Source organism: Streptomyces sp. NPDC001220, assembly GCF_053597895.1.
The window spans coordinates 173,015-230,685 of sequence record NZ_JBSFJE010000002.1 but is presented as its reverse complement, the minus strand read 5'-3'; the positions used below and the strand labels follow the sequence as shown (position 1 = coordinate 230,685).

Below are 57,671 nucleotides of genomic sequence, written 5' to 3'. Positions count from 1 at the left end.
CTGACCACCGACCAGCTCGGCGCCTGGCAGCTGGAGGACCTGACGTTCACCACCGAACTGGTGGTCAGCGAGCTGGTCACCAACGCCATCCGCTACGGCGGCTCCCCGATCCAGCTGCGGCTCATCCGGGACACCGCGATGCTGATCTGCGAGGTCTCCGACGGCAGCAGCACCGCCCCCCACCTGCGGCGGGCCCGGGTCTTCGACGAGGGCGGCCGCGGCCTGCTGCTGGTCGCCCAGCTCACCCAGCGCTGGGGCACCCGGCAGACCGCCGCCGGCAAGACCATCTGGTGCGAACAGGCCCTGCCCCCCACCGATCCCACCTAGCCCACCGAGCCTCCGATTCCCCGGACCTTCCGATCCCACCGGAGCTTCCGGACCCGCCGGGCCTTCCGGACCGTCCGAGCCCGCCGAGGCCGCCGGGCCCGCCGGACCGTCCGAGCTCCCCGAGCTCCCCGAGCTCCCCGAGCGAGCCTTCCGAGTCCGCCGAGCCTTCTGAGCCCGCCGGACCTTCCAAGGCCGCCGGGCCTTCCGGACTGTCCGAGCTCCCCGAGCCCGCCGAGTCCGCCGGGCCTTCCGAGCCCACCGGAGCTTCCGAGCCCAACCGAGCCCGCCGAGCCGCCAGAGCTTCCGAGTGCGCCGGGCCTTCCTGGTCTTCCTCGCCTTCCGAGGCCGTCGGGCCCTCCTGGGCCGCCGGGCCGGTGCCGGGCTCCGTAGACTGGTGCCGTGAGTGATCTGCCCCCGCGCGACCCCCATGACAGCTTCGACGAGAACTTCGACGACATCGTCGAGGCCGAGACGGAACGCGACCCCGATCTCGCGGTGATCGAGGCCGGCAGCCGGACCCTGCGTACCCAGGGCGGTCCGGCGCAGGCCGACGTCCCGGGCCGCCCCGAGGACCCCGAGGTCGACCGGGCCCTGCGCGAGGTCGAGGCGGAGCTGGCCACCCGCTGGGGCGAGACCAAGCTGGAGCCGTCGGTCACCCGGATCACCGCCCTCATGGACGTCCTGGGCGAGCCCCAGCGGGCGTACCCCTCGATCCACATCACCGGCACCAACGGCAAGACGTCCACCGCCCGCATGGTCGAGGCCCTGCTCGGCGCCTTCGACCTGCGCACCGGCCGCTACACCAGCCCCCACGTGCAGTCGATCACCGAGCGCATCAGCCTCGACGGCGCCCCGATCTCCGCCGAGCGGTTCATCGAGACGTACCAGGACATCAAGCCCTACGTCGAGATGGTCGACTCCCGGCATGAGTACCGGCTCTCCTTCTTCGAGGTGCTCACCGGCATGGCGTACGCGGCCTTCGCGGACGCCCCCGTCGACGTCGCCGTCGTCGAGGTCGGCATGGGCGGCTCCTGGGACGCCACCAACGTGATCGACGGTGACGTCGCCGTCGTCACCCCCATCGACCTCGACCACACCGACCGGCTCGGCGAGACCACCGCCGAGATCGCCGGCGAGAAGGCCGGGATCATCAAGCAGGACGCCACCGTGATCCTGGCCCAGCAGCCGGTGGACGCGGCCCAGGTGCTGCTGAAGAAGGCCGTCGAGGTGGACGCCACGGTGGCCCGCGAGGGCCTGGAGTTCGGCGTGGTCGCCCGCCAGGTCGCCGTCGGCGGCCAGCTGCTCACCCTGCGCGGCCTCGGCGGCGAGTACGACCAGATCTTCCTCCCCCTGCACGGCCCCTACCAGGCCCACAACGCGGCCGTCGCGCTGGCCGCCGTGGAGGCGTTCTTCGGCGTCGGCGCCCAGCGCCCGGAGCCCCTCGCCATCGACACGGTCCGCAAGGCCTTCGCGGCGGTCACCTCACCGGGCCGGCTCGAAGTCGTACGGAGCTCTCCCACCGTCGTCCTGGACGCCGCGCACAACCCGGCCGGCGCCCGCGCCACCGCCGAGGCGGTCGGTGAGGCCTTCGACTTCAGCCGGCTGATCGGCGTGGTCGGGGCGAGCGGCGACAAGAACGTCCGGGGCCTCCTGGAGGCCTTCGAGCCGATCTTCGCCGAGGTCGTGATCACCCAGAACTCCACCCATCGCGCGATGGACGCGGACGAACTGGCCGCGATCGCCGTCGAGGTGTTCGGCGAGGACCGCGTCCAGGTCGAGCCACGGCTGCCGGACGCCCTGGAGGCCGCGATCACGCTGGCGGAGGAGGAGGGCGAGTTCGCGGGCGCGGGGGTGCTGGTCACCGGCTCGGTCATCACGGTCGGCGAGGCCCGCCTGCTGCTGGGGAGGTCCTGACCATGCGGACGCTCTGCTCCTCCACCCTGATCGGCGAGTTCTTCGTCATCGGCTTCGCCGCGCTGGTCGCCATGAAGGACCCCGACCTGTCCACCGCCACGGTGTGGCTGGTCAGCGGCATCGCGATGGTCTTCTGCGTGGCCCTGTGCGGTGTGATCACCCGCCCCGGCGGCATCGTCCTCGGCTGGGCCCTGCAGATCGCGCTGATCGGCTCCGGCGTCTTCGTGCCGACGATGTACTTCCTGGGCGCGGTCTTCGCGGCCCTGTGGTGGGCGTCGGTGCACTACGGCAGGAAGATCGACGAGGCGAAGGCCCGCTTCGCGGCGGAGAGCACCGAGAACAGCCCGTCCGGCGTCTGAGGGCGAGGCCGTTCAGGCCGGAGCGGGGGTCCGGGGGCGGCAGCCCCCGGCCGCCGGTGACCGGCCCTACTGACACTGCGTGACGAACGCCCGGACCAGCCCTGTAGCCTCTCCTCACCGCACACGTAAGTACCGCGAAGGAGCCCTCACGTGACTCAGCGCACCCTCGTCCTGCTCAAGCCCGACGCCGTCCGTCGCGGCCTGACCGGCGAGATCATCGGCCGTATCGAGCGCAAGGCCGACTGGCGGATCACCGCGCTGGAGCTGCGCTCCCTGGAGCGGGCGACGCTGGAGCAGCACTACGCCGAGCACGTCGGCAAGCCGTTCTACGAGCCGCTGGTCGAGTTCATGGCCTCCGGCCCGGTCGTCGCCCTGATCGTCGAGGGCGAGCGGGTCATCGAGGGCGTCCGCGCACTGGCCGGCCCCACCGACCCGATCGCCGCCGCGCCGGGCTCGATCCGCGGCGACTTCGGGGTGATCGTCCGCGAGAACCTGATCCACGCGTCCGACTCCGAGGAGTCCGCCGAACGCGAGATCAAGATCTTCTTCCCGGGCCGCGCCTGACTCCCGTGGCCGCGCCCGATTCCGTGAGGCGGGGCCCCGTAGAGTTTCCGTAGATTTTTCTGACGGGGTGTCAGTCCACTACTCCGTCTGGCCTGGGACGGTCGAATGATTTCGACCGTCCCTCGGCATATGCGTGCCGATCGGGGGAACGAGTGCCCCCGTCGGACCGTCTCCACAAGCGAGGCGGCCCTGTACGTGATGACAATGGCGAAGACCCTCGCGCAGTGTTCGTGCAGGCGCGTCTACGATGTAAGCCTTCACGTCACAGCACCCACTTCGCCGACCTGAAATGCCCTCAAAAGCTCCCGGGAAGGCCAGACGAATCCTGATGGGGAACTCAATGTCGTTCATCGGCCGTGACATGGCTGTCGACCTCGGGACCGCCAACACGCTGGTGTACGTCAGGGGTCGCGGGATCGTACTCAACGAGCCGTCCGTTGTCGCGATCAATACGAACACCGGTGGAATTCTCGCGGTCGGCGCGGAAGCGAAGAAGATGATCGGGCGCACGCCCGGCAACATCGTCGCCGTACGGCCGCTGAAGGACGGCGTGATCGCCGACTTCGAGATCACCGAGCGGATGCTCCGCTACTTCATCCTGAAGATCCACAAGCGGCGCTACCTGGCGCGGCCGCGGGTCGTCGTGTGCGTGCCCTCCGGTATCACCGGGGTCGAGCGCCGCGCGGTGATCGAGGCGTCGTCGCAGGCCGGTGCCCGCCAGGTGCACATCATCGAGGAGCCCATGGCCGCAGCCATCGGCTCCGGCCTGCCGGTCCACGAGGCCACGGGCAACATGGTGGTGGACATCGGCGGCGGCACCACGGAGGTCGCGGTCATCTCGCTGGGCGGCATCGTCACCGCCCAGTCGATCCGCGTCGCGGGCGACGAACTGGACAACGCGATCATCCAGCACATCAAGAAGGAGTACAGCCTCCTTCTCGGTGAGCGGACGGCGGAGCAGATCAAGATCACGATCGGTTCCGCGTACGACCTGGACGCCGACGAGCACACCGAAATCCGCGGCCGGGACCTGGTGTCCGGGCTGCCGAAGACCGTGGTCATCTCGGCCGCCGAGGTCCGCAAGGCGATCGAGGAACCCGTCAACGCGATCGTGGACGCCGTCAAGACCACGTTGGACAAGTGCCCGCCGGAGCTGTCCGGTGACATCATGGACAGGGGAATCGTTCTGACCGGCGGCGGAGCCCTGCTGCGCGGTCTGGACGAGCGGCTGCGCCGGGAGACCGGCATGCCGATCCACATCGCCGAGGACCCGCTGGACAGCGTGGCGCTCGGCTCCGGCAAGTGCGTCGAGGAATTCGAGGCGCTCCAGCAGGTCCTGGACGCCCAGCCGCGCAGATGACGTGACTCTTCGATTCCGCCGTACGAGATGATCCCCTCTCGTGCGGCGGATCGTTGATATGGAGGCATAGGCTCGCAAGAACGAGCTCCGCCCCCCGACTTCCCCCCGACCAACAAAACAAGCTCCCGCAAGTTCCTATCGAGGAAGGCACGGCCGCCGCACGTGAGGGACACGAAAGAGAGCCGGCTGCTCCTGGTGCTGCTGATCGCCATCGCGTTCGCGCTGATCACGGTGGACATCCGAGGTGGCAGGAACTCGCCGGTCGACGGCGCCCGGCAGGCCGCGGCCGCGGTCTTCGGCCCGATCGAGAACGGCATGTCGACGGTGGTGGACCCGGTGGGCAACGCCGTCTCCGCCGTCCGCGACTCCGGCGGACGGCACGACCGCCTGGCCCGGCTGGAGAAGCAGAACGCGACCCTCAAGGCGAAGCTCGGCAGCGACGACCGTAACCGCAGCCGTCTCAACCAGCTCGACAAGATGCTGAAGATGGCCGGCGAGGGCCAGTACGGCATCAAGGGCGCCCAGGTCATCGCCATAGGGTCGGCGCAGGGCTTCTCCTGGACCATCACCATCGACGTCGGCGCCAACGACGGCATCAAGCGGGACATGACCGTGCTGAACGGCAACGGCCTGGTCGGCCGCGTCACCACCGTCGGCCCGGACGCCTCCACCGTGCTGCTCGCCAACGACCCCGACTTCACCGTCGGCACCCGCATGGAGGGCAGCGACGAACTCGGCTTCGCCTCCGGGCAGGGCGACCGCCCGCTGCGCGTCGAACTCCTCAACGGCAAGGCCGAGGTGAAGAAGGGCGACCGGCTCGTCACCTTCGGCTCCCAGGCCGACCGGCCCTTCGTGCCCGGCGTCCCGGTCGGCACGGTCTCCAGCGTCGACCCGTCCAACGGCGGCCTCACCCGCACCCTGTACGTCACGCCGTTCGTGTCCTTCACCAAGCTCGACATCGTCGGCGTGGTCGTCGAGGCACCCAAGAAGGACCCGCGCGACGAGGTGCTCCCGGCCAAGCCGAAGCCGACGCCGACCCCGACGGTGACCGTCACGGTCACCCCGTCCGCGAGCGCGAACACGGGATCGGACTCGGGCACGAACTCGGGTACCGACCCGGGCACGACCTCCGGCACGAACGAGACCGCCACCAACGACCAGCAGCAGCGGTAGGAGCTGAATCCCTTCATGCGTGTCAACCGGATCCTGCTCTCCTCCGCCCTGGTCGTCGTCGCCCTGGTGATCCAGGTGAGCGTCCTCGCCCGCCTCCATCTCCCGGGCGCCGTCCCCGACCTGATGCTGCTCACGGTCCTCGGCCTCGCCATGGTGTACGGCCATGTGGGCGGCGCCCTCGTCGGCTTCGGCGCCGGACTCCTCGCCGACCTCGCCCCGCCCGCCGACCACGCGGCCGGGCGTTACGCCCTGGTGCTGTGCGTCGTCGGCTACTTCGCCGGCCTCATCAAGCCGGAGAACGGCCGGCTGAAGTCCGCGACCGGGCCGATGCTCGTCGTGGTCGCCGCCGCCGTCGGCTCCACCCTGCTGTACGCGGGTGTCGGCGCCCTCGTCGGCGACACCGCCGCCCGGCACGTCGGCATGACCAGCCTGCTGATCAGCGCCGCCCTCTACGACCTGCTGCTCGCCCCGTTCGTGGTCCCCGGCATCATGTGGCTGGCCCGCCGCGCCGACAGCGACCCGCTGACGGAGGCCAACTCCGGCACCAAGGCGGGCGACATCTCCTCCGGCTGGCTCTCCTCCGGGACCGGTCTGCGCATCGGCGGCCAGCGTGGCGGTCTCGGCTCCCTGCGGGCCAGGGCCCGCACCCGCAACGTCCGCGTCGGCCGCATCAAGGGGGTCAAGCGCCTGTGAGCGCGGGGGAGTTCACCCGGCGACCCGGCGACGCGGCCCACAGCTTCGTCGTATATGACACATACGTACATCACTGAGAGGGGGAGGCAACCCAGTGACCAACATTCCCGAGACCGGACGGACCCCACGGGTCCAGATCCGTCTCGTCGTCATCCAGATCCTGGTCCTCTCCCTGCTCGGCACCCTCGGTGGCCGCCTGTGGTACCTGCAGATCCGTGAGGGCGCCGAGTACCAGAAGGAAGCCTCCGGCAACCACGTCCAGCAGGTCGTCGAGCCCGCCGTCCGCGGTTCGATCCTGGACGCGCGCGGAGTCCCCATCGCGGACAACGAGACCCGGCTGGTCGTCTCCGCCTCCCGTACCGACCTGCTCAAGCAGGCGGACGACGGCAAGGCGGTCCTCACCAAGCTCGCCGGCGTCCTCGGGATGAGCCCCACCGAGGTCATGCAGAAGGTCCGCCTCTGCGACTCCAAGACCCCGCAGCCCTGCTGGAACGGCTCCCCCTACCAGCCGATCCCGATCACCGACGAGGCCACCGCCAAGCAGGCCCTGCAGATCCGCGAGCGCGCCGAGGACTTCCCCGGCATCACCGCCGAACCCGAGGCCGTACGCCGCTACCCGGCCCCCGGCAAGGCCAACACCTCCCAGGTCCTCGGCTACCTCTCCCCGGTCACCGACGACGAGATCCAGCAGGCCCAGAACACCAGCTCGCCCTACCTGCGTTCGGACATGGTCGGCCGCTCCGGCCTGGAGCGCGAGTACGACAAGGAACTGCGCGGCAAGGCCGGCGTCACCCGCTACGAGGTGGACAACCTCGGCAGGGTCATCGGCAAGGCCAAGTCGGACGCCGCCGAACCCGGTTCCAACCTGGTCACCAGCATCGACTCCCGCGTCCAGCGGGTCGCCGAGTACGAGCTGGACAAGGCGATGAAGGCAGCCCGCCAGCAGTACGACAAGATCACCAGCGAGAACTACAAGGCCGACTCCGGTGCCGTCGTCGTGATGGAGGCCAAGACCGGCCGGATCGTCGCCATGGCCTCCGCGCCGACCTACGACCCGAACGTCTGGGTCGGCGGCATCTCCGCCAAGGACTACAAAGCCCTCACCGGCAAGAACTCCGACTACCCGCTGCTCAACAGGGCCATACAGGGTCAGGCGGCGCCCGGTTCGACGTTCAAGGTGGTCTCCACGGCCGCCGCGGTCCAGGCCGGCTACGTGTGGGACGGCGGCTACCCCTGCACGAGTTCGTACTCGGTGGGCGGCCAGGTCTTCAAGAACTTCGAGGGCGAGAACTTCGGCCCGATCTCGCTCGGCCGGGCCCTGGAGGTGTCCTGCGACACCGTCTTCTACGGCCTCGCCGACCGCGAGTGGAAGAGGGACGGCGGCATCAACCCGAAGAAGGGCGAGCCCAAGGACTGGTTCTTCAAGACCGCCCACCAGTTCGGCCTCGGCAAGGAGACCGGCGTCGACCTCCCCAACGAGGTCACCGGCCGGGTCCCCGACCGCCAGTGGAAGCTCGACTACTGGAAGGCCAACAAGGACGCCTGGTGCAAGTCCGGCAAGAAGGACGGCACCTACGTCGAGAAGATCGAGTACGAGAACTGCCTCGAAGGCAACAAGATGCGCGAGGGCGACGAGATCAACTACTCCATCGGCCAGGGCGACACCCTCGTCACGCCGATCCAGGAGGCGATGATCTACGGCGCGGTGGCCAACGGCGGCACCGAGTACCAGCCGACCATCGGCAAGGCCGTCGTCAGTGCCGACGGCAAGTCCGTCCAGGAGATCAAGCCCAAGGCGGTGCGCAAGCTGCCCGTCAGCCAGGCCACCCTCAAGGGCATGGACGACGCCTTCGCGGGCGTCATCACCCGCGGTACCGCCGCCTGGAAGTTCGGCGGCTGGCCGCAGGACAAGATCGCCCTGCACGGCAAGACCGGTACCGCCGAGGTCTACGGCAAGCAGACCACGTCGTGGCTGGCCACCTACAGCAAGGACTACACGGTCATCATGACCATCGCCCAGGCCGGTACCGGTTCCGGTGCCTCCGGTGAGGCGGTCCGCAATATCTACAGCGCCCTGTACGGCGTCGGTGCCGACGGCTCCATCGACAAGAACAAGGCGCTGCTCTACACCCCGCAGCAGGGCCTGCCCAAGGTCCGCACGGACGGCACCATCGCCTCCCCGAAGATCTCCAAGGACCCGGCGAAGGACTTCCAGGCGAGCCAGCAGGGCGACAAGGCCGACGACGGCCGGCAGACCCCGGCCACCACCGCCTCGCCGTCGACGGGCAACCGCAACACCCGCAGGCGGGCACGGAAGAGGGGAAGCCGGAGGATGCTGACGTGACGAGCGTTCGTGGCGGGAGGTTCCCGGCATGACCGGAGCCAACAGCTTCTCCGTCTCCGGATACGGTCCCGCGCGGGCCGGCTGGACCCGGGTCTTCGCCCGTGACTCGCTGGCGCGCCGCCTGGACTGGCCGATGCTGATGGCAGCCCTGGCGCTGTCCCTGCTGGGCTCGCTGCTGGTGTTCTCGGCGACCCGCAACCGCACCGAGATCAACCAGGGCGACCAGTACTACTTCCTGTTCCGGCACCTGATGAACACCGGCATCGGGCTCGCCCTGATGATCGGCACGGTCTGGATCGGCCACCGCCAGCTGCGCAACGCGGTGCCGATCCTCTACGGCCTGTCGCTGCTCGGCATCCTCGCCGTGCTCACCCCGCTGGGCTCCACCGTCAACGGCGCGCACTCCTGGATCGTGCTCGGCGGCGGCTTCTCGCTCCAGCCGTCCGAGTTCGTCAAGATCACCATCATCCTGGGGATGGCGATGATACTGGCGGCCCGGGTCGACGCCGGCGACAAGAAGTACCCCGACCACCGCACGGTCCTGCAGGCCCTGGGCCTGGCCTCGGTACCGATCCTGATCGTGCTCCTGATGCCCGACCTCGGCTCCGTCATGGTCATGGTCATCATCATCCTGGCCGTGCTGCTGGCCTCCGGCGCCTCCAACCGCTGGATCTTCGGCCTGCTGGCGACCGGTCTGCTGGGCGCGATCGCGGTCTGGCAGCTGCACATCCTGGACGAGTACCAGATCAACCGCTTCGCCGCCTTCGCCAACCCCGACCTCGATCCCGCGGGCGTCGGCTACAACACCAACCAGGCCCGGATCGCCATCGGCTCCGGCGGCCTGACCGGCGCGGGCCTCTTCCACGGCTCGCAGACCACCGGCCAGTTCGTCCCCGAACAGCAGACCGACTTCGTCTTCACGGTGGCCGGGGAGGAGCTGGGCTTCGCCGGCGCGGGCCTGATCATCGTGCTCCTCGGCGTCGTCCTGTGGCGCGCCTGCCGGATCGCCCGCGAGACGACCGAGCTGTACGGCACGGTCGTGGCGGCGGGCATCGTGGCCTGGTTCGCGTTCCAGGCGTTCGAGAACATCGGCATGACCCTCGGCATCATGCCGGTCACCGGCCTGCCGCTGCCGTTCGTGTCGTACGGCGGCTCGTCGATGTTCGCGGTGTGGGTGGCGGTGGGACTGCTGCAGTCGATCAGGGTGCAGCGCCCGATGTCGGCGTAACGGGACCGATGCCGGCGTAGCCGGACACCCAAGGGTGAGGTGCGCATGTCGTTTCCGATGTGTTCACCTCACCCTCATTCAGGCTTTTCCTCCGATTCACCTCCGCGCCCGCTGTCCCTGTGCCGCGATGGCCACTAGATTCGGTTCATGGCGGATACGAAGCGTGAGATCGAGCGCAAGTACGAATCCGACGAGAGTGGGCTGCCCGACCTGACCGGCGTCGCCGGCGTGGCGAACGTCGTGGACAAGGGCACCGCCGAACTCGACGCGACCTACCACGACACCTCCGACCTGCGCCTGGCCTCGGCCCGGGTCACCCTGCGGCACCGCACCGGCGGCACCGACGCCGGCTGGCACCTCAAACTCCCGGTGGCCCCCGGCATCCGCGACGAGATCCACGCCCCGCTCTCCGACACGATCCCCGGCGAACTGGCCGGCCTGGCCCGCTCCCGGGTCCGCGAGGGCCAGCTGGTCCCGGTGATCCGGCTGCGCACCACCCGCGACATCCGCCACCTCGTCGACGCGGACGGCACCCTGCTCGCCGAGGTGAGCGTGGACCGCGTCCGGGCCGAACGGCTCTTCGGCGGCGCGGGCAAGGCCCAGTGGACCGAGATCGAGGTGGAACTCGCCGACGGCGGCGACCCGGCCTTCCTCGACAAGGTGGAGAAACGGTTGGGCAAGGCGGGCGTACGACCGTCCGGGTCCGCCTCGAAACTCGCCCGGGCCCTGGCCGAGACCAAGGGCGGCAAACCGCACCCGCCGAAGCCGGACCCCGGCACACCCGTCACGGCCGGCGACCACGTCCTGGCCTACGTCCGCGCCCAGCGGGACGCGATCGTCGAACTCGACCCCGCCGTACGCCTGGACACCGAGGAAGGCGTCCACGACATGCGGGTGGCCACCCGCCGGCTGCGCAGCACCTTCCGCTCCTTCGGCAAGGTCCTCGACCGGAAGGTCACCGACCCGGTCGCGGACGAACTGAAGTGGCTGGCCGGGGAGCTCGGCGTGGGCCGCGACCAGGAGGTCCTCGCCGAACGCCTGATGACCGCCCTGGACGAGATCCCCGCCCCCCTCGTCTCCGGCCCCGTCCACGACCGTCTGCACGCCTGGGCCGAGGCCGGCGAGCGCGGCTCCCGGGGCCGGCTGCTCGGCGTGCTGGACTCCAGGCGCTACCTCGCCCTGCTGGACACCCTGGACACCCTGATCGCCGACCCGCCGCTGCGCAGGGCGGCCGCCGGGAACCCGGAGAAGGTCCTCGCCAAGGCCGTGCACAAGGACTTCGCGAAGGTGACCGACCTGATCGAGACCGCCATGGCACAGCCCCCCGGCCACGACCGCGACCTCGGCCTGCACGACGCCCGCAAGAAGGCCAAGCGCACCCGCTACGCGGCCGAGGCGGCCCGCCCCGCCCTCGGCGGCCCGGCGAAGTCCCTGGTCAAGTCCATGAAGTCCGTCCAGTCCCGGCTCGGCGAGCACCAGGACAGCGTGATGGCCCGCCAGACCCTGCGGGAACTGTCCGCGGTGGCCCACGCGGCCGGGGAGAGCGCGTTCACCTACGGGCTGCTGTACGGCCGTGAGGAACGGCGGGCGGCGCGGGTGGAGGCGGAGACGCCGGGCGTCTGGCGGAAGATCAAGAAGGATGCGCCCGTCTGAGCGGGCGTACAGGGGACACCGCCGGGCGCGCTACGCTGGATGACCACCCTCCCCCCAGCCTCCGGCCGGGGGTGTCCCCAGTCAGCTCACAAAGGTCCGCGAGATGCCTGCCGAAGCCGCCGCTCAGATCGCCGAGTCTGTGTTCCCGCAGCTCGAAGCTCTGCTCCCGCACGTGCAGAAGCCGATCCAGTACGTCGGCGGAGAGCTCAACTCCACGGTCAAGCCGTGGGAGGACTGCGACGTCCGCTGGGCGCTCATGTACCCGGACGCGTACGAGGTCGGCCTGCCCAACCAGGGCGTCATGATCCTCTACGAGGTCCTCAACGAGCAGGCGGGCGTCCTCGCCGAGCGCACGTACAGCGTGTGGCCGGACCTGGAAGCGCTGATGCGCGAGCACCGCGTCCCGCAGTTCACGGTGGACAGCCACCGCCCGGTGGGCGCCTTCGACGTGTTCGGCCTGTCCTTCTCCACGGAGCTGGGCTACACCAACATGCTCACCGCCCTCGACCTGGCCGGGATCCCCCTGGAGTCGAAGGACCGCGGCCTGGACGACCCGATCGTCCTGGCCGGCGGCCACGCGGCCTTCAACCCGGAACCCGTCGCCGACTTCATCGACGCGGCGATCATCGGCGACGGCGAGCAGGCCGTCCTCGACATGACGAAGATCATCCGCGAGTGGAAGGCGGAGGGCCGCCCCGGCGGCCGCGAGGAGGTCCTCTTCCGCCTCGCCCGAACGGGCTCCGTCTACATCCCGGCCTTCTACGACGTCGAGTACCTCCCCGACGGCCGTATCGCCCGCGTGGTCCCCAACAAGTCGGGCGTGCCGTGGCGGGTCAGCAAGCACACCGTCATGGACCTGGACGAGTGGCCGTACCCCAAGCAGCCCCTCGTCCCGCTCGCCGAGACCGTCCACGAGCGCATGTCCGTCGAGATCTTCCGCGGCTGCACCCGCGGCTGCCGCTTCTGCCAGGCCGGCATGATCACCCGCCCGGTGCGCGAGCGCTCGATCACCGGCATCGGCGAGATGGTCGACAAGGGCCTCAAGGCGACCGGCTTCGAGGAGGTCGGCCTCCTCTCCCTCTCCTCCGCGGACCACTCGGAGATCGGCGACATCGCCAAGGGCCTGGCCGACCGTTACACCGAGGACAAGATCGGCCTCTCCCTCCCCTCCACCCGCGTCGACGCCTTCAACGTCGACCTGGCGAACGAACTGACGCGCAACGGCCGCCGCTCCGGCCTCACCTTCGCCCCCGAGGGCGGCTCCGAGCGCATGCGCAAGGTCATCAACAAGATGGTCTCGGAGGAGGACCTGATCCGCACGGTCGCCACCGCCTACGGCAACGGCTGGCGCCAGGTGAAGCTCTACTTCATGTGCGGCCTGCCCACGGAGACCGACGAGGACGTCCTCCAGATCGCCGACATGGCGATGAACGTCATCCAGAAGGGCCGCGAGGTCTCCGGCCAGGGCGACATCCGCTGCACGGTCTCGATCGGCGGCTTCGTCCCGAAGCCCCACACACCCTTCCAGTGGGCCCCGCAGCTCTCGGCGGCGGAGACGGACGCCCGCCTCGAGAAGCTCCGCGACAAGATCCGCGGCGACAAGAAGTACGGCCGCTCGATCGGCTTCCGCTACCACGACGGCAAGCCCGGCATCGTCGAGGGCCTGCTCTCCCGCGGCGACCGCCGCGTCGGCGCCGTGATCCGCGCGGTCTACGAGGACGGCGGCCGCTTCGACGGCTGGCGCGAGCACTTCTCCTACGACCGCTGGATGACCTGCGCCGACAAGACGCTGCCCGCCTTCGGCGTGGACGTCGACTGGTACACCACCCGCGAGCGCACCTACGAGGAGGTCCTCCCCTGGGACCACCTCGACTCCGGCCTCGACAAGGACTGGCTCTGGGAGGACTGGCAGGACTCCCTCGACGAGACAGAGGTCGAGGACTGCCGCTGGACCCCCTGCTTCGACTGCGGGGTGTGCCCGCAGATGGACACGGCCATCCAAATCGGCCCGACCGGCAAGAAGTTGCTGCCTCTGACGGTCAAGAAGGACGGTCCGACCAGCGGACACGCTCACTGACGTGACTGAGGCACTCGATCTGGTGGTTGAGGCGCTGGTAGGGGCGAGCGACGACGAGGTAACCGCTGCCTTGGCTGTTCTCGGTGCGTCTGGTCGTCGGCAGCCGGCCCCGCGGCGCGTTCTTCGGACGCCGCTGCCGAGCCCTGGAGGCGCTTCGCAGATCGTCTCCCAGCTGGAGTGGGTCTGAAGACCGTTCTTGGTTTGTTTGCTCGCGCCTGTTGAGCCCCTTCCCCTCGATGGGGTGGGGGCTCGTTGGCATCTGCTGGCTGGCCCGCCCCCATCCGGGCTGGCGTTTCCCTTCTGCCTGCACCCGGGAATGCCCTCTTTCTCGGCGCTCCGCTCCGGGTAACCGCATCACCCCTGGCAGGGGATGCGAGACGAGTCGTGTGTGGCCAGGATGAAGAGGTGAGGGCGATGGCGCCCCATGTTCGGACGCTTGGCGACCCTCGCACCCACCGTGGCAGGAGGACGTCACGATGACTGCGACGACAGGCGCAACCCAACCGTCTCACCCCGAGCGCCCGGGCAGGTCCGATGGGGTCTGCAACGAGTTCACCGTCTTCACCAAGATCAAGCCGGGCCATGCGGATGCGCTGCGCAAGGATCTTGCCGCGCTGTCCGAGGCGGCGGACGACGAGAAGGTCCATGCGGCGGTGCGCCAGATCGGCACCCTGCACGACGCACGGCACGTGATCTTCGACGACGACACGCGGTTCATGTTCGCCAGCGTTTTCGACGGTTCCTGGGACACCTACATCGACGACTTCGCCCAGACGGTGGTCGGGGCCCGCTTCGACAAGGTCTTCTCGCACAGCGAAGGGTTCCCCGGGGTCAAGGATCCAGGGGCGAAGGACTGGTTCGTCGCCCATCAGGAGCCCGCGGGGGTCTTCGTCAGTGCCTATCCCGATCTGACCGTTCAGCAGATCTACAAGGACCACCGCGTGGACGACGCGTTCCAGGAAGTGCTGGACACTCCCCAGTTCCGAGCGGCACTGGAGAACCCGGCCAACGCGGAGCTGGTGGCCACACCGGCCTTCCAGAGGCTGTTGGAGGAAGCCTCGGCCTAGACCCCGGACACCATGGCCGTTGACAGGCCGTCGGGTTCACCCGCTCGTCGTCCGTGACGAGTTCAGCCGGAACCCGGGCCATAGAGCGCGGCGATGTTCTCGGACGTCGCCCAGCGGCTGTAGGTGGGGGACTGGGGCCAGCCCTCGGGCGAGTCCTGCCATTCCTCCTGCCGTCCGTACGGCAGGAGGTCGATGAGCGCGAAGCTGTGGCTGAGCTGCTCGGTGCCCCGGCCGTCGGTGTGCCAGGTGCGATAGACGGTGTCGCCGTCGCGCAGGAACACGTTGACCGCGAATCCACCGTCGGGCGGTGCGCCGACGTCGGACCCGAACGGACTGTTCGCGGTCGAGTACCACGTCATCCGGTTGCCGACCCGCTGCTTGTAGGCGAGCGCCTCCTTGATCGGGCCCTGGGTGACGACGACGAACCGGGCGTCGTAGTCGTCCAGGAACTCCAGGCGGGTGTACTGCGAGGTGAACCCCGTACAGCCCGGGCACTGCCATTCCCTGCCGGTGAACCACATGTGGTTGTAGACGATCAGCTGCCTCCTGCCCTCGAAGACGTCTGCCAGCCGAACGGGGCCGTCTTCGCCCTCGAGTGTGTAGTCGGGCATCTCGACCATCGGCAGGCGGCGACGCTCGGCGGCGACGGCGTCGAGCTCCCGCGTCGCGGCCTTCTCCCGGGCACGCAGTGCCGCGAGCCGGTGTTCCCAGGTCGCGGAGTCGACGACGGGTGGTAGCGCGTGGTCGGTCATGGTTCCCTCACGGATCTCGTGCACGGCTTCGGCTGGTACGAAGGCAGACCGCGCAGAACTCGGGAACTCATCGGTCGGCCTGCGAACGCGACGGAGGGCGCCCGTCCGGATCAAGCTCCGAGGAAGGCCGGGATGTCGCGACGGGACGGGTGGACCGGCAGGGGAGCCTGCCGGTCCTGGAGGTTCTGACACTCAGGGCGTGCGCTGACACTCAGGGCGTGCGCTCAGGGCGTGCGCTCAGGGCGTGACGCCCTCGATCGCCACGGGAAGGTGGCGGGGGCCGCGCAGCACCGCGTTGGCGCGGTACGGGGGCGGGTCCTCGAGGAGCCGCGAGAACCTGACCCGGCGGAACAGTTCGGGCAGCGCCGCATGGAGTTCCATGCGGGCCAGGGGGGCGCCGAAGCAGTAGTGGATGCCGGTGTAGAACCCGAGGTGCTCGTTGTCCTTGCGGTCGGGATCGAACCGGTCGGGATGCTCGAAGCGCCGGGGGTCGCGGTTGGCCGCGGCCACCATGAGCCAGACCGGCGAGCCCTTGGGGATCGTGGTGCCGGCGATGTCGATGTCGGCCAGGGCGGTGGTCCACGGGACGAACTGGACAGGAGGTTCGTAGCGGAGCACTTCCTCGATGAGCGGGGCGGCCAGGTCCGGTTCCTTCTGGAACCGTTCGAGCAGGTCGGGGCGGCGCAACAGGATGAGGGTCGTGTTGCTGATGGCGTTGACGGTGGTCTCGTGGCCGGCGACCAGGAGCAGCACGGCGGTGGCTTCCAGGTCCGCCGGTGTCATGTCGGGGGCGAGCGCGCTGAGTATCCCGGGGCCGGGGTGGCGGCGTTTGGTCTCGATCAGGCCGGTCAGGTAGGCGCCCAGGTCCTGGCGCGCCTGTTGTGCCTTTTCCGGCCCGTCGTCGTCACCGGATCGGGGGTCGAGCGACGATGCCAGGGCATCGGCCCAGACGTGGAAGCGCGGTTCGTCCTCGCGTGGCACGCCGAGGACCTTGCAGATGGCGGTGACGGGAAGGGGATAGGAGAAGGCCTCGACGATGTCGACCTCGTCCTTGCCTTCGAAGGCGTCGAGCAGTTCCCTGACGACGTCGTCCAGCTCTCCCCGTAGACCGTCGAGGAATCCGGGGCTGTGCGGGGGACCGAACGGCCGGTTGATGGTGGCGCGGAGCCGGTCGTGCACGGGCGGGTCGGTGAAGATGAAACTGGGCGGCAGACCGCTCTCCGCCACCGGTTGCCCGGGGCGGGCGTAGCCGGCCGGACGGTTGCTCGTGTCGTTGCTCAGCCGCGGGTCGTTGGCCAGGCTCCGCACCTCGTAGTAGGTGCTGACCAGGTAGGAGCCGTCGTCCTCCCGCCTGACCGGTGTCTCGCGCAGTTCCGCGTAGAGCGGGTACGGATCGGCCCGATTGGCGTAGTCGGTGATCCGCGCGACGATGGTGCCGGATGTCATGGTGACTCCTGAGGGCTCCGAGCGGTGCAGGGCCGGCGGTCAGGCACGCGCCGCAACGAACGGCCGCGATACCCAGTACCCGGCGACGAACCGCTCCTCGTCGAGCGTCCCCTGGGCGACGGCCGACTGCTCGCCCGGTGAGGGGGAACACCCACCGACTCGATGCCGCCGCGGGCCGGCCGTGACCGCGGGCCGGCAGCGCCCGAGCGACGCCTGCCGGGACAGCGGAGGCCGCTCCCAGGGGCCGTACGGCTGGTCGCCGCTCTCTGGAGCACGGCCTTCGCAGCTCACGGTCGCCGTCGGCTCCGCGGTCCATACGCTCGATCCACACGGTCGGACGGCATCGTCCCTTCAGGATCGACCCCCTCGGAGAGGCTCGCAAACCGGCGTCCCTCTGCTGAGGCGGCTGCTCGCAGCCCGGCACCTGGTCCACGGAGGTATTCCGCGAGGTACCGGCCAGTGCGGCCGGTACCTGCGCCGCCAGTACCTGCGCACTCCTCGTCGAGGGCGTCAGCCGGGAGCGGCGCAGAGTGGATCTTTCCCGACCGCAGGCCTGAGAGGTCCGGCTACCAGTCGATCTCGGCCGGCAGGAAGGGCCTGTCCTCCGGTGCCTCCTTGCGGGCCCGCAGGGCGCGTTCGGCGGGCGGGCCCACCGGTACACGGTGCGGCTCGGTCGTCCCGGTCCCGGAGACCGTGCTCGAACCCGGGCCCGGATTCGAGCGGGCGGACTCCGACGACGATGCCGTCTCCGAGGCGCTCAACAGGCCGCGGCGGCTTCTGGAACCGATCACCATGTCGCCGTCGCCGTCGCCGTCGCCGTCGCCGTCGCTCGGCTGACGTGTCCCTCGGCTGGTGCCGGCGCCGGTGAGGGGGTGGCGGCCCGGATGCCGTTGGGCCGGGGGAGTGACAGACTGGGGATTCTGAGCCGGCGGGCCCGTGACGGAGTGTTACGCGGGGCTTGGGGCGCGGAGGGCTTGCGGGCGGCCGCCGGACGCACCGTCCGGTGCCGTGTTCCGGCAGCGAGGGATCCGGTCGCTGACCAGTTGGGAACCGTCCATGACTGCTGAGACCTCCGAAGCGCGGTACACCCCGTATTACCCGGACGAAACCGCTCTTCTGATCGTCGACCCCTACAACGACTTCCTTTCCGAGGGCGGCAAGTTGTGGCCCCGGGCGAAGGAAGTGGCCGAGGGCGTGGGCCTGCTCGACCACATGCGGACCGTGCTCGCCACGGCCCGCGCCCACGGTTTTCGCGTCTTCGTCGTGCCGCACCACCGGACGACGCCGAACGACTACGTCACCTGGGACCACCTGTCCCCGACCCAGCGGCGCGTCGTCGCCCAGCAGATCTTCGCCGAGGGCAGCTGGGGCGGCGCCTGGCACCCCGACTTCCGGCCGCGCGAGGACGAGATCGTCGTACGGCAGCACTGGGCGTCCAGCGGGTTCGCCAACACCGACCTCGACTTCATGCTGAAGCAGCACCACATCCGGAAGATCGTGCTGATCGGTATGCGGGCCAACACCTGTGTGGACACCACCGCGCGCTTCGGCCAGGAGCTCGGGTACCACGTGACCCTCGTCCGCGACGCCATCGCCTCCTTCAGCTGGCCGGAGATGACCGCGACCTTCGAACTCAACGCGCCCCTGTACGCCCATGCCGTCGTCACCACCGAGGAGTTCGTCGGGAGGGTGGACGCCGGGGCCGGTGAGGGCTCACGGCAGAGCGGAGACGGCGCTCATGAGTGGTGACGAGCCGAGCGGAGCGCACGGGGAACTGGCCGGTCAGACGGTCGTGGTGGTGGGCGGCAGCGCGGGCATCGGCCTGGAGACCGCGCGGCAGGTACGGGCGGCCGGCGGCGAACTGGTGCTCGTGGCGCGCAACGCCGAGCGCCTCCAGCGGGCCGCGGAGGAGCTGCACCCGCTGAGCACGGCCGTGTTCGACGCCCACGACACCGAACGCATGGAGCGCTTCGTAGGGGAACTGCCCGGGCGGGTCGACCATGTGCTGGTGACGGCGGGCAGTCCGTCGTACACCCCCCTCGACGACCTCGACCTGACCGACGCCGGGCGGGACTTCGGCGGGCGTCTGGCGATGGTGCTGGCGGTGGCGCGGGCGAGCCGGGGGAAGGTCAGGGCCGGCGGGACGCTGCTCTTCATCGGCGGCACCGGCGGCCGGCGGCCCGCGCCCGGGATGGCGGTGACCGGCGCCCTCACCGCGGCGCTGCCGGCGCTGGTCGCCAACCTGGCGCTGGAGGTCGCCCCGGTCCGGGTCAACCTCATCGCGGCCGGGTTCGTGGACACCCCGCTGTCGGCCTCCCTGCTGGGCGACCGACTCGAAGCGCGGCGCGAGGAGTTGAGGAGGACGTTGCCCATCGGGCGCGTGGTCGGTCCGGCCGACGTCGCCGCCCTCGCGGTGCACCTCATGGTCAACGACGCCCTCACCGGCGCCACCTACGACATCGACGGCGGCCAGCAGCTCCTCGCCCACTGAGCCCCTGCCCGGCCTGTCGCGGATCCGGCCGTCGCCGTGTCCCCTCCGAGACGGGAAGTGCAAGCCATGGACATGAAACTAGAGGTCGTCGTGGTGCCGGTGTCCGACGTGGACCGGGCCAAGGACTTCTACACGGCGCTGGGCTGGCGGCTCGACGCGGACGTCGCCACCGACGGGGAGTTCCGGGTGGTGCAGGTGACCCCACCGGGTTCCCCGGCGTCCGTCATCTTCGGCGAGTCGGTCACCGAGCAGACGCCCGGGTCGGCCCGGGGACTGCACCTGGTCGTCGACGACATCGACAGCGCCCACGACGAGCTGGCACGGCACGGCGCCCACCCCAGCGAGGTGTTCCACGACGCCGGCGGTGTCTTCCACCACGCCGACGGCGACGCCCGGCTGCCCGGTCCCGAACCACAGCACGGCAGCTACGGCTCCTTCCTGTCGTTCAGCGACCCGGACGGCAACGGCTGGCTCCTCCAGGAGGTCACCGACCGGCTGCCGGGCCGGCTGGATCCCGCGGCCACCACGTTCGCCTCGGCCGAGGACCTGGCGAGTGCCCTGCGACGGGCCGCGGCCGCACACGGCGAGCACGAGGCGCGCACCGGCGCGGAGGACCCCGGCTGGCCGGACTGGTACGCGCGGTACATGGTGAGCGAGCAGGCCGGGACGGAACCGCCCACGTGAGCCGGGTCACCGGGCGCCAGCCCGCCGGCCGCCCCGTGGTCCACGGTCACGGCGCCCCTCCGGACCTGCCCGCGCCACCGGGCGCGCTTCCGGACACCGCGCGGTCACCCCGCCGGAGTCATACCGCGCCGATGACCTGCGATCACCTGCGATGACCTGCGATCACCTGCGATGACCTGCGATGACCTGCTGTGATGTGTCCCACGGGCTCTTGTCGCGGGGAGGGCCGCCTGCCTAGATTCGTTCATATGTCCAGTTCTGATGCCACTCTTCCCAGCGAGCCGGTCGACTTCGACGTCGATCTCACCGGCCATGAGATGACCCGGCGCGCCCACGTCATGGCGGCCCTCGGCGACGACTGGGACCCCGTCGAGGCGATGCGGGGCGAGGAGGAGGCGTACGACATGCTGTACTCCGGCCTCGACGAGGAACAGCAGCGGCTTTACGACTCGCTCGTCGCCGCCGGGGTACTGCCCCGACGCTGATTCCCGGGGCGAAGGCGATCGGCCCGCTCGTCCCGCCGCGGCCTCCTCGGACAGGCGAAGGCCCGCCGGACGGATCCGGCGGGCCTTCGGTGTGATGACAGGTCAGACGGCGGGCGCGTACTTCGGGTTGTCGCCGTACTGGTTCTGCTCCGGCTTGCCCTCGGAGGCGAGCCAGACCAGCAGGATGATCCAGCCGACCAGCGGGATGATGCCGACCAGCACCGCCCAGCCGGAACGGCCGGTGTCGTGCAGCCGGCGGACCGAGACGCCCAGGCCGGGCAGGAAGACCGCCAGGCTGTAGATCGCGCCGAGGGCCGCGAACCCGATGACCCGCCCGACGACCGCCAGCACGATGCTGATGATCAGGTTGAACAGGAAGAACATCCAGTATTCCTGCCGGCGCGCACGGCCGCTGAACACCGCGTACTTCTTCAGTACGTCCACGTACCAGTTCATTGCTCGTCCCCCAAGGACCCAAGAAAGGCTCTAGATTTGGCTGCGCCCAGCAAATCAAGCCGTCGTGGCCGGTTCCATCCAGATTGGCGTGTGCGGGTCAACCGTTACCGTGTCGCCGCCGTTCGGTGATCAAGGGCGGCCGATCGCATCCGCGCGGCACGCGATAGCGTCTCTTTGGCCATGGACATGGAGAGACAGTCGCAGCGGCAGACGCATTCGCAGACACCGACGCAGCACCCCGAGGGGTGTCTCGTCGTCGCGATCAGGATCCCCGTCCGTGTCTTCGTGTTCCTGGTGGTGCTGCCGATACGGCTGCTCTGGGACGCCTTCGCCGCCGTCGCACGGTTCCTGTGGCGGTACCTCGTCGTCCCCGTCGCGCGATTCCTCTGGCGGTACGTCCTCGCCCCCGTCGGACGCGCCGTCGCCTGGCTCCTCCACGTCCTCCTCGTCGTTCCGCTGATCTGGCTCTACCGCCACCTGCTCACCCCCCTCGGCCACGCCCTCGTGTGGCTCTACGCGCGCGTGCTCACCCCGATCGGCCACGCGGTGATCTGGCTGCTGACGCCCGTCGCCAAGGCCGCCGCCTGGGTGTTCGAGCAGCTCGCCACCGCCCTGTACTGGATCGTGCGGGTGCTCCTCGTGCTGCCCGCCGTCGCCCTGTGGCGCTGGATCCTCACCCCCGTCGGCCATGTCCTCGGCATCGTCCTCAGGGAGATCGGCGAGGCCCTCGGACACGCCTGGCGAGCCGCCGGACACGTCGCGCGGGCCGTCGGACGGATTCTCGGGACCCTCTTCCGGTGGATCTTCCTGGAGCCCGCGCGCCTGCTCTACCGGACCGTCCTCACCCCGGTCGGACACGTCGTGCGCGACCTCGTGCTGCGCCCCGCCGCCCAGGTCGCACGGGCCGTCGGGCGTGCCGTCCGGCAGGCCCGCGCCGACCTGCGCCGCGCCCTGTTCGGCGAACCGGCCCGGCCGGCGGCCGTGGACCGGCGGGAACCTGTCGGCCGCGACACACGTACTCTTGATGGATAGCAGTACACGGCAGCACGGCCCTCGCGGCACGGCTGCTCTCACCAGAACCACGAAGGACTGACGACACTGGGCAAGCGACAGCCCGAAGGCCCGCCGCCCGCACCGGCGGTGCAGCGCATCCGACTGCGCTACACCAAGCGCGGCCGCCTCCGGTTCACCAGCCACCGTGACTTCCAGCGCGCCTTCGAGCGTGCGCTGCGCCGCGCCGAGGTGCCCATGGCGTACTCGGCGGGGTTCACACCGCACCCGAAGGTGTCGTACGCCAATGCCGCACCCACCGGCACCGGCAGCGAGGCCGAGTACCTGGAGATCGCGCTCACCGCGGTCCGCGACCCGGAGCGACTGCGCGTCCTCCTCGACGAGTCCCTGCCCACCGGGCTCGACATCGTCGACGCGGTCGAGGCCCGCACGTCCGGCCTGGCCGACCGCCTCACCGCCTCCGTGTGGGAGCTGCGGCTGGTCGGCGTGGACCCGGCGCAGGCCCAAGCGGCCGTCGCCGCGTTCAACACGGCCGACGCCGTCGAGGTCCAGCGCATGACCAAGAACGGCGTACGGACCTTCGACGCGCGCCCCGCCGTCGTACAACTTGAAACGCACAATGAAACGGCTGATAGGCCGAGCGACCAGCCCTGTGCGATACTGCGGCTGGTTGTTCGGCACGTGACGCCTGCCGTACGACCCGACGACGTCCTGTCCGGTCTCCGCGCCGTGGCCGACCTGGCGCCGCCGGTCCCCGCAGCGGTGACCAGGCTGGCGCAGGGGCTGCTCGATGAAGAGACCGGCACGGTGACCGACCCGCTCGCGCCCGACCGCGAGGCAGTGGAGGCCCTCTCGAAGGCCGAACCCGCTGCCGCCGCGACGGCGCCGGCGTAGGGAAGGTCCCGCGAAGGACGGACGTCGTACGCGCAGCCCTCGTACTCGGGAGCCACCTGGGTCGGGCAGCGCACCGACCAGAAGACTTTCGCCAGGCCGTCCGCGACAAGGCGTACGGAACCGGCGAGACAGGACACAGAGAGCTCCTGTGCGGCGCCCGCGCCCCACACGGCGGCACCGCGCATCGCGCGAGCCGCGGACGTCACCGGCGGTCGCTCGAAGCGAACGCCGCCGGATCAGGCGCGGCGCCCGGGAGCCTGACGGGAGAACCGCCCGCATGCTCGAACCGACCGAGCCCACCGAGGGCTCCGAACTGAACACGCCCAGCGACACCCTGCCGCCGCGCAGGCGTCGCCGTGCGGCTTCCCGCCCCGCGGGACCGCCCGCCGCGGCCGAGGCCGTGGCCGAGATCACCACGCCGGCCATACCGGCCGCCGAGTCGTTCCCCGCCGAGCCCGCAGAGGCCGACGAGGAGACGGCAGAGACCCTGGAGGCGGCCGAGACCGCCGAGGCCGCCGCGGTCACCGAGGAGGCCGTGCCCGCCGCGCGTTCCCGCCGCCGGGCGACCCGCCGGGCGTCGGCGCCCGCCGGTTCCCCGACGGGAGCCGAGGCCGTCGAGACGGCCGAGACCGTGCTTCCCGCGACCGCCACCGAGCCCGCCGAGCCCGCCGAGGCCGCACCCGCGGCCGAGGCCGTCGGGACCGCCGCCCAGAGCGACGAGGAGGCCGCGCCGCGCCGGACGCGCCGGCGTGCCACGCGTCGCGTCTCCGCGCCCACCGAGGCTGCCGAGCAGGAAGCGGCTGTCGAGGCTTCCGCGGTTTCCGAGGCCCCTGAGGCCGCCGAGACTGCTGAGGTCACCGAGGCCGCTCCGGCCGCCGAGGCCACCGAAGCCGCCGAGGATGCCGTGCCCGCTCCGCGTACCCGCCGCCGGGCGACCCGCCGGGCGTCCGCACCCGCCGGCGCCCCGGTGCCGGCCGAGACCGCCGCCGAGACCACACCCACGGCCGCCGTCGCGGACACCGCCGAGGCCGCCGCCGAGACCGGCGAGACCCACGGGGGCGCCTCCGCCCCCGAGGCGGAGCCCACCGCGTCCGCGCCGCGCGCCCGGCGCCGCGCCACCCGCCGGGTCGCCGCGCCCGCCGGTGCGCCCGAGGCCGCCGCCGAGGCCGCCGCCGCGGCGCGGCCGCAGGCCGTCGAGGCCCCGGCCGTCACCTCCACCACCGAGACCCCCGCCGTCGAGGAGCCGGAGACCGAGTCCCCGCGGCGCCGCCGCCGGGTCGTACGGCAGGCCGCCATCGGGTTCTCCGAGCCCGCCGCCGCGGCCACGTCCGCCGAGGACGAGTCGCAGCGCCGCCCCGCCCGGCCCGCCGTGGCCGTGTTCCAGGCGCCCGTGTTCACCGAGCCGAAGTTCCAGACCCCGGAGCGGGCCGCCGCCGAAGCGGCCGCCGTGGCCGCCGGAGCGGAGGAGCCCGCGGAACTCGCCCCGTACCGGCCGGAGCCGGCCGAACAGGTGGAGCAGGCGGAGCAGGCCGAACCGGCCGAGCAGGCCGAGACCGGCTCGCGCCGCCGGCGCCGGCGGCGCGGTGCCGCCGAGGAGACCCCGTCCGCCCGGCCCGCCGCCGAGGACGAGGCCGAGGAGCCGGAGGAGTCCGCCGAGGAGGCCGAGGACGCCGCCGACGGTGACGACGAGACCGAGGAGGCCGGGTCCCGCCGCCGTCGCCGCCGCGGTGGCCGTCGCCGCCGCCGTGGTGACGCCGGTGACGGCGACGCCGACGGCGACGAACTCGCCGCCGAGCAGGCCGAGCAGGACGCCGAGGACACCGCCGAGCAGGAGGAAGAGGACGACGAGGACGCCCACGACGAGGTCGGCGGCTCCTCCTCCAGCAGCCGTCGCCGCCGTCGCCGCAGGCGTCGCGCCGGGGACAGCTCCACCGACAGCGAGCCCGGCGAGAACGACCCGGAGCGCACGGTCGTCAAGGTCCGCGAGCCCCGCAAGCCGTCCGAGCCGTCCGACGAGGTGCAGTCCATCAAGGGCTCCACGCGTCTGGAGGCCAAGAAGCAGCGCCGCCGCGAAGGGCGCGAGCAGGGCCGCCGGCGCGTCCCGATCATCACCGAGGCCGAGTTCCTGGCCCGCCGCGAGGCCGTCGAGCGCGTGATGGTGGTACGCCAGTACGGCGACCGCACCCAGATCGGCGTCCTGGAGGACGGCGTGCTCGTCGAGCACTACGTCAACAAGGAGCAGTCGACCTCGTACGTCGGCAACGTCTACCTGGGCAAGGTCCAGAACGTGCTGCCCTCGATGGAGGCCGCCTTCATCGACATCGGCAAGGGGCGCAACGCCGTCCTGTACGCCGGTGAGGTCAACTTCGAGGCGCTGGGCATGGCCAACGGGCCGCGCCGCATCGAGAGCGCGCTGAAGTCCGGCCAGTCGGTCCTCGTCCAGGTGACGAAGGACCCGATCGGCCACAAGGGCGCCCGTCTGACCAGCCAGGTCTCCCTCCCGGGCCGCTACCTCGTGTACGTCCCCGAGGGCTCGATGACCGGCATCAGCCGCAAGCTGCCCGACACCGAGCGGGCCCGGCTGAAGACCATCCTCAAGAAGATCGTCCCCGAGGACGCGGGCGTCATCGTGCGCACCGCCGCCGAGGGCGCGAGCGAGGACGAGCTGCGCCGCGACGTCGAACGCCTCCAGTCGCAGTGGGAGGAGATCCAGAAGAAGTCGAAGAACGGCGGCAGCTCGAACGCGCCGACGCTGCTGTACGGCGAGCCGGACATGACCGTCCGGGTCGTCCGCGACATCTTCAACGAGGACTTCTCCAAGGTCGTCGTCAGCGGCGACGAGGCCTGGGAGACCGTCCACGGCTACGTCTCGCACGTCGCCCCCGACCTCGCGGGCCGGCTGTCGAAGTGGACCTCCGAGGTCGACGTCTTCGCCACCTACCGGATCGACGAGCAGCTCGCCAAGGCCCTGGACCGCAAGGTCTGGCTGCCCAGCGGCGGTTCGCTGGTGATCGACCGGACCGAGGCGATGGTCGTCATCGACGTCAACACCGGCAAGTTCACCGGCCAGGGCGGCAACCTGGAGGAGACGGTCACCAGGAACAACCTGGAGGCGGCCGAGGAGATCGTCCGCCAGCTGCGGCTGCGCGACCTCGGCGGCATCATCGTCATCGACTTCATCGACATGGTCCTGGAGTCCAACCGGGACCTGGTGCTGCGCCGCCTGCTCGAATGCCTCGGGCGGGACCGCACGAAGCACCAGGTGGCCGAGGTGACCTCGCTGGGGCTCGTCCAGATGACCCGCAAGCGCGTCGGACAGGGCCTGCTGGAGTCCTTCTCCGAGACCTGCGTGCACTGCAACGGCCGTGGCGTCATCGTCCACATGGAGCAGCCCAGCTCCGGCGGCGGTGGCGGCGGCAAGCGCAAGAAGCGCGGCCGTGGCGGCGACGGACACGAGCACGACCACGACCTGCACGACACCCACACGGCCGTGGCCGACGGGGCCGTCGAGCACGCCGAGGCCGTCCAGGCGGTCGAGACGGCGGCGGAGGTCGCGGCCGAGGCCGCCGGCCCCGTCGCGCTGCCCGCCCCCGACTTCGCGCCGGACGAGGAGCTGTACAGCAGCGTCGCCGAGGCGGAGGCTGCGGCCGGCCGTGGCCGTACCCGCCGCCGGGCGGGCCGCCGGGCCTCGGCTCCGGCCGGGGCGCCCAGGGAGCGCGCGGGCCGCAACCGGGGTGCGGAGGCCGAGACGCCGGCCGCCCCGGCCGAGCACGAGGTGCTGCCGGAGCCGGCCGCCGAGGCGCACGCCGAGCCGGTCGCCGTGGAGGACCCGGTCGTCCAGGCCCCCGAGGCACCGGAGGCCCCGGCCGCCGAGGAGACCGCGCCCAAGGGCCGTACCCGTCGCCGGGCCACCCGGAAGGTGTCGGCGCCTGCCGGCTCCCCGGCAGGGGCCGAGACGGCCGCGGTGACCGTCGTCGCCGAGACCGCCGCCCCGGCGGCCGAAGCGGTGGCGGAGCCGGTGGCCGAGCCGGTGGTGGAGACCGCGGTGGAGACGCCGGCGGAGCCCGAGGCGGCCGCGCCCGCCGAGAGCGCCGCCCCGGCCCGTCCGCGCCGCCGCGCGGTGCGCAAGGCCACCGCGCCGACCGCGTCGGAGGAAGCGGCCGTCGTGGTCGTGCCCTCCACGGAGGCCGCCGGGCAGCCGGAGACGTCCGCCGAGGCGCCGGTCGCCGGTGAGACCGTCGAGGAGGGCGTCGAGGAGGCCGCTCCGGCCAAGAAGACGGCCCGCAAGACGGCCGCCAAGAAGACCGCCGCGAAGAAGACGGCGGCCAAGAAGACCGCCGCGAAGAAGACGGCGGCGAAGAAGACGACGACGGCCAAGAAGGCGGCCAAGACCGCCAAGACGGCCGCCGCCAAGTCGACGGCGAAGAAGACCACCACGGTCACCACCGCCTCCGACGAGGGCTGACACCCGGACGCGGGGCCGGTCCGTGCGACCGGCCCCGTACTTCGTGGGGCGGGTCCGTGTGACCGGTCCCGCACTTCGTGGGGCCGGTCCGTGCGACCGGTCCCGCACTTCGTGTGACCGGTCCGTGTGACCGGTCCCGCACTTCGTGGGACCGGTCCGTGCGACCGGTCCCGCACTTCGTGTGACCGGTCCGTGTGACCGGTCCCGCTCCGTGTGGGGGCTGCTTCGAGTGATCGGGCCCACACCTCCCGGGGCCCGGTTTGACCCCCTCGGCCACCGCCCCGTAACCTTGACCGTCGGCGTGTCCATGGATATGAGGACGTGCCACATCCCCGTAAACCTCTTCCTCCGGAGCACACGGTGTTCCGGAGAGGCCATCCGCGTGCCGGACGGCTGGACTGCGGGGGTGCCGTTCCCGAGCGAGAGAGTGAGATCCGCGTGTACGCCATCGTGCGCAGCGGTGGTCGCCAGCACAAGGTTGCTGTCGGCGACATCGTTGAGGTTGACAAGATTTCCACCGCCAAGGTTGGCGACACGGTCGAGCTCTCGACCCTGCTCGTTGTCGACGGCGACGCTGTGACCAGCGACCCGTGGGTCCTGGCCGGCATCAAGGTCCAGGCCGAGGTCGTGGACCACCACAAGGGCGTCAAGATCGACATCCTTCGCTACAAGAACAAGACCGGCTACCGCCGTCGTCAGGGCCACCGCCAGCAGTACACGGCGATCAAGGTCACTGAGATCCCCGCGGCTGCGAAGTAAGGGACTGAGGAGAGATGGCACACAAGAAGGGCGCATCGTCCACCCGTAACGGTCGTGACTCCAACGCTCAGCGCCTCGGCGTGAAGCGCTTCGGCGGTCAGGTCGTCAACGCGGGCGAGATCCTGGTCCGTCAGCGCGGCACCCACTTCCACCCCGGCGCCGGCGTCGGCCGTGGCGGCGACGACACGCTGTTCGCGCTGCAGCCCGGTGCGGTGGAGTTCGGTACCCACCGTGGCCGCAAGGTCGTGAACATCGTTCCGGTCGCCTGAGTCCTGGTCTTCTGACTGGACGGCTCAGACCGAACGTTTCGCGAGGCGGACCTCACTTCCCGATCGGGAAGGCGGGTCCGCCTTTCGCGTGTTGACATAGGTATCACCCCGTAAGTAACTGGAGGCACCCCACCATGACCACCTTCGTGGACCGCGTCGAGCTGCACGTCGCCGCGGGTAACGGAGGCCACGGCTGTGCCTCCGTACACCGGGAGAAGTTCAAGCCGCTCGGCGGCCCCGACGGCGGCAACGGCGGCCGCGGCGGCGACGTCATCCTGACTGTCGACCAGTCCGTGACGACCCTCCTCGACTACCACCACTCCCCGCACCGCAAGGCCACCAACGGCAAGCCCGGGGAGGGCGGCAACCGGGCCGGCAAGGACGGCCAGGACCTGGTCCTGCCGGTACCCGACGGCACCGTGGTGCTGGACGGGGCGGGCAACGTCCTCGCCGACCTCGTCGGCCACGGCACCTCGTACATCGCCGCGCAGGGCGGCCGCGGCGGCCTCGGCAACGCGGCTCTCGCCAGCGCCCGCCGCAAGGCCCCCGGCTTCGCCCTGCTCGGCGTGCCCGGCGACTTCCAGGACATCGTCCTGGAGCTGAAGACCGTCGCCGACGTGGCCCTGGTCGGCTACCCCAGCGCCGGCAAGTCCTCGCTGATCTCGGTGCTGTCCGCCGCCAAGCCGAAGATCGCCGACTACCCGTTCACCACCCTGGTCCCCAACCTCGGTGTGGTGACCGCCGGTTCGACCGTCTACACCATCGCCGACGTCCCCGGGCTCATCCCCGGCGCCAGCCAGGGCAGGGGCCTCGGCCTGGAGTTCCTGCGCCACGTCGAGCGGTGCAGCGTCCTCGTCCACGTCCTGGACACCGCCACCCTGGAGTCCGAACGCGACCCCGTCTCCGACCTCGACGTCATCGAGGAGGAGCTCAAGCAGTACGGCGGCCTCGACAACCGGCCCCGGATCGTCGTCCTCAACAAGACCGACGTCCCCGACGGCAAGGACCTCGCCGAGATGGTCCGCCCCGACCTGGAGGCCCGCGGCTACCGCGTCTTCGAGGTGTCCGCGGTCGCCCACCTGGGCCTGCGCGAGCTGACGTTCGCGCTCGGCGAGCTGGTCGGCCAGGCCCGCGCGGCCAAGCCCAAGGAGGAGGCGACCCGGATCGTCATCCGGCCCAAGGCCGTCGACGACGCCGGGTTCACCGTCACCCAGGAGGAGGACGGCCTGTTCCGGGTGCGCGGCGAGAAGCCCGAACGCTGGGTCCGGCAGACCGACTTCAACAACGACGAGGCCGTCGGCTACCTCGCCGACCGCCTCAACCGCCTCGGTGTGGAGCAGGAGCTGATGAAGGCGGGTGCCCGCAGCGGCGACGGCGTCGCCATCGGCCCCGAGGAGAACGCCGTCGTCTTCGACTGGGAGCCGACCATGATGTCCGGCGCCGAGATGCTGGGCCGCCGCGGCGAGGACCACCGCTTCGAGGAACCGCGCCCCGCCGCGCAGCGCCGCCGCGACCGCCAGGCGGAGCGCGACGAGTCGCTGCGCGAGTACGGCGACTTCGACCCGTTCGAGGAGTGACGGAGGCGGGGCGGCGCCCGGCGCGGCCGCCTCGGCGCCGCTTCGGTTCGGGGGCACGGGTGGCTGTGGGTGTTCAGCCCGTCATGGCGGGCTTGAGCACCTCCTCGCACCACTGCCGGAACGTCGTCGGTGTCGTCGACCCGGCGGTGCGCGGCTCGGCGTTGTCCAGCCCCCTGTTCTTCGCCTCGAACATGTCGACCAGCCCCTGTGCCATCCCCTCGGTCATCCCGAAGCCGGTCATCCGCTCCTTGAACGCGGCGCCGCTGATCTGCCGGTAGCCGACCTCGGTGCCGAGCACCTCGGAGACGATCCGGGCCATGTCGTTCGGCGACAGATCCTCGGGACCGAGGCAGGCGACCTCGCCGGACCTCGTCCAGGTGCCGTCGAGCAGCAGGCTCACGGCGGTCGCGGCGATGTCCCGGGCGGCTACCGCCGGAGCCTTCAGATCCGGGTCGGCCATCATGAAGAACAGGCCCTGTTCCCTGATCGACCGGACGTGGTTGAGCAGGTTGTGCATGAACGACGGGCAGGCCACCGCCCGGAAGCCCACGCCGGACGCGGCGATCAGGTCGCACATCGCCCGGGACGAGGTCACCGCGCCGGCGTGGTCCGCGAGCGGCGTGCCCCGGCCGAGCGCCGTGACGGCCACGACCCGCCGGACACCGTGCCGGGCGAACGCCCGCGCCGCGGGACGGGTGAAGTCGACATAGGCGGCCTCGGTGCCCGGCGCGTCCCCGTCGTCCGGCGCCAGCCAGAAGACGGCCTCGGCGTCCGCGCAGGCCCGGTCGACCACGGCCTCGTCACCGTGCGAGCCCTCGATGATCTCTGCCCGCTCCCGGACCCCGGGGGCGAGTCGCGAGGCGTCCCGGGTGACCAGGCGCGGTTTCTCCCCGCGGTCAAGGAGGTCGTCGACGACCAGACGGCCGATGGTGCTGGTGGGTGCGGTGATGACGTACACGTGCGTGCCTTTCTGTGGGGCCGGTCCGGCTGGGGGCGGTCTCGCCTGTGGGGCCGGTCCGGCCGGGGGCGGTCTCGCCTGGCGGGCCGGTCCGGCCCGGGTCGGTCTCGCCGGCGGCCCAGTCCGGCCCGGGTCGGTCTCGCCGGCGACAACCACTCTCCGCGGCACACCGCCCCACAGCCATGCAAAGATGAGCAGCGAATCCTTGCCGCAGACGCAAAGACGCAGCTCAGGACGGTGACTTTGATCGATCTCAACCTGCTGCGCGTCCTGGACGCCCTCCTCCAGGAGAACAGCGTGACCCGGGCCGCCGAGCGGCTCGGCACCTCACCCGCCGCCGTCAGCCGTACCCTCGCCCGGCTGCGCCGAGCCGTCGGCGACCCGCTGCTGGTGCGCGCCGGGCAGGGCCTGGTCCCCACCCCACGCGCCCTCGAACTCCGCGACCAGGTGGCCGAGCTGGTGCGCGGCTGCGACGACGTCCTGCGGCCGGGCGCAGGATTCGACCCCGTCCACCTCCAGCGCGCCTTCACCGTGCAGAGCACCGAACTGCTCCTGGTGGGCCTCGCCGGCACCCTCACCGACCACGTCCACGCACAGGCCCCGCACGTGGACGTCGTCTTCGTGCCGGAGGCACTGGAGGGCGGCCCCGCGCTCCGGCAGGGCCTGGTCGACGTCGAACTGGGCGTCCTCGGCCACCTGGACCCCGAGATCCGCACCCGCCGGCTCACCCGCAAGACCCTGGTCGGCGTCGCCCGCGCCGGACACCCGCTCCTCCAGGGGCGGATCACCGCCCGACGGTTCGCCGCCGCCGGTCACATCGGCATCTCCCGGCACGGCAGACGCCTCGGCCCCATCGACCGCGCCCTCGACGGACTCGGCCTCCAGCGCCGTATCGCCGTCGTCGTACCCAGCCACACCAGCGCGATGATGCTCGCCCGCACCACCGACCTCGTCGCACTCACCGTCGCCGACTGGCTCGACGACACCGTCGAGGCGCTGGGCCTGCGTACCTTCCCGATCCCCGTCGACCTGGCGCCTCTCGACTTCGGCATGGCCTGGCACCCGCGCAACTCGGCCGACCCGGGCCACCGCTGGTTCCGCGAACGGCTGGCGGCGGCGGTCACGGCTCCGGCGGGCACCGCTCCCACGGAGGCCGGCCCGTCCCAGGCCCGAGAGGGCTGATCCGCCGTCAAGTGCGGGACTCCAGTGGTCTGATCCTCTGCCGGTGAAGGTCGTCCGTTGTCTCCCTAGTTGTCATGCACGCGAATGCTCTCGTTCAGCGCACGGACCGTCCGGCCATGGGAGCTTCCGAAGGTCAGACCGTTCAAGAGGCCACAGTGGCAAGGGAGTCCGCGCATGACCGGAGCACCATCGCCCGACCGACGCCGCTTTCTGACCGCCGGTGCCGCCGTCCTCACAGCCGCCGCATCCGCCCAGCTCTGGCTGCCCGCCTCCGCACAGGCGGCCGAAACCCCGCTGCCCGACGGCGTGTTCAGCCTCGGCGTCGCCTCCGGCGACCCGCTCCCCGACGGCATCGTGCTCTGGACCCGGCTGGCCCCCGACCCCCTCGACGGCGGCGGCATGCCCGACACCGTCGTCCCCGTCGCCTGGGAGATCGCCGAGGACGAACGGTTCCGCAAGGCCGTCCGCCGGGGCACCGCCCACGCCCGGCCCGAGTACGGGCACAGCGTTCACGTGGATGTACGAGGACTGCGCCCCGACCGCTCCTACTGGTACCGCTTCCGCGCCGGCGGCCGGATCTCCCCGACCGGCCGCACCCGCACCGCACCCCACCCGCACGCCGGGGGCGGCTCCCTGCGCGTGGCCCTTGCCTCCTGCCAGAACTGGCAGCACGGCTACTTCACCCCGTACGCCGACATGCTCGCCCAGGACCCCGACATCGTCCTTTTCGTCGGCGACTACATCTACGAGTCCACGCCGTCCTCGGCCGGCCCGCGCCGCCACGAGGGCACCGGGGAGCCGTACACCCTGACGCAGTACCGCAACCGCTACGCCCAGTACCGCAGCGACCCCGACCTCGCCGCCATGCACGCGAACGCGCCCTGGGTGGTCACCTTCGACGACCACGAGGTCGACAACGACTGGGCCGGCCAGGTCCCGCAGGACCCCGACAAACAGTCCCACGACGCGTTCGTCACCCGGCTGACCGCCGCCTTCCAGGCCTACTACGAGCACATGCCGGTCCGGGCGAGTGCGATCCCGGACGGGCCGCACATCCAGATGTACCGCCGCCTGGAGTTCGGCCGGCTGGCCCGGCTCAACGTCCTCGACACCCGGCAGTTCCGCAGCGACCAGGTCACCGGCCAGACGGCCGCCGAGGACCCCTCCCTCACCATGCTCGGCGCCGGGCAGAAACAGTGGCTCCTCGACGGACTGCACCACTCACCGGCCCGCTGGAACCTGATCGCCTCGCAGATCATGATGGCCGAGACCGACATCCTGCCCGGCGACGGAAAACTCTGGTACTACGACGCCTGGGACGGCTACCAGGTCGAGCGCAACGCCCTGCTGGACGAGTTCGCCTCGATCCGCAACCCCGTCGTGCTCAGCGGCGACCGGCACCTCACGATGATCAGCGACTTGAAGCAGGACTTCGCCGACCCGTCGTCGGACGTGGTCGGCGCCGAGTTCGTCGGCACCTCCATCTCCAGCAACGGCGACCAGGACCAGGCCGCCTTCCACGCCCAGTTCGACCCGCTGAAGCCCGACAACCCGCACTGGAAGGTCATCGACGCCCACCGCGGCTACCACCTCTTCGACATCCGCCGCGACGGCATCGACGCGCGCGTGCGGGTCGTGGACACCGTCGTCAAGCCGCAGGCCACCGCGAGCACCTTCGCGACCCTGCGCGTCGAGGCGGACGAACCGGGCGTACAGGTCGTCTGACGAGCGGACCGGGTGCGCCGAAAGCGTGCGTTGAAAGCGGTGCGCCGAAAGCCAAGTCTGTGTAACGGGAGCCTGGGACTCATCTGTGTCCCAGGCGCCTCTCAGGTGAACCTCAGGTAAACGTCTTACCTTCCGTTAACCATGGAGACGGACTGTACGAGAAGCGAAGCCCCGGTGGACGGCGCCCCCATGAGCCCCATGAGCCCCACCGGTCCCCTCGCCGCCCTGCCCACCGGCACCCGCCTGCTGCACATCGGCCCCCACAAGACCGGTACCACGGCCATCCAGGGCGCCCTCTTCGCCGCGAAGGACAAGCTGCCAGGACACGGGGTGGAGTTCCCGGCGACCAGCCGGCACCCCATGGAGGCCGCCCTCGCCGCCTGCGCCCGGCCCGCGATGATCGGCGACACCGCGCCCACCGAGAAGCACTGGACCCGGCTGCTCGAGCAGGTCGAGGCCACGGGTTCCCGGACCTCGGTGATCAGCAGCGAGTTCTTCGCCGACGCCCCCGACGACGAAAGTGTCGCCCGCATCGTCGAGCAGCTCGGCGGCGACCGCGTCCACGTCCTCGTCACCCTGCGCCCGATCGCCAGGATCATGCCCTCGCAGTGGCAGCAGTACGTGCAGAACGGGCTGCGCATGGGGTACGAGGAGTGGCTGGATCATATGCTGCGCAAGGCCCCGTACGAGAAGCCCAACCCAAGCTTCTGGCACCGTCACCGGCACGACCGGCTCGTCGAACGCTGGATCCGTGCGGTCGGCGCCGACCGGATCACCGTCGTCGTGGTCGACGACCGGGACCGCGACGGCCTGATGCGCACCTTCGAAGCGCTGCTCGGACTGCCCGAAAACCTCCTCAAGTCCGTACCGGACACGGCGAACCGTTCCCTCACCCTCGCCGAGACCGAAATGCTGCGAAAGCTCAACGTGGAATTCCGCGGAAATGGACTGCCGGACGAGCTCTATTCGAAACTTGTCCGTAACGGCGCCGTCATGCATATGAAGAACACGTGCAGTCCCACCGCCGCCGACGTGAAGATCTCCACCCCCGACTGGGCCGTCCGGGCCGCCGGCCGCATCGGCGCCGAGATGGTGGAACGCATCGTCACCACGGGCGTCCGCGTCGTCGGCGACCCCTCCCTGCTCTCTGCCGTACCCGAGCAGCGTGAACCGGCCACCGGGCCGGCCGCCGCCGAGGCCCGCATCGCACCGGAGGTCGCCGCCCAGGCCCTGTACGGCGCACTCGCCGCGGCGGCCGCGGCACCGGTACGTCACACCGCCGAGGCGAAGGCCCGCACGGTGCACCAGACGACATCGAAGGAGCTCGTACGGGTACTGGGTCACCGATGTCTGAAGAAGCTGCGACGGCGCTGAGCCGGTTCTGCACCGGGACGGCTTGGCCGCGTCATACCGTCCCCGCAGGTCACGTCTTAGCTGCGCTAAGCCGTCCACGAGGTACGTCTTAGCTCTGCTGAGACGTACCATGCATCACGCACAGCAATCGGAATGCCCTGTGTAGTTACTCACAGCAAATTCACGGAACTTTCTCACCCACTCGACGGGCGGCGCCCATCACCAGCGTCGCAAGGTGAATGAAAGGTTGCGGGCACATATGCAGTGGAGGGCGCTCACCTTGCATACCGGTTACCCGAAGTGGGACCATTTCCAGGTTCCCTGATGCCCCAAGGTAGGTCACCTGTGTCCCAGCACATAGCCAAGCCCCGAACCACCGCAGTGATCCTGGCCGGTGGCACCGGCCAGCGGGTGGGTCTGTCGATCCCCAAGCAGTTGCTGAAGATCGCCGGCAAGGCAGTCATCGAGCACACCCTGACCACCTTCGAGAAGGCCGACTCGATCGACGACATCATCGTGCTGATGGCGCCGGGCTATGTCGCGGACATCGAGAAGATCGTCGCCAAGGCCGGGTTCACAAAGGTCAAGAAGATCATCGAGGGCGGCAACACCCGGAACGAGACCACCGAGCGCGCCATCGAGGCGCTCGGCGAGGGCCTGGCCGAGGGAGAGGACCTCAACGTCCTCTTCCACGACGCCGTACGCCCCCTGCTGTCGCGGCGCGTCATCGACGACTGCGTGGCCGCCCTGGAGCGCTACCAGGCCGTCGACGTCGCCATCCCGTCCGCCGACACCATCATCGTCACGCGGACGCACGGTGACGACGGCGAGTTCATCACCGAGATCCCGGACCGCTCCCGGCTGCGCCGCGGCCAGACCCCGCAGGCCTTCAAGCTGTCCACGATCAAGCGGGCCTACGAGGTCGCCGCCGGCGACCCCAACTTCCAGGCCACCGACGACTGCTCCGTCGTGCTCAAGTACCTGCCGGACGTGCCGATCCACGTCGTCGCGGGCGACGAGTACAACATGAAGGTCACCCAGCCCGTCGACGTCTTCATCGCCGACAAGCTCTTCCAACTGGCCTCCGCCGCCGCCCCCGAGCAGAACGGCGAGGACGCCTACCGCGCGCTGCTCACCGGCAAGACCGCGGTGATCTTCGGCGGTTCGTACGGCATCGGCAAGGACATCGCCGAACTCGCCGAGTCCTACGGCGCGAACGTCTACGCCCTGGGCCGCTCCACCACCGGCACCCACGTGGAGAACCCGGAAGAGGTCGACGACGCGCTCTCCAAGGCGTACGCGGAGACCGGCCGGATCGACTACGTCGTCAACACGGCGGGCGTGCTGCGCATCGGCAAGCTCGCCGAGACCGACAACGCCACCATCGAGGAGGCGCTGAAGGTCAACTACCTGGCCCCGGTGCAGATCGCCCGCTCCAGCTACAAGTACCTCGCCGAGACCAAGGGCCAGCTGCTGCTCTACACCTCCAGCAGCTACACCCGCGGCCGCGCCGAGTACAGCCTCTACTCCTCGACCAAGGCCGCCATGGTGAACCTCACCCAGGCCCTGTCCGACGAGTGGGCCGGCGACGCCATCCGCGTCAACTGCATCAACCCCGAGCGCACCGCCACCCCGATGCGCACCAAGGCGTTCGGCCAGGAGCCGTCGGGCTCGCTGCTCTCCTCCGAGGCCGTCGCCCGCACCTCCCTCGACGTGCTGCTGTCCGAACTCACCGGCCATGTCATCGACGTCCGCCAGCAGGACCCGACGGCCGCCGCCGGCCTGGCCTCCGGCTTCGAACAGGCGCTGGCCAGTGTCCTGGACCGACAGGACGGCGTGGCATAATCGGCCTCCATTAGTCATCTTTAATTCAGGCCTCTGTGGCTGCGCGTTCGCGGAGCAATCACAGGGGCCTGAACCGTAAAAATCCCACGCCCGACAACCTGCCAGATCGTCCGCAAGGTCAAATTCCGGCCTTTTTGTCAGCAAAAGGTTCTCCGTGATATCCACCGCTATTCGCGTCGCCCGGGTGGGCAGCGCGGCCGAGCTGGCCGCGGCGGCACTGATGATGCTCGGCTTCCCGGTGCTCATGATCGCCGCGCTCGTCCCGAGCGTTTACGCCTTCGCGGCCGCGGCCGCCGTCACGTATCTGGCGGACCACTACCTGCACCGCAAGGGCAGCTATCTCATCAACCGCCTGAGCAAGGTCCGGGCCGGTCTGTCGATCCGCTTCCTGATCCGGCAGCTGCTGCTGATCCTGCTGCTGGCCCGGATGGACCTCTCGAACAATCTGGTCTTCTACGGCGCGATCGCCTGCTTCATCGCCTTCTACGGCCTGCAGGCCCCGCACGGCGCGCTGGTCACCCTGATCCGCAACCGCCGACGGATGCCGGTCGCCACCCGCAACGTCGACCTGAAGTCCCGCATCCGCATCCCGGACGCCCCGCCGCGCGGCCTGCTCGACCGCTCCGCCGAGAAGATGCTCCACCTCGACCTCGCGGCCGTCGTGGGCCTGCTGGTCTCGGCGATGACGGACAACCCCGTCGCCGGCTTCGTCGGCATCGGGGTCACCCTCGCCCTGGGCTGCGTCTACGTGCTGGTGCTGCTGCCGTACGTACGCGGCCGCAAGACCCCGCCGGACGCGGACACCGTGCTGGCCGCCGTCGACGACTGGATGGGCCAGTACAAGCCCGAGACGGTGCTGTACTTCTCCGGCTCCAAGGACTCCGCCTACCAGGTCAACATGTGGCTGGAGACCATGGAACAGCTGGACTCGCGCCCGCTGGTCCTGCTGCGCGAGCGGGTCATCCTGCAGAACCTCGCCCCGACCACGGCCCCCGTCATCTGCGTGCCCGGCGGTGTGCACCTGATGAACCTGGACCTCTCCACGGTCCGTGTCGCCCTCTACGCGGCCAACGTCGGCAAGAACATCCACCTGCTGCGCGTCCCCACCATGAAGCACGTCTTCATCGGCCACGGCGACAGCGACAAGCTGGCCAGTGTCAACCCGTTCAGCAAGGTCTACGACGAGGTGTGGACCGCCGGCCGCGCGGGCCGCGACCGCTACGCCATCGCCGACGTCGGCGTCCGCGACGACGACATCGTCGAGGTCGGCCGCCCGCAGCTGGCCCCCATCCAGAGCGGGCCGGGCGCCCCCGCCGAGGGGCGCTGCCCCACCGTCCTGTACGCGCCCACCTGGGAGGGCTGGGACGGCAACCCCGGCAACACCTCCCTCGTGCTCGCCGGCGAGAACATCGTGAAGAAGCTGGTCAAGGCCGACCCGCCGGTCCGCGTCCTGTACAAGCCGCACCCCTTCACCGGCACCGTCAGCGCCCAGGCCGGCGCCGCCCACCGACGCGTCACCGCGCTCCTCGAGAAGGCCGCCGTCCAGCGCGCCGCCGACCCCCGCTTCACCGCCGACACGGCCGCCCTGGCGGCGGCACAGGCCGAGCTGGTCCGTATCGAGGCCCGCCTGGCCGAGCTGACCGGCACCGGCGGCGAGAAGCGTGACGAGGCCGAGGCCAGCCGGGACGACATCGTCGACCTGCAGAAGCACGAGGAGATCGCCCGGCTGCGCGCCGAGTGGAACGACGCCCACTGGCGTTCCTTCCCCGACCACGAGCACCGGGTCGTCACCGGCGCCGAACCGCGCCTTTACGACTGCTTCAACGTCTCCGACGCGATGGTCTCCGACATCTCCAGCGTCGTCTCCGACTTCATCGCGAGCGGAAAGCCGTACGCCGTCACGGACTCCGCCGAAGTCGGCGCGGAGGAGTTCAAGCGGGCGAACACCGCGGTGCGTGCCGCCGTGATCCTGTCCAACAGCGCCAAGGAACTGGGCGCCCTGCTGGACGCCGTACGCGATCCGTCGGCCGATCCGCTGGCCCTGGACCGGGACGAGCTCAAGCGCTATCTGCTCGGACCGGACGAACCGACCTCCATCGAGCAGTTCAACGCCGCGGTCGCCGCGCTCGCCCGCAAGGCCGAGACCCGCAACCTGGGCCAGGAGGCCCGGATCGCGGCCGGTGACCCCGAGGCGGCCGAACTCGCCGAGGTGCTGCCCGGCGACCCGCTGAAGGCCGCCGGCGAGGCCGAGGGCACCCCCACCGGCTGACCGCCCGCACCACAACGTCGAAGGGGCTCGGTACCAGGGAGAAATCCCTGGTACCGAGCCCCTTCGACGTTTCTCCGGGCACGACCTCTTACCGCTGCTTGGTCATTCGCGCCATTTCTCTTACCAACGCTTCGCGGTCTTCGGTGAGCAGCTCTTACCGTGCGTCCGTACTCTCCGACGTAACCCGCTGTACACCACTCGGCTGGCTGCTCGTCATGTGACGTGCGCCACTGAAGGTGCGTCCCAAGGTAACCGGTTGCGCCGGCCGGTCATCTAACACGTTGCGATCAAGGTGACGCAGGGGGAACGCACCATTGACTAGGGGGAAACGTGACCGTCGTTGCGCAGCCTGATGTGACCGTGATCATCGGGGCGTACGAAGCGATGCCGTATCTCGTCGAATGCCTGGCCTCCGTGGAGAGCCAGACCCTCGACCCGGCACGCATGGAGGTCATCGCTGTCGACGACGGGTCGACGGACGGCACGGGGGAGTACCTGGAGGAGTTCGCGGCCCGCGCCGCCATGCCGGTCACCGTGATCCGGCAGGAGAACTCCGGCGGCCCCAGCGGTCCCCGCAACGTCGGCCTCGGCAAGGCCGCCGGCCGGTACGTGTTCTTCCTGGACGCCGATGACCGGCTCGGCCCCGAGGCCCTCGCGCGCATGGTCGCCATGGCCGACAAGAACAACACGGACGTCGTCCTCGGCAAGGTCGAGGGGATCAACCGCAAACCCCCGCAGTCCATGTGGGGCAAGACGCTCGACCGTACCGACGTCTTCTCGTCCAACATCAAGTTCACGCTCAGCGCGCAGAAACTGTTCCGCCGCGCCCTTCTCGAACAGCACGGGATGCGTTTCGACGAGTCCCTGTGGACCGGCGAGGACGCGCTGTTCACCATGGAGGCCTACCTGCGCGCCGACGGCGTCTCCGTGGTCGCCGACTACCCCTGCTACTACCTGGTCGGCCGCGAGGACGGCAAACACGTCACCAAGAGCGGCAGCTACACCCTCCGCTTCGACTCCGCACGCGCCCTGATGAACCTGATCGCCGACATGGTCCCGGCCGGACCGCGCCGAGACACGCTCATGGTCCGGCCGTTCCTGGTCACCCTGCTCCCGCAGTTCGGTCCCCGGTTCCTCAAGGACAGCGACGAAGTCCGCCGCAAAAAGCTGGAACTGGCCAAGCCGCTGATGGACACCCACTGGAATCCGGAGATCGCCCGCCGCCTGCGGGTCCACGAGCGGCTGCGCCTCCACCTGGTCGCCGTACAGCGCCCCGACCTCCTCCTGGACGTCATCGAGTTCGTCCGGGCCAAGAAGCAGCCCGGCGCCCTCCTGGAGAAGCGCGGCACCCACGTCTACTTCGCCTACCCGCACTTCCGCGCGAGATCGGCAGGCATTCCCGACTGGATCTACCTCGCCGAACCCCGGGAGGCCCGTGAAATCGGGGGCTACCGCGAGGACGCGGCCAACACCTTCCTGCGGCGCGCCCTGCGCAGGCTCCGCAGGTCGCTGCCGACACGGGAGGTCAAAGCGGCGGCGGCCTGACCGGTCACCCGGTCAGACCGCCGCCGGCCGTCCCACTTCCTACTGGCCCGTCCCCAGCGCCCGCCGGATCGGCCTGCCGACGGCCCGCCTGGCCCGCCGGTAGACCGACGCCGGCGGCGGCGGAGCGGCGACCGTCTTGGCCGCCCGGGCGCCCGCACGCGCCAGGTCCTTCTGCAGCCTGACATTGTCCAGCGTCAGTTCGTCTATACGGCTGTGCAGCCAGCCGAACCGCGAGGTGAGCGAGGCGACGTCCGCCTCGTTCCAGGGGCGGATGCCCGCCGGGAACGTCAGCTCCCGCATCCGCTCCTCGAAGGCCGCACCGCCGTCGCCGTGCGTGAAGGTGTTCTGCAGTCCGTTGCGGTCGAGGAACCCGGTGAACCGCTCGAAGCGCTCCCGGTGGCCGCCGACCAGACCGCCGAAGTCGGCCTCCGCGTACAGCTTCGCCGGGTCCGCCGAATCGAGGTCCTTGACCGCCTGGTCCAGCCGCAGGTGCGGAATCTCGAAGTAACGGCACAGCTCCAGCGTCCGCGAGTCACCGCACAGCACGGTCGCCGGCGTGCCGGCCAGCAGCGCCGCGATGTTGCCGTGGATGCGCGAACCGAAGGAGAAGTCGAAAGAACGCAGGTCGTCGATCCAGGTGACCGGGTCGACGTAGACCCGCACCTTGTCCTCGTGGAACATCGGGTGGTCCGGATGGGTCGGCATCGCGGTCACCGCGGCGTTCGGGTCCGACAGGTCCCGCCAGTGCAACTGCCGTGCGTCGCTGAGGTTCTGGCCGACGAACCGCAGATACGGGTAGCGCTCGTGAGTGCGCGTGATGATCCGGTCCAGGCCCTGCGCACGTACCGCGCTGTGCGAGCCGTTGATCGCGATCCGCGACTCCGGCGTCAACTCCAGCGCCTTCTTGTGCACCTGGAGCCGGTCTCCGTACAGGAACAGCGAAGGGCAGCCGATGATCTCGACGTCGTTGAAGCCCATGCTTTTCAGGTACTGCTCGGTGAACTCGCCGCGCACGCCGATCGACGCGCTGCGCTCCAGCACCGCCGCGCAGAACTCCCGCACGGTCGGCTCGATGCGCTTGAGCCGGTCCGGGTTGTAGCCGACTCCGGCCTGCGCGCCGACGCCGAGCACGACCACCGGGATCCTCAGCTTCGAGATCAGCCGGGTCATCCGCTTCAACGCGCTCTCGAAGGACGGGCGGAAGGCGTTGGCGAGCGGGATGACGAAGGCGTCGTACTCGTCGTTGATGCGCGCGGCGGCGGAGGCGTCGGAAGGCATGCCGTTCGAGACGACCTCGGTGTCCGGGGTCTCGAGAATCTTGTGCGCGGCATCGCTGAAGATCAGGTTGCCCGCGTTGGTGGCTATGACGTCCCGGTGCAGGGCTTCCTCGACGGTGACGACGTCGTAGGGACTCTTGCCCGATCTGAGGAGGATGCGCTTCACACTGCGAACTTTAGATGACACAAACTTCAAATTAACTTTGCGTTTGCTTCAATTTCTATAAGCAGTCCGTGCAACCTTTTTGCCGTGAGCAAGGCGTGATCGACCGGTTACGTTCCGCCTGCACGCGCCCCTGTCCGGAGGCTGGACGGCCGCGCCCCCGGCGTATCCCCTTCGCGTAGATTGCTGCCACGCGCAACGAAGTGGGGACAGGACGTGGCAAGCGCAAGGCAGGCCGTGAGCGAGGCCCGCAGGATCGTCGTCAAAGTGGGCTCCTCCTCGCTGACCACCGCCTCCGGCGGCCTGGACGCCGACCGGGTCGACGCGCTCGTGGACGTCCTCGCCAGGAGCCGCAGCGGTGGCGAGAAGGAGGTCGTCCTCGTCTCCTCGGGAGCGATCGCCGCCGGCCTCGCCCCGCTCGGACTGCGCCGCCGCCCCAGGGACCTGGCCCGCCAGCAGGCCGCCGCCAGTGTCGGCCAGGGCCTGCTGGTCGCCCGTTACACCGCGTCCTTCGCCCGCTACGGCGTCCGTGTCGGCCAGGTCCTGCTCACCTCCGACGACATGAGCCGCCGCGCCCACCACCGCAACGCCTCCCGCACCCTCGACAAACTCCTCGCCATGGGCGCCCTGCCGATCGTCAACGAGAACGACACCGTCGCCACCGACGAGATCCGCTTCGGCGACAACGACCGCCTCGCCGCCCTCGTCGCCCACCTCGTCCACGCCGACCTCCTGGTCCTGCTCTCCGACATCGACGGCGTCTACGACGGCGACCCCGGCAAGCCCGGCACCTCGCGGATAGCGGAGGTGAAGGGCCCGCGGGACCTAGAGGGCGTCGAGATCGGCAGCGCCGGGAAGGCCGGCGTCGGCACCGGCGGCATGGTCACCAAGGTGGAGGCCGCCCGGATCGCCGCGGCCGCGGGCATCCCGGTCGTCCTCACCAGCGCCGTGCACGCCGTCGACGCGCTCTCCGGCGGCGACACCGGCACCTACTTCCACCCCACCGGCAAACGGTCCGCAGACCGCCTGCTGTGGCTTCAGCACGCCTCCACCCCCCAGGGCTCGCTCACTCTCGACGACGGCGCCGTGCGTGCCGTCGTCGAGGGCCGGAAATCGCTGCTGCCCGCCGGGATCGCCGCCGTGGAGGGCGAGTTCGCCGCCGGCGACCCGGTCGAACTGCGGGACACGGAAGGACGCGCGGTCGCCCGCGGGCTCGTCAGCTTCGACGCCAAGGAGATCCCCCAGCTGATCGGGCGTTCGACCAGGGAGCTGGCGCGCGAACTGGGCCCGACGTACGAACGCGAGGTCGTACACAGGGACGACCTGGTGATCCTGCACCCGTAAAAACGGGGCGTAACGACGGACCCCGGTGGGGGACGTTCCGTAAAACCGCCCCACGAACCCTTGGGGCCTGCTCAACTTTGTCTCAGGACCACGTACCGCACGAGCACAGCTGAAGGAGGCCGTCGTGAGACGAGTGCGCCCTGGGGCTGCGGCGTCCCGCGGTGCTCTGACGAGCGTCGCGGCCGGGGACACCTACGAGGAGCCGAAGGACCTGCCCCGTCTGTGGCACGTCACCCTCAGTGTCTGCGGCGCCGAGGTCCCCCTGCCGGAACTGCGCCGCGGGCTCGAACAACTGGCCCACGACCACCCGTTCCTCCTCACCAGCCGCTACGCGTGCGACCACGCCGAGATCCGCTACTGGGAAGAGGCCCGCGACCTCCACGACGCCGCCGCCGTCGCGCTGCGCCTGTGGGGTGAGCACCGCCAGACCGCGGGACTGCCCGCCTGGGAGATCGTCGGCCTGGAGGTCATCGACCGCGCCACCTACCACCAGCGGATCGCCGAGGGTTACGGTCCGCCACCGGCGACACCGGTCGGTATCCACCCGTTCTGACCGTGACCGTGATTGCCCCCTTTTGATCCCGTCTCGCGGTATGGGATGACGCGTGGACGGGACGCCGGCGCGCACTACCCTTCCCCCATGACCACGCTCTCGCCGTACGACGCCATGTCCCCGGTCACGCAGGCCGCCTACCGTGCCAAGGCAGCCGCCGCCGACCTCGCGCCGCTGCCGCGTGCCGTCAAGGACGACGCGTTGCTCGCCATCGCGGACGCCCTGGAGGTCCGTACGAGCGAGATCGTCGAGGCCAACGCCAAGGACATCGCCAAGGCCCGCGAGAACGGCACCAGCGAGTCCGTCGTCGACCGCCTCACCCTCACCCCGGAGCGGGTCCGTGCCATCGCCTCCGACGTCCGTGACGTCGCGAAGCTGCCCGACCCGGTCGGCGAGGTGGTCCGCGGCTCCACCCTCCCCAACGGCATCGACCTGCGCCAGGTCCGTGTCCCGCTCGGCGTCGTCGGCATCATCTACGAGGCCCGCCCGAACGTGACCGTCGACGCGGCCGCTCTCTGCCTCAAGTCCGGCAACGCCGTCCTGCTGCGCGGCTCCGCCTCCGCCTACGAGTCCAACACCGCCCTCGTCCGCGTCCTGCGCGACGCCGTCGGCGGCGCCGGGCTGCCCGCCGACGCCGTCCAGCTGGTGCCCGGCGAGGGCCGCGAGTCCGTCCACGAACTGATGCGCGCCCGCGGCCTCGTCGACGTCCTCATCCCGCGCGGCGGCGCCTCCCTGATCCAGACCGTCGTCATGGAGTCCAAGGTCCCCGTCATCGAGACCGGCACCGGCAACTGCCACGTCTACGTCGACGCCCACGCCGACATCGACATGGCCATCGACATCCTCATCAACTCCAAGGCACAGCGGGTCAGCGTCTGCAACGCCGCCGAGACCCTCCTCGTCCACCAGGACATCGCCGCCGAGTTCCTGCCGCGCGCCCTGGACGCCCTCGCCGAGGCCGGCGTCACCGTCCACGCCGACGAACGCGTGCTGGCCTACGCCAAGGACTCCAAGGCGACCGTGGTCGAGGCGGTCCCGGAGGACTGGGAGACCGAGTACCTGTCGTACGACATCGCCGCCGCCGTCGTCGACTCCCTGGACAGGGCCGTCGAGCACATCCGGCTGTGGACCTCCGGGCACACCGAGGCGATCGTCACCACCTCCCAGCAGGCCGCCCGCCGCTTCACCCAGCTGGTCGACTCCACCACCGTCGCCGTGAACGCCTCCACCCGCTTCACCGACGGCGGCCAGTTCGGCTTCGGCGCCGAGATCGGCATCTCCACCCAGAAACTGCACGCCCGCGGCCCCATGGGCCTGCCGGAGCTGACCAGCACCAAGTACATCGTCACCGGTGACGGCCACATCCGCCGCTGACGCCTGTGAAGCCGCCGCCGACACCCGTACGGCCCAACCGCGCACGCCCCACGGCGTGCGGGCGCGCGGAGGGGCGTACGGGCCCCGCGCGGGCGTGAAAGGCGTCTCACAGGGCCTATGAATTTCCATACCGTCTGCCCAAATTGACCCCCCAGGTCTACTCTGGATCCGTGCCGGAGGACGTGGGGGGCACGCCGTTCCCTGACGGCTGGGAGCCCGACGACGACCATGACCGCGGGATGTCGGACGAAGAGTTCGACGCCGTGGTCTTCGACGAGGCCTTCGTGAAGGCGGCCGTGATCCACGAGCCGACCGCGGTCGAACGCCTCCTGGCCGCCGCACAGGCCAGAGCCGAGGCCTCCGAGGCCGAGGCCCGCCGCGCCCACGCCAGGGGCGAGCGCTACGACGACGGCTACGGCCCCGACGACCCCGATCTCGGCCACGGCGCCGACCTCGACGACCTGGACGACGGCGACGTACTCGAAGACCGGTACGGCTCCCCAGGGGCCTACGGCAAGCACGTCCGCTGGCATCGTCCCGTGGCCTGGATGCTCGCTCTCGTCATGGGCATCGGCATGGTCGCGCTGGCCTTCGCGGCGGTCTACCGGGGCGCCTCCTCGGGCGGCAGCCGCGACCAGGTGCCCCGGCCCCCCTCCACCGGCCTGGAACAGGGCACCGCGGCGGCACCCTCCGCGTCGGCCGAGTACTCCCAGCCGGCCCAGTCGGCGGTCTCCGCGGTCCCGCGCACCCCCTGAGCGGCGATTGCCCGTTCTGGTGAGAACCTGTCAGAAGTTGTCGTGTAGCTGGGCGTTTACCTGAGGCTTCCGAGACCTACTCTGAGAGTATGGGCGGGCCTGTGGACCCACCCGAGGGGACACCCGAGGGCGGCCCCGTGGGTGGAGAGGACGAGTACCGATCCGTCGTCTTCGACGAATCGTTCGTCCGCGCTGCCCGCCTCCAGGAATCCTCCGCGCGCGAACGCATGTCCGACCACGCGCCGGCCGTACGCCGCCGCCCGCCCCTGCGCCGGGGCCTCACCCGGCAGGCACTGATCCTCGTCCTGCTGATCCTCGTCGCCTTCGGCACCGCGATCTACATGGGTGTCCGCCACCCCTACGGCACCCAGGAGGCCCAGAAGCCCGTCGAACCGCTGCGGATGGCCGTCGTCCCCCTCGCCCCGCAGGGCAAGGTGCCCGGCGCCGCCGACGCCGAGACGCTGTTCGCGCACAGTCCCGCCGGGCGGTACGAGGTCGGCGCCGAGGGCATACCCTTGCCGGCCGTCCGCAGCACCGCGCACTTCTCCGACAGCCAGGTCGTGACCGCCCTGACCACGGCCAAGGACTACATCGTGCGCTCCGCGCTCTATCCGGAGGTCCTCGACAGCAGCGAGGTGCGGCCCGCGCGGGTGCTGCTCGACCCCGGGCAGCTCGACCAGTTCGACCAGAGCATCGACCACCCCGCGGCGGACGGCCGGCACGCGCCCACCGGATGGCTGGTCCGCTTCGACCCCACCCGTGCCGAACTCGCCGATCCGAAGATCCGCATCCAGGGCAGCATGCAGGCCACCGAGACCGACTCGGCCACCCTGGAGGTCACCGCCGACCACACCGTCGTCTACGCGCTGCGGGCCGTCGGCGCCCCGGCCGGCTCCCAGGTCTCCCTGTTCACCGTCCGCCGCGAGCTGACCTTCCGCTTCGACCGGGACGACCTGCGCCTGCGCCAGACCCAGCTGGTCGTCTCCTACGTCCAGGCCGGCCCGCTGTCCTGCGCCGACGACTCCGCCGACCACCTGCAGCCGCTGCTGGCAGGCGAGACCGCCAGCGCGGGCGGCCCGGCGGGCACGAACCCGTACGCCACGGACAGCGCCGCCGCCCTGTGCGGGACGCTGGCCGCCGGGGCCGAACCGAAGGTCTGACCAGTCCTGGCTACTCGTCGTCCCGCGGCGGAGAGTCCCGCGCCGGACCGTCCTGCGACGGGTCCTGCGCGGGACCGTCCTGCGGCGGCGTGTCCTTCGGGGGAGCGTCCTTCGCGGAAGCGTCCTTGCGGGGCGCCGGGCTCGTGAACCCGTCGAAGCCGCGCTTGACCCGGCCGCCCAGGCCGCCGGCCCCGCCCGCTATGTCCGAGACCAGCTTCATCAGCGGATCCTTGGAGCTCTTCACATCGCTCGCGTAGCTCGCCGCCGACTCCTTGAACGAGTCGCTGACCGAGGTGTCCTTGTCCCCGTCGCGCCGCGGGTAGTGGCCGTCCATGATCCGCTGGTAGTCGCGGGACTCGGCCCACTTCTTCAGCTCGGCCGCGCGGACCGTGGTGAACGGGTGCGAGCGCGGCAGCACGTTCAGGATCTTCAGCACCGAGTCGCGCAGATCGCCCCCGGCCTCGTACTCCTCGGCCTGCTGCAGGAACGCGTCCACGTTCATCTCGTGCAGATGGTTGCCGCCGGCGATCTTCATCAGTCCGCGCATTGAGGCCCGCAGATCCTGCCCCACCAGCAGTCCCGCCCGGTCGGCGGACAGCTCCGACTTGCGGAACCACTCCCGCAGTGCCGTCACGATCGCCATGACCGCGAGATTGCCCAGCGGGATCCAGGCGACGCGCAACGCCAGGTTCGTCAGGAACAGCAGGATCGTCCGGTACACCGAGTGCCCCGACAGGGCGTGCCCCACCTCGTGCCCGACGACCGCCCGCATCTCCTCCTCGTCGAGCAGTTCGACGAGGCCGGTGGTGACGACGATGATCGGCTCGTCCAGGCCGATGCACATGGCGTTGGGCTGCGGGTCCTGGTTGACGTACATCGGCGGGACCTTCTCCAGGTCCAGGATGTAACAGGCGTCCCGCAGCATGTCGTTCAGGTGGGTGAACTGCTGGTCCGACACGCGGACCGAGTCGGACAGGAACAGCAGCCTCAGGCTCCGCTCCGGAAGCAGCCCGCTGAGCGCCTTGAAGACCGTGTCGAAGCCGCTCAGCTTGCGCAGCGCCACCAGGGCCGAACGGTCGGCCGGATGCTCGTACGCGCGGGAGGAGATCCCCGGGAACCGCCTGCGCTGCCTGCCCGGCACCCGCTCGTGCCCGTGTCGCTCGTGGCCGTCGTCGGACATGTCATCCCCCATGTGCGTGAGTGTGTCCACCGTGCCCCCGAAGCAGGGCCCAGCCTAGGCGGAGATACCGTGGACGGGCAGTACAGCCGAAGGAGTGCCTCATGGAGCACAACCCCCGAGCCGCCTTGCTCACCCAGGCCGCGAGCGCCGCCCATCAACAGGGGTCGGGCGACCTGCTGCGCATCGTCCTGATCGTCATGTTCCTGGGCTGTGCGCTGACCGCCTGGTTCCTGCTGCGCGGGTACAGACAGAAGGACGACTGAGCCGCCGGGATCGTTCCCCGCCCGGTGTGGCCGGCGGAGCCGGTGTGACCGAGGTGCCGGGGCGACGCAACCGAGGAGTCGACCCAACGGAGGAGTCGGCGTGATCGTCGCCGGGCCGCCCGCATACGATGGGCCGACGTCTTTATCCCGTCCACACGCGATAGGTCCTGCCGCAGATGATGAATCTTCACAGCGCCGCTGCCCAGTTGGTCACCCTCGCCGCCGAGGGCGAGGAGCACGGCGGCAACCACAACAGCCTCAACCCGCTCGTCACCGGTGGCAGCGCGTTCATCATCCTGCTGCTCCTGCTGTGGATCACCACCCGTTTCAACCGCGACCGCTGAGCCGGCGGCCGAGCCCGGCACCCGTCCTCGGGGCGGGGCCCACGGGCCGGGCCGGTAGGGTCTGCACGCATGGGAGAGCAGGACATGCCTACCGGTCCGGCGCATGACGCGGCCGATGCCGCCTACGACACGGTGACGACCCCGCGGTACACACCGGCGGGCCCCGCGCACACCGGCAAACGCCGCCTCGGCGTCATGGGCGGGACGTTCGACCCGATCCACCACGGACACCTCGTGGCGGCCAGCGAGGTCGCCGCCCAGTTCCAGCTGGACGAGGTCGTGTTCGTGCCCACCGGGCAGCCGTGGCAGAAGACCGCCCGCAACGTCTCACCGGCCGAGGACCGCTACCTGATGACGGTGATCGCGACCGCGGAGAACCCACAGTTCTCCGTCAGCCGTATCGACATCGACCGCGGCGGCCCCACCTACACCGTCGACACCCTGCGCGACCTGCGCGCCCTCAACCCCGACGCCGACCTCTTCTTCATCACCGGCGCCGACGCCCTCGGCCAGATCCTCACCTGGCGCGACTCGGAGGAACTCTTCTCCCTCGCCCACTTCATCGGCTGCACCCGGCCAGGCCACCAACTGACCGACCGCGGTCTCCCGGAGGGCGGCGTCTCGCTGGTGGAGGTTCCCGCGCTCGCCATCTCCTCCACAGACTGCCGTGCGAGAGTCGCCAAGAGCGACCCCATCTGGTACATGGTGCCGGACGGAGTCGTGCGCTACATCGACAAGCGCGAGCTGTACCGCGGCGAGTGAGCCGAGAGGGGCACCGGTGAACGACCGATACGACGCGGGCTACGGAAGCGACCAGTACGAACTCGTCGGCTACGACGAGTACGGGCAGCCGGTGTACCGCCAGATCCCCGCACAACAACAGCAGACGTACGACCCGTACGCCGGACAGGGCTACGGGTACGACCCGTACGCCACCGACGGCGGCGGTCGGCAGGGCACGCCCTCGTACGGCCCCGGGCGGCAGGGCCCACCGTCGTACGACACCGGCCAGCAGGCCCCACCGTCGTACGACACCGGCCAGCAGGCCCCCGTACCCCCCGTGCACGACACCGGGCAGCAGCCGGTCACGCCCGGCTACGACCCCTACGGCACCGGCGGCCAGCCCGTCTACGACCCCTACCGGCAGTCCGCCGCCGGCGGCCGGCAGTCCCGGGTCGCCGAGCAGACCGCGCACATCCCGCAGCAGGCCGGGCCCGCCGGGGAACCCGCCGGTCCCCGCCAGGCCCCCGGGGACGAACGGGACTACCACACCGAGCAGTTCGCGTTCGTCGAGGACCCGGACGGTGACTCCGAGGACGTCATCGACTGGCTGAACTTCACCGAGAACCGCACCGAGCGCCGCGAAGAGGCCAAGCGCCGCGCCCGCAGCCGCATGGTCGCCCTGGTCGTCGTGCTCGCCCTGGTCGCCGTCGGCGGCGCAGGCTACCTCTGGTACGCCGGAAAGCTGCCCGGACTGTCCTCCTCCGGCGCCAAGGGCGGCACGACGACGTCCGCGGCCGCCCAGAAACGCGACGTGGTCGTCGTCCACCTGCACAACACCAGCGGCGGCGGCACCTCGACCGCGCTGCTCGTCGACAACACCACCACCAAGCAGGGCACCACCGTCCTGCTGCCCAACTCGCTCGCCATGACCGACGACGACGGCACCACCACGACCCTCGCCAAGTCCGTCGGCGACGACGGCTCCTCCGGGACCCGCGACCAGCTCGACACCGTCCTGGGCACCAACATCGAGGGCACCTGGCGCCTGGACACCCCCTACCTGCAGAACCTCGTCGAACTCGTCGGCAACATCGACATCGACACCAACGCCGAGGTACCCGACCCGGACGCCAAGAAGAAGGGCCAGGCGCCCCTGGTCCACAAGGGCAAGGACCAGACCCTCAGCGGCAAGGCCGCCGTCGCCTACGCCACCTACCGTGCCTCCGGCGAGGCCCAGAACGCCCAGCTGGAGCGATTCGGGCAGGTCATGCAGGGCGTGCTGCGCAAGATGTCCTCCGACTCCTCGGCCGCCACGGTCACCGTGCAGACCCTCGCGCAGATCCTCGACCCCTCGCTCACCGACAAGGACCTCGGCACCTTCCTCGCCAAGCTCGCCGACCTCGCCAAGGGCGGCGACTACAAGACGGCCCTGCTGCCCGTGCAGAGCGACGGCACCCTCAGCGCGCAGACCAGTGCCAGCGTGGTCAAGGACATCCTCGGCGGCACCGCAAAGAGCCCCTCCGCGGATTCCGCGATCCGGGTCTCCGTCCAGAACGCCACCGGCGTGAAGGACAACACCGACAAGGCCCGCGTGGTCCTCGTCAACGGCGGCTACACCTTCCTGGAAGGCGGTACGGCCTCCGGCACCCAGGCCACCTCCAAGGTGCTGTACTCCGGCGCCGCCGACAAGGAGAACGCCACCGAGGTCGCCAAGACCCTCGGCCTCGGCACCGGCGCCGTCGCCAAGGGGACGGTCGGCTCGGGCGCCGACGTCTCGGTCGTCCTCGGCCAGGACTACAAGCCGTCCTCCTCCTGAGCCCGCCCGCCGCACCCCACGTGACCCGGTAATCACGTGGGGTGCGCCCGGCGGTCCGTGAGACCCTTGAGGTTCAAACGACCGCCGACGGAAAGCCACGTAGTGACCGCCACCGACCGTTCCCTCGAGCTCATCACCGCCGCCGCACAGGCGGCCGCCGACAAGCTCGCCCATGACGTCATCGCCTACGACGTCAGCGACGTCCTGTCGATCACGGACGCCTTCCTGCTGGCCTCCGCGCCCAACGACCGCCAGGTCAAGTCGATCGTCGACGAGATCGAGGAGCGCCTCAGCAAGGAGCTCGGCGCCAAGCCGGTGCGCCGCGAGGGCGACCGCGAGGCCCGCTGGATCCTGCTCGACTACGTCGACATCGTCGTCCACGTCCAGCACAGCGAGGAGCGCGTCTTCTACGCCCTGGAGCGGCTGTGGAAGGACTGCCCCGAGATCGAGCTGCCCGCCGACGCCAAGGCCACCCGCGGCAAGGCCCAGGAGCACGCCGAGCTGCAGGCCGCCGACGACGCGGGTGAACCGGGCGGGGAGTGGTGATGAGCGCCACGGGCGAGGTGACCGACCGCAAGGGCCGCGGCCGCCGCATCATCCTGTGGCGGCACGGCCAGACCTCCTGGAACGTGGAACGCCGCTTCCAGGGCTCCACCGATGTCGAGCTCACCGAGACCGGCATCGGCCAGGCCCGCCGCGCGGCCCGGCTGCTCGCCTCCCTGGGCCCGGACGCGATCGTCTCCTCCGACCTGCGGCGGGCCTCCGACACGGCCGCCCAGCTCGCCGAGCTCACCGGCCTCGACGTGATCCGCGACGAGGCCCTGCGCGAGACCTACGCGGGTGTGTGGCAGGGCCTCACCCACGAGGAGATCATCGCCCGCCACGGCGACGAGTACGCCGCCTGGAAGCGCGGCGAGCCGGTCCGCCGCGGCGGCGGCGAACTGGAGACCGAGGTCGCCGACCGGGCCGCCCCCGTCGTGCTCCGGCACGCCGAGAAGCTCCCCGAGGACGGCACCCTCGTGGTCGTCAGCCACGGCGGAACCATCCGCACCACCATCGGCCGCCTGCTCGGCCTGGACTCCCACCACTGGGAGAGCCTCGGCGGTCTCACCAACTGCTGCTGGTCCGTGCTCGGCGAAGGCGCCCGCGGCTGGCGGCTCCTGGAGCACAACGCCGGCACCCTCCCGGAGCCCGTCCTCGGCGACGACGACTGAGAGCCCTTTTCGGCCGTCGGCCGGTGATCCTCGGGCCACCCGTCCCGCCCCGGGACCCGGATTTCACTTTCCGGCAGGTCGCAGGCTAAAGTTCTTCTTGTTCGCCCCGCCAAGCGGAAAGACGGGAAGAACGCAAGGGGCTATAGCTCAGTTGGTAGAGCGCCTGCATGGCATGCAGGAGGTCAGGAGTTCAATTCTCCTTAGCTCCACAGATCGACGCTCAGCACACTGTCGAGTTGTCAAAGATCGGTGAGAGAATCCCGCCCTCTTCAGGGGGCGGGTTTTTTCGTGTTCCACTGCCGGATGATCTCGGCGGCCTCGTCGTCGGTCACCGGCCACAGCCGCTGTCTGCGCTCCCGCAACAACGCGACCTGCTCCCGCGTCCTTTCGTCCTCCGGCGTGTAGACCACGATCCGGGACTCCGGCACCCCGTCGATCGACAACGACTGCGACGTCATCCGCAGCTCACCCACCGCCTCATGACGGAACGTCTTCACCCGCGGCCCCGGCTGCGCCACCGCACCGCTCGCCCACAACCGGGCGAAGTCCGCACTCGCCCCGGACAGCGCCCGTATGAAGTCCTCCCAGGCCGGCTCGCCGACATGCCTGCCGTAGCTGGAGCGCAGGGTCGCCACCATCACCGGCAGTTCACGCTCCCGGTGCACCACCGGGCACGCCTCCTCGGACACGGTGAACAACGTCCACAGGACGTTGGGCACCCCGATCCGCACCGTCTCCGGCACCAGGAACAGGTCCCGGTAGGCCGGATTGGTGGCCAGCACGTCGTACCGCGACGTGTACACCACCGCGGGCAGCGGATCGAGGGCGTCGATGATGCCCTGCACCTCCGCGCCGACCGACCGCGACAGCCCCTCGGGCGCCGCCGCGTACGGCACCTCCGCCAGCCGGTACAGATGCTCCCGCTCCGGCGCGTCCAGCCGCAGCGTGCGCGCCACCGCGTCCAGCACCTGCGGCGACGCGTTGATCGGCCGGCCCTGCTCCAGCCACGTGTACCAGGTCACCCCCACGCCCGAGAGCTGGGCGACCTCCTCCCGGCGCAGCCCCGGAGTGCGCCGCCGCAGCCCCGGCGGCATCCCCACATCGGCCGGTGTCACCCGGGCCCTCCTGCTGCGCAGGAACGCGGCCAGCTCCGGCCTGCGGCGGTGTGCTGTCGCCCTCATCGTCACGTCCCCCGTCGTCACGTCATCCATCGTGAGCGCCGCACCCGCCCCCTGCCAGGTGCTGCCAGTACCAGCATCGGTGGGCTCTCGGCACCCGTACCGGCCCCTCGCCACGCTCGGACACATGACGACGACATCCCGGACGGGACCAGGCCCCACACCCGCTCGAACCCCTGCGAAAAGTGAAGCACCCGGCACTGACAACCGGCCCCGGCTGCTCCTCGCGGTCGTCCTCGCGGCCCTGTTCATGGCCGTGCTGGACGTCTTCATCGTGAACGTCGCGGCCCCCACCATCGGTTCCGAACTCCACGCCACCGGCGCCGACCTGCAGCTGGTCGTGGCCGGCTACGCCATCACCTACTCCGTGCTGCTGATCACCGGCGCCCGCCTCGGCGACCGGTTCGGCCACGGCCGGGTCCACCTCGCCGGACTGGTGCTGTTCACGACGGCCTCGCTGGCCTGCGGCCTGGCCCAGGGGGCCACCGAGCTGATCGTGTTCCGGCTGGTTCAGGGCGCCGGGTCGGCGGTGATGATCCCGCAGGTCCTCAGCATCATCCAGCGCACCTTCACCGGCGAGGCCCGCATCCGGGCGCTCGGCGCCTACTCGGCGGTCCTCGCGGTCGGCGCCGCCGCCGGCCAGATCATCGGCGGCGTCCTGGTCGGCGCGGACCTGTTCGGCACCGGCTGGCGGCCGGTGTTCCTCGTCAACGTGCCGGTCGGCGCCGTACTCCTCGTCCTCGGCAGGCGCGTCCTGCCGAGGGACACCGGATCCGGGCCGGAGCGGGCGCGCGGCCTGGACCTGCCCGGCCTGCTCCTGCTGGGGGCCGCGGTGTCGCTGCTCACGGTTCCCCTGGTGCTCGGCCAGGAGGAGGGCTGGCCGCTGTGGTCCTGGCTGTCCCTGGCGGCCGCCGTGCTCCTGTTCGCGCTGTTCTGCGGCTACGAGGTACGGCTCGCCCGGCGCGGCGGCGCCCCGATCGTCGCACCACGGGTGCTGCGCCACCCCGGCATGGGCCTGGCCGTCTTCCGCATCCTCGCCGTCATGGCCGTCAACGCCGGACTGCTCTTCACGCTCACCCTGCACGTCCAGAGCGGCCTCGGCTACGGCGCACAGCGCGCCGGACTCACCTTCGCGCCGACCGCCGTCGTCTTCGGCGCGGTCGCCCTGACCTGGCGCAGGTGGCCCGCCTCCTGGCAGCGGGCGCTGACCCCGGCCGGGTTCGCGCTGACCGCGCTGTCCGTCACCGGCGTCGGGCTGGTCTTCCACGGCGGCGGCGACGGGGGCGCGTGGCTCTATGTGGCGTACGCCGGCGTGGGAGCGGGGCTCGCGCTCGCGTTCAGCCCCACCCTCACCGGAGCGCTCGCAACCGTGCGCCCCGAGGACGCGGCGGACGCCAGCGGTCTCCTGGCGACCGTCACCCAACTCGGCCAGCTCATCGGCGTCGCCGCATTCGGCACACTGTTCTTGAACCGGCTTGAGTCACTTGGGGCGCCGCGGGCGTATACCTCTGCGGAGGCGCTGTCAGCCTGCGCATGGGCGCTCGCCGCGACGGCGGCCGCGGGTGCCGTGTCCGGACTGGTACTGAGGCGTCGCTGACCGTATTGGTCCGGCCGTGGCAGAATCAAACGGCCGGAAGGGGGCGCGGCCCGACGGGAGGAGTAGCGATGCCTGCGAGCATCCATGAGGAGGGCGGCCACCTCCTCGGTGCGGCGTTGATACGGGACACGACCACCCGGCTGCTCTGCCCTTCCTGCGGTTCCGTGGATGTCGCCCAAGTACTGGGCGACAACGGCGGGATCTCCTACGTGTGCACGGCCTGCGGCCACAGCTGGAGCTGATCGATGGGTGCACACAGGCGGAAGTGCGACTGGTGCGGGAGCGGCACCCCGATCGTCCGCGACATGGAGCCGATCAACCCCGACTACCAGTACTGGTGCGAGGAATGCGCTCGGGCGCTGATCATAAAAGGCGACCCGATCGAGACCTACCGTGAACTGGAGGGCGAGCCGATCTACGGCCGTCTTCTCGAGGAGCACTGCACGCTCAAGCGGTTCTACTCGTTCGTCACGGCCTGAGCGGCGCCCGGCTTCGGCAACGATGTCCGGGCGAGCGCCAGGAACAGCAGTCCGGTGACCGCGTAGAGCGCCGACAGCGTCAAGTCGACGGCGTTCTGGTGCAGTTCGGGCCGCCCGTGCCGATGTGGCACCCACCACAGGGCGTACGAGCAGAAGACCAGCTGCGTGCCGGCGGCCGCCGCCCGGTACCCGCGCGTCCACAGCAGCAGCACCACGGGCACGCACCACACCCAGTGGTGCGACCAGGACACCGGACTGATCAGCAGCGCGGTCACCGCGCACCCGGCCACCGCCCAGCCCCGCCGGCCGCGCAGCTCCGCCGCGACCGCCACCGCGAGCCCCAGAACGGCCGTCAGGGCCGCCGCGGCGGTCCAGAGCGCCCCCGGCTCGGGTGTGTGCAGCAACCGCGCCAGAACGCCGCGCAGGGCCTGATTCGCGGTCTCCTCGGCCCGCCCCACCCGTCCCGTCCGGAACACCATCCCGGTCCAGAACCGCCACGAGTCGTAGGGCAGGACGGCCGCCGCCAGCAGGGTCGCCCCCGCGAAGGCGGCGGCCGCCCCGCGCGCGTGCTGCAGCCACGGCCCGCCGTCCCGGCCCCCGCGGCGCGCCATCAGGCCCGTGGCGAGCAGGAACACCGCGAACAGGGCGGGCGTCAGCTTGACCGCGGCCGCGAGCCCGATGCCCACCCCCGCCCAGCGGCCCGGGCGTTCGGCCGGAGGCCGTGACAGATCCCACAGGATCAGCACGGCCAGCAGCAGATTGACCTGCCCGTAGCGCACGGTCGTCCACACCGGCTCGCACCACACGGCCGCCGCCGCGACCCACAGCACGCCCTCCACGCGCGCGTGCCCCACGAGCCGCAGCGACAGCGCCACGAACACCACCAGAAGAAAGAGGTTCCCCACCGTCGCCAGCGTCCGCATGGTCGTGACGTCCGGCAGCGTCAGCGGGGTGAACAGCAGTGCCGCGAACGGCGGGTAGGTGGACGGCAGATGAGCTGCCGTCGTACGCAGTGCGTAGAGGTCGCCGCCCGCGAGGACGGTCGCGCCCTCCGCCCGGTAGACCATCAGGTCGATCATCGACACGTGCGCGGCCCGCTGAGCCACCCAGAACGCCGTGAACGACAAGAGGCAGGCCCCCAGGGCCACCGGCACCCGGCGCCGGGTCTCGGAGAACACGATCACGGTCACGAAGTCCGACACTAGCGTCCGTATCCGCACAGAACGGAAACGATTTGGTGGTGCACCCGGTCGACCGTGTAATGTTGGCGTCGCCGCCAGGGAAGCCGGGCGGAGCGAAACGCGGGGCTATAGCTCAGTTGGTAGA

At 70.6% G+C, this 57,671-nt stretch carries 51 protein-coding genes and 2 tRNA genes (2 of these 53 running past the window's edge); 44 read left to right on the top strand and 9 right to left on the bottom strand.

Annotated elements, in window-relative coordinates; genetic code table 11:
* From ACWDGI_RS05610 to ACWDGI_RS05555, 12 genes are all read left to right on the top strand, one after another.
* Positions 1-327, top strand: partial view of a SpoIIE family protein phosphatase gene (locus tag ACWDGI_RS05610; RefSeq protein ID WP_450755655.1) — the final stretch only. Its footprint begins 2,118 nt before the window's first position; 327 of the gene's 2,445 nt are visible here — the last part of the coding sequence; its start codon lies off the left edge, out of view; it ends in the stop codon at positions 325-327.
* A gap of 399 nt (positions 328-726) precedes the next feature.
* Positions 727-2,241 carry a bifunctional tetrahydrofolate synthase/dihydrofolate synthase gene (gene folC / locus ACWDGI_RS05605; RefSeq protein ID WP_450755653.1) on the top strand — a complete coding sequence of 505 codons (1,515 nt, stop codon included), beginning with the start codon at positions 727-729 and terminating at the stop codon, positions 2,239-2,241.
* 2 nt (positions 2,242-2,243) lie between these two features.
* A complete protein-coding gene (locus ACWDGI_RS05600) occupies positions 2,244-2,600 on the top strand; it encodes a DUF4233 domain-containing protein (RefSeq protein ID WP_450755651.1) in 357 nt (118 codons plus the stop codon).
* Positions 2,601-2,750: 150 nt separating this feature from the next.
* The gene (ndk, locus tag ACWDGI_RS05595) at positions 2,751-3,164 is read left to right on the top strand and encodes a nucleoside-diphosphate kinase (protein WP_450755649.1); all 414 of its coding nucleotides are present in this window, start codon (positions 2,751-2,753) and stop codon (positions 3,162-3,164) included.
* Between the two features lie 340 nt (positions 3,165-3,504).
* The gene (locus tag ACWDGI_RS05590; RefSeq protein ID WP_004931372.1) at positions 3,505-4,524 is read left to right on the top strand and encodes a rod shape-determining protein; all 1,020 of its coding nucleotides are present in this window, start codon (positions 3,505-3,507) and stop codon (positions 4,522-4,524) included.
* A 162-nt stretch (positions 4,525-4,686) separates the two neighbouring features.
* Positions 4,687-5,697 carry a rod shape-determining protein MreC gene (gene mreC, locus ACWDGI_RS05585; RefSeq protein ID WP_450755647.1) on the top strand — a complete coding sequence of 337 codons (1,011 nt, stop codon included), beginning with the start codon at positions 4,687-4,689 and terminating at the stop codon, positions 5,695-5,697.
* A gap of 15 nt (positions 5,698-5,712) precedes the next feature.
* Positions 5,713-6,390, top strand: a complete 678-nt coding sequence (gene mreD / locus ACWDGI_RS05580) for a rod shape-determining protein MreD (RefSeq protein WP_450755645.1) — start codon at positions 5,713-5,715, stop codon at positions 6,388-6,390.
* Positions 6,391-6,484: 94 nt separating this feature from the next.
* On the top strand, positions 6,485-8,734 hold the full coding sequence (gene mrdA, locus ACWDGI_RS05575; protein WP_450755643.1) for a penicillin-binding protein 2: 2,250 nt from the start codon (positions 6,485-6,487) through the stop codon (positions 8,732-8,734).
* Between the two features lie 28 nt (positions 8,735-8,762).
* Entirely contained in the window at positions 8,763-9,962 is a 1,200-nt protein-coding gene (gene rodA, locus ACWDGI_RS05570) for a rod shape-determining protein RodA (RefSeq protein WP_450755641.1), read from the top strand.
* Positions 9,963-10,109: 147 nt separating this feature from the next.
* Positions 10,110-11,615: a CYTH and CHAD domain-containing protein gene (locus ACWDGI_RS05565; RefSeq protein WP_450755639.1), complete on the top strand. Its 1,506-nt coding sequence runs from the start codon at positions 10,110-10,112 to the stop codon at positions 11,613-11,615.
* 103 nt (positions 11,616-11,718) lie between these two features.
* On the top strand, positions 11,719-13,692 hold the full coding sequence (locus ACWDGI_RS05560; RefSeq protein ID WP_450755637.1) for a TIGR03960 family B12-binding radical SAM protein: 1,974 nt from the start codon (positions 11,719-11,721) through the stop codon (positions 13,690-13,692).
* Between the two features lie 476 nt (positions 13,693-14,168).
* On the top strand, positions 14,169-14,759 hold the full coding sequence (locus ACWDGI_RS05555) for a hypothetical protein (protein ID WP_450755635.1): 591 nt from the start codon (positions 14,169-14,171) through the stop codon (positions 14,757-14,759).
* A gap of 62 nt (positions 14,760-14,821) precedes the next feature.
* On the opposite strand, the gene ACWDGI_RS05550 is transcribed toward ACWDGI_RS05555, so the two are convergent.
* The 3 genes from ACWDGI_RS05550 to ACWDGI_RS05540 form a co-directional block, all read right to left on the bottom strand.
* Positions 14,822-15,511, bottom strand: coding sequence for a DUF899 domain-containing protein (locus ACWDGI_RS05550; RefSeq protein ID WP_450755633.1), 690 nt, complete (start codon positions 15,509-15,511; stop codon positions 14,822-14,824).
* 237 nt (positions 15,512-15,748) lie between these two features.
* Positions 15,749-16,957 (bottom strand): cytochrome P450, encoded by a 1,209-nt coding sequence (locus tag ACWDGI_RS05545; protein WP_450755631.1) that lies wholly within the window; start codon positions 16,955-16,957, stop codon positions 15,749-15,751.
* 566 nt (positions 16,958-17,523) lie between these two features.
* A complete protein-coding gene (locus tag ACWDGI_RS05540; RefSeq protein WP_450755629.1) occupies positions 17,524-17,751 on the bottom strand; it encodes a hypothetical protein in 228 nt (75 codons plus the stop codon).
* A 262-nt stretch (positions 17,752-18,013) separates the two neighbouring features.
* Here ACWDGI_RS05540 and ACWDGI_RS05535 point away from each other — a divergent pair, with 262 nt between their 5' ends.
* The 4 genes from ACWDGI_RS05535 (at position 18,014) to ACWDGI_RS05520 (ending at position 20,617) form a co-directional block, all read left to right on the top strand.
* Positions 18,014-18,706 carry an isochorismatase family cysteine hydrolase gene (locus ACWDGI_RS05535; protein ID WP_450755627.1) on the top strand — a complete coding sequence of 231 codons (693 nt, stop codon included), beginning with the start codon at positions 18,014-18,016 and terminating at the stop codon, positions 18,704-18,706.
* Positions 18,696-19,448, top strand: a complete 753-nt coding sequence (locus ACWDGI_RS05530) for an SDR family oxidoreductase (RefSeq protein WP_450755625.1) — start codon at positions 18,696-18,698, stop codon at positions 19,446-19,448. Before ACWDGI_RS05535 ends, ACWDGI_RS05530 begins: the two co-directional genes overlap by 11 nt.
* Before the next feature lie 66 nt (positions 19,449-19,514).
* Complete coding sequence (locus ACWDGI_RS05525) at positions 19,515-20,132, top strand: VOC family protein (RefSeq protein ID WP_450755623.1); 618 nt, start codon at positions 19,515-19,517, stop codon at positions 20,130-20,132.
* Positions 20,133-20,380: 248 nt separating this feature from the next.
* A complete protein-coding gene (locus ACWDGI_RS05520) occupies positions 20,381-20,617 on the top strand; it encodes a DUF6400 family protein (RefSeq protein ID WP_450755621.1) in 237 nt (78 codons plus the stop codon).
* Positions 20,618-20,719: 102 nt separating this feature from the next.
* Here the strand turns inward: ACWDGI_RS05520 and ACWDGI_RS05515 are convergent, their stop codons facing one another.
* On the bottom strand, positions 20,720-21,073 hold the full coding sequence (locus ACWDGI_RS05515; protein WP_450755619.1) for a DUF805 domain-containing protein: 354 nt from the start codon (positions 21,071-21,073) through the stop codon (positions 20,720-20,722).
* Between the two features lie 180 nt (positions 21,074-21,253).
* Between ACWDGI_RS05515 and ACWDGI_RS05510 the strand changes: the two genes are divergently transcribed.
* The 6 genes from ACWDGI_RS05510 to obgE all read left to right on the top strand — a co-directional run bounded on the left by ACWDGI_RS05510 (position 21,254) and on the right by obgE (position 30,048).
* Positions 21,254-22,105, top strand: a complete 852-nt coding sequence (locus tag ACWDGI_RS05510) for a hypothetical protein (protein ID WP_450755617.1) — start codon at positions 21,254-21,256, stop codon at positions 22,103-22,105.
* Positions 22,106-22,213: 108 nt separating this feature from the next.
* Positions 22,214-22,978: a TIGR03936 family radical SAM-associated protein gene (locus ACWDGI_RS05505; RefSeq protein WP_450755615.1), complete on the top strand. Its 765-nt coding sequence runs from the start codon at positions 22,214-22,216 to the stop codon at positions 22,976-22,978.
* 277 nt (positions 22,979-23,255) lie between these two features.
* Positions 23,256-27,443, top strand: coding sequence for an Rne/Rng family ribonuclease (locus tag ACWDGI_RS05500; RefSeq protein ID WP_450755613.1), 4,188 nt, complete (start codon positions 23,256-23,258; stop codon positions 27,441-27,443).
* 438 nt (positions 27,444-27,881) lie between these two features.
* Positions 27,882-28,202, top strand: coding sequence for a 50S ribosomal protein L21 (gene rplU, locus ACWDGI_RS05495; protein ID WP_007381993.1), 321 nt, complete (start codon positions 27,882-27,884; stop codon positions 28,200-28,202).
* Positions 28,203-28,216: 14 nt separating this feature from the next.
* Positions 28,217-28,471, top strand: coding sequence for a 50S ribosomal protein L27 (rpmA, locus tag ACWDGI_RS05490; protein WP_020940020.1), 255 nt, complete (start codon positions 28,217-28,219; stop codon positions 28,469-28,471).
* Between the two features lie 134 nt (positions 28,472-28,605).
* Positions 28,606-30,048 carry a GTPase ObgE gene (gene obgE / locus ACWDGI_RS05485; protein WP_450755611.1) on the top strand — a complete coding sequence of 481 codons (1,443 nt, stop codon included), beginning with the start codon at positions 28,606-28,608 and terminating at the stop codon, positions 30,046-30,048.
* A gap of 73 nt (positions 30,049-30,121) precedes the next feature.
* Here obgE and ACWDGI_RS05480 read toward each other — a convergent pair whose 3' ends face one another.
* Positions 30,122-31,006, bottom strand: a complete 885-nt coding sequence (locus ACWDGI_RS05480) for an NAD(P)H-binding protein (RefSeq protein WP_450755609.1) — start codon at positions 31,004-31,006, stop codon at positions 30,122-30,124.
* A 246-nt stretch (positions 31,007-31,252) separates the two neighbouring features.
* On the opposite strand from ACWDGI_RS05480, the gene ACWDGI_RS05475 reads away from it, so the two are divergent.
* From ACWDGI_RS05475 to ACWDGI_RS05450, 6 genes are all read left to right on the top strand, one after another.
* The gene (locus ACWDGI_RS05475) at positions 31,253-32,188 is read left to right on the top strand and encodes a LysR family transcriptional regulator (RefSeq protein WP_450756485.1); all 936 of its coding nucleotides are present in this window, start codon (positions 31,253-31,255) and stop codon (positions 32,186-32,188) included.
* A gap of 174 nt (positions 32,189-32,362) precedes the next feature.
* Positions 32,363-33,913: an alkaline phosphatase D family protein gene (locus ACWDGI_RS05470; RefSeq protein ID WP_450755607.1), complete on the top strand. Its 1,551-nt coding sequence runs from the start codon at positions 32,363-32,365 to the stop codon at positions 33,911-33,913.
* Between the two features lie 141 nt (positions 33,914-34,054).
* Complete coding sequence (locus ACWDGI_RS05465) at positions 34,055-35,287, top strand: hypothetical protein (protein ID WP_450755605.1); 1,233 nt, start codon at positions 34,055-34,057, stop codon at positions 35,285-35,287.
* 324 nt (positions 35,288-35,611) lie between these two features.
* Positions 35,612-37,111: a D-ribitol-5-phosphate cytidylyltransferase gene (locus ACWDGI_RS05460; RefSeq protein WP_450755603.1), complete on the top strand. Its 1,500-nt coding sequence runs from the start codon at positions 35,612-35,614 to the stop codon at positions 37,109-37,111.
* Positions 37,112-37,295: 184 nt separating this feature from the next.
* Positions 37,296-39,380 (top strand): hypothetical protein, encoded by a 2,085-nt coding sequence (locus ACWDGI_RS05455; protein ID WP_450756483.1) that lies wholly within the window; start codon positions 37,296-37,298, stop codon positions 39,378-39,380.
* 384 nt (positions 39,381-39,764) lie between these two features.
* On the top strand, positions 39,765-40,925 hold the full coding sequence (locus ACWDGI_RS05450; protein WP_450756481.1) for a glycosyltransferase family 2 protein: 1,161 nt from the start codon (positions 39,765-39,767) through the stop codon (positions 40,923-40,925).
* A gap of 39 nt (positions 40,926-40,964) precedes the next feature.
* On the opposite strand, the gene ACWDGI_RS05445 is transcribed toward ACWDGI_RS05450, so the two are convergent.
* The gene (locus ACWDGI_RS05445; RefSeq protein ID WP_450755601.1) at positions 40,965-42,368 is read right to left on the bottom strand and encodes a polysaccharide pyruvyl transferase family protein; all 1,404 of its coding nucleotides are present in this window, start codon (positions 42,366-42,368) and stop codon (positions 40,965-40,967) included.
* 234 nt (positions 42,369-42,602) lie between these two features.
* Between ACWDGI_RS05445 and proB the strand changes: the two genes are divergently transcribed.
* From proB to ACWDGI_RS05420, 5 genes are all read left to right on the top strand, one after another.
* Complete coding sequence (gene proB / locus ACWDGI_RS05440) at positions 42,603-43,709, top strand: glutamate 5-kinase (protein ID WP_450756479.1); 1,107 nt, start codon at positions 42,603-42,605, stop codon at positions 43,707-43,709.
* 124 nt (positions 43,710-43,833) lie between these two features.
* Positions 43,834-44,262 carry a hypothetical protein gene (locus tag ACWDGI_RS05435; protein ID WP_046733220.1) on the top strand — a complete coding sequence of 143 codons (429 nt, stop codon included), beginning with the start codon at positions 43,834-43,836 and terminating at the stop codon, positions 44,260-44,262.
* 87 nt (positions 44,263-44,349) lie between these two features.
* Complete coding sequence (locus ACWDGI_RS05430) at positions 44,350-45,636, top strand: glutamate-5-semialdehyde dehydrogenase (RefSeq protein ID WP_360483950.1); 1,287 nt, start codon at positions 44,350-44,352, stop codon at positions 45,634-45,636.
* 170 nt (positions 45,637-45,806) lie between these two features.
* Positions 45,807-46,391 carry an SCO2584 family spore wall biosynthesis protein gene (locus tag ACWDGI_RS05425; protein WP_450755598.1) on the top strand — a complete coding sequence of 195 codons (585 nt, stop codon included), beginning with the start codon at positions 45,807-45,809 and terminating at the stop codon, positions 46,389-46,391.
* A gap of 89 nt (positions 46,392-46,480) precedes the next feature.
* Entirely contained in the window at positions 46,481-47,551 is a 1,071-nt protein-coding gene (locus ACWDGI_RS05420) for an SCO2583 family membrane protein (RefSeq protein ID WP_450755596.1), read from the top strand.
* Positions 47,552-47,561: 10 nt separating this feature from the next.
* On the opposite strand, the gene ACWDGI_RS05415 is transcribed toward ACWDGI_RS05420, so the two are convergent.
* Complete coding sequence (locus tag ACWDGI_RS05415) at positions 47,562-48,731, bottom strand: M48 family metallopeptidase (protein ID WP_450756477.1); 1,170 nt, start codon at positions 48,729-48,731, stop codon at positions 47,562-47,564.
* 101 nt (positions 48,732-48,832) lie between these two features.
* On the opposite strand from ACWDGI_RS05415, the gene ACWDGI_RS05410 reads away from it, so the two are divergent.
* From ACWDGI_RS05410 to ACWDGI_RS05380, 7 genes are all read left to right on the top strand, one after another.
* Complete coding sequence (locus ACWDGI_RS05410; protein ID WP_450755594.1) at positions 48,833-48,994, top strand: hypothetical protein; 162 nt, start codon at positions 48,833-48,835, stop codon at positions 48,992-48,994.
* A gap of 176 nt (positions 48,995-49,170) precedes the next feature.
* Positions 49,171-49,338 carry a hypothetical protein gene (locus ACWDGI_RS05405; protein WP_351692895.1) on the top strand — a complete coding sequence of 56 codons (168 nt, stop codon included), beginning with the start codon at positions 49,171-49,173 and terminating at the stop codon, positions 49,336-49,338.
* Between the two features lie 69 nt (positions 49,339-49,407).
* The gene (gene nadD / locus ACWDGI_RS05400; RefSeq protein ID WP_450755592.1) at positions 49,408-50,100 is read left to right on the top strand and encodes a nicotinate-nucleotide adenylyltransferase; all 693 of its coding nucleotides are present in this window, start codon (positions 49,408-49,410) and stop codon (positions 50,098-50,100) included.
* A 16-nt stretch (positions 50,101-50,116) separates the two neighbouring features.
* The gene (locus ACWDGI_RS05395) at positions 50,117-51,877 is read left to right on the top strand and encodes a LytR C-terminal domain-containing protein (protein ID WP_450755590.1); all 1,761 of its coding nucleotides are present in this window, start codon (positions 50,117-50,119) and stop codon (positions 51,875-51,877) included.
* A gap of 102 nt (positions 51,878-51,979) precedes the next feature.
* Positions 51,980-52,423: a ribosome silencing factor gene (rsfS, locus tag ACWDGI_RS05390; protein ID WP_450755588.1), complete on the top strand. Its 444-nt coding sequence runs from the start codon at positions 51,980-51,982 to the stop codon at positions 52,421-52,423.
* Positions 52,423-53,091, top strand: a complete 669-nt coding sequence (locus ACWDGI_RS05385; protein WP_450755586.1) for a histidine phosphatase family protein — start codon at positions 52,423-52,425, stop codon at positions 53,089-53,091. The genes rsfS and ACWDGI_RS05385 overlap by 1 nt, the downstream gene beginning before the upstream one ends.
* A gap of 136 nt (positions 53,092-53,227) precedes the next feature.
* Positions 53,228-53,300, top strand: a tRNA-Ala gene (locus ACWDGI_RS05380).
* 60 nt (positions 53,301-53,360) lie between these two features.
* On the opposite strand, the gene ACWDGI_RS05375 is transcribed toward ACWDGI_RS05380, so the two are convergent.
* Positions 53,361-54,302, bottom strand: coding sequence for a helix-turn-helix transcriptional regulator (locus ACWDGI_RS05375; RefSeq protein ID WP_450755585.1), 942 nt, complete (start codon positions 54,300-54,302; stop codon positions 53,361-53,363).
* A gap of 94 nt (positions 54,303-54,396) precedes the next feature.
* Here ACWDGI_RS05375 and ACWDGI_RS05370 point away from each other — a divergent pair, with 94 nt between their 5' ends.
* The 3 genes from ACWDGI_RS05370 (at position 54,397) to ACWDGI_RS05360 (ending at position 56,345) form a co-directional block, all read left to right on the top strand.
* On the top strand, positions 54,397-55,866 hold the full coding sequence (locus tag ACWDGI_RS05370; RefSeq protein WP_450755583.1) for an MFS transporter: 1,470 nt from the start codon (positions 54,397-54,399) through the stop codon (positions 55,864-55,866).
* A 68-nt stretch (positions 55,867-55,934) separates the two neighbouring features.
* A complete protein-coding gene (locus ACWDGI_RS05365; RefSeq protein WP_450755582.1) occupies positions 55,935-56,108 on the top strand; it encodes a hypothetical protein in 174 nt (57 codons plus the stop codon).
* A 3-nt stretch (positions 56,109-56,111) separates the two neighbouring features.
* Positions 56,112-56,345, top strand: coding sequence for a hypothetical protein (locus ACWDGI_RS05360; protein ID WP_006136074.1), 234 nt, complete (start codon positions 56,112-56,114; stop codon positions 56,343-56,345).
* On the opposite strand, the gene ACWDGI_RS05355 is transcribed toward ACWDGI_RS05360, so the two are convergent.
* Complete coding sequence (locus tag ACWDGI_RS05355; RefSeq protein ID WP_450755580.1) at positions 56,324-57,535, bottom strand: glycosyltransferase 87 family protein; 1,212 nt, start codon at positions 57,533-57,535, stop codon at positions 56,324-56,326. The genes ACWDGI_RS05360 and ACWDGI_RS05355 overlap by 22 nt on opposite strands.
* 113 nt (positions 57,536-57,648) lie before the next feature.
* Here ACWDGI_RS05355 and ACWDGI_RS05350 point away from each other — a divergent pair.
* A tRNA-Ala gene (locus ACWDGI_RS05350) sits at positions 57,649-57,671 on the top strand; it runs 50 nt beyond the window's last position.

Coding starts and splice junctions, on each gene's coding strand:
- ACWDGI_RS05600 (WP_450755651.1), top strand. CDS start 2,244: ATGCGGACGCTCTGCTCCTCCACCCTGATCGGCGAGTTCTTCGTCATC.
- ACWDGI_RS05590 (WP_004931372.1), top strand. CDS start 3,505: ATGTCGTTCATCGGCCGTGACATGGCTGTCGACCTCGGGACCGCCAAC.
- mreD (WP_450755645.1), top strand. CDS start 5,713: ATGCGTGTCAACCGGATCCTGCTCTCCTCCGCCCTGGTCGTCGTCGCC.
- rodA (WP_450755641.1), top strand. CDS start 8,763: ATGACCGGAGCCAACAGCTTCTCCGTCTCCGGATACGGTCCCGCGCGG.
- ACWDGI_RS05565 (WP_450755639.1), top strand. CDS start 10,110: ATGGCGGATACGAAGCGTGAGATCGAGCGCAAGTACGAATCCGACGAG.
- ACWDGI_RS05560 (WP_450755637.1), top strand. CDS start 11,719: ATGCCTGCCGAAGCCGCCGCTCAGATCGCCGAGTCTGTGTTCCCGCAG.
- ACWDGI_RS05555 (WP_450755635.1), top strand. CDS start 14,169: ATGACTGCGACGACAGGCGCAACCCAACCGTCTCACCCCGAGCGCCCG.
- ACWDGI_RS05550 (WP_450755633.1), bottom strand. CDS start 15,511: ATGACCGACCACGCGCTACCACCCGTCGTCGACTCCGCGACCTGGGAA.
- ACWDGI_RS05545 (WP_450755631.1), bottom strand. CDS start 16,957: ATGACATCCGGCACCATCGTCGCGCGGATCACCGACTACGCCAATCGG.
- ACWDGI_RS05540 (WP_450755629.1), bottom strand. CDS start 17,751: ATGGTGATCGGTTCCAGAAGCCGCCGCGGCCTGTTGAGCGCCTCGGAG.
- ACWDGI_RS05535 (WP_450755627.1), top strand. CDS start 18,014: ATGACTGCTGAGACCTCCGAAGCGCGGTACACCCCGTATTACCCGGAC.
- ACWDGI_RS05530 (WP_450755625.1), top strand. CDS start 18,696: ATGAGTGGTGACGAGCCGAGCGGAGCGCACGGGGAACTGGCCGGTCAG.
- ACWDGI_RS05525 (WP_450755623.1), top strand. CDS start 19,515: ATGGACATGAAACTAGAGGTCGTCGTGGTGCCGGTGTCCGACGTGGAC.
- ACWDGI_RS05520 (WP_450755621.1), top strand. CDS start 20,381: ATGTCCAGTTCTGATGCCACTCTTCCCAGCGAGCCGGTCGACTTCGAC.
- ACWDGI_RS05515 (WP_450755619.1), bottom strand. CDS start 21,073: ATGAACTGGTACGTGGACGTACTGAAGAAGTACGCGGTGTTCAGCGGC.
- ACWDGI_RS05510 (WP_450755617.1), top strand. CDS start 21,254: ATGGACATGGAGAGACAGTCGCAGCGGCAGACGCATTCGCAGACACCG.
- ACWDGI_RS05500 (WP_450755613.1), top strand. CDS start 23,256: ATGCTCGAACCGACCGAGCCCACCGAGGGCTCCGAACTGAACACGCCC.
- rpmA (WP_020940020.1), top strand. CDS start 28,217: ATGGCACACAAGAAGGGCGCATCGTCCACCCGTAACGGTCGTGACTCC.
- obgE (WP_450755611.1), top strand. CDS start 28,606: ATGACCACCTTCGTGGACCGCGTCGAGCTGCACGTCGCCGCGGGTAAC.
- ACWDGI_RS05470 (WP_450755607.1), top strand. CDS start 32,363: ATGACCGGAGCACCATCGCCCGACCGACGCCGCTTTCTGACCGCCGGT.
- ACWDGI_RS05465 (WP_450755605.1), top strand. CDS start 34,055: ATGGAGACGGACTGTACGAGAAGCGAAGCCCCGGTGGACGGCGCCCCC.
- ACWDGI_RS05450 (WP_450756481.1), top strand. CDS start 39,765: ATGCCGTATCTCGTCGAATGCCTGGCCTCCGTGGAGAGCCAGACCCTC.
- ACWDGI_RS05430 (WP_360483950.1), top strand. CDS start 44,350: ATGACCACGCTCTCGCCGTACGACGCCATGTCCCCGGTCACGCAGGCC.
- ACWDGI_RS05420 (WP_450755596.1), top strand. CDS start 46,481: ATGGGCGGGCCTGTGGACCCACCCGAGGGGACACCCGAGGGCGGCCCC.
- ACWDGI_RS05415 (WP_450756477.1), bottom strand. CDS start 48,731: ATGTCCGACGACGGCCACGAGCGACACGGGCACGAGCGGGTGCCGGGC.
- ACWDGI_RS05410 (WP_450755594.1), top strand. CDS start 48,833: ATGGAGCACAACCCCCGAGCCGCCTTGCTCACCCAGGCCGCGAGCGCC.
- ACWDGI_RS05405 (WP_351692895.1), top strand. CDS start 49,171: ATGATGAATCTTCACAGCGCCGCTGCCCAGTTGGTCACCCTCGCCGCC.
- nadD (WP_450755592.1), top strand. CDS start 49,408: ATGGGAGAGCAGGACATGCCTACCGGTCCGGCGCATGACGCGGCCGAT.
- ACWDGI_RS05385 (WP_450755586.1), top strand. CDS start 52,423: ATGAGCGCCACGGGCGAGGTGACCGACCGCAAGGGCCGCGGCCGCCGC.
- ACWDGI_RS05375 (WP_450755585.1), bottom strand. CDS start 54,302: ATGGATGACGTGACGACGGGGGACGTGACGATGAGGGCGACAGCACAC.
- ACWDGI_RS05370 (WP_450755583.1), top strand. CDS start 54,397: ATGACGACGACATCCCGGACGGGACCAGGCCCCACACCCGCTCGAACC.
- ACWDGI_RS05365 (WP_450755582.1), top strand. CDS start 55,935: ATGCCTGCGAGCATCCATGAGGAGGGCGGCCACCTCCTCGGTGCGGCG.
- ACWDGI_RS05360 (WP_006136074.1), top strand. CDS start 56,112: ATGGGTGCACACAGGCGGAAGTGCGACTGGTGCGGGAGCGGCACCCCG.